The organism is Vreelandella boliviensis LC1, from assembly GCF_000236035.1.
Classification (GTDB): domain Bacteria; phylum Pseudomonadota; class Gammaproteobacteria; order Pseudomonadales; family Halomonadaceae; genus Vreelandella; species Vreelandella boliviensis.
In genome coordinates, this window is sequence record NZ_JH393257.1 from 1,569,181 (window position 1) to 1,612,776 (window position 43,596).

Annotated in this window: 39 protein-coding genes and 1 pseudogene; 14 read left to right on the top strand and 26 right to left on the bottom strand. The window is 55.7% G+C overall.

The genetic code is table 11. The annotated features are described in order from the left end of the window. A partial coding sequence (locus KUC_RS07020; RefSeq protein WP_244264751.1) for an HD domain-containing protein occupies window positions 1-523 on the bottom strand: 523 nt, incomplete at its 3' end. Beyond that, window positions 520-1,647: a 2-trimethylaminoethylphosphonate dioxygenase gene (tmpA, locus tag KUC_RS07025; RefSeq protein WP_007112456.1), complete on the bottom strand. Its 1,128-nt coding sequence runs from the start codon at window positions 1,645-1,647 to the stop codon at window positions 520-522. The genes tmpA and KUC_RS07020, both read right to left, overlap by 4 nt. Before the next feature lie 137 nt (window positions 1,648-1,784). Here tmpA and KUC_RS07030 point away from each other — a divergent pair, with 137 nt between their 5' ends. After that, complete coding sequence (locus tag KUC_RS07030; RefSeq protein ID WP_007112457.1) at window positions 1,785-2,804, top strand: GlxA family transcriptional regulator; 1,020 nt, start codon at window positions 1,785-1,787, stop codon at window positions 2,802-2,804. On the opposite strand, the gene KUC_RS07035 is transcribed toward KUC_RS07030, so the two are convergent. The 5 genes from KUC_RS07035 to KUC_RS07055 all read right to left on the bottom strand — a co-directional run bounded on the left by KUC_RS07035 (window position 2,801) and on the right by KUC_RS07055 (window position 7,792). Continuing rightward, window positions 2,801-4,036, bottom strand: coding sequence for a TauD/TfdA family dioxygenase (locus KUC_RS07035; RefSeq protein ID WP_040479806.1), 1,236 nt, complete (start codon window positions 4,034-4,036; stop codon window positions 2,801-2,803). The genes KUC_RS07030 and KUC_RS07035 overlap by 4 nt on opposite strands. A gap of 120 nt (window positions 4,037-4,156) precedes the next feature. After that, the gene (locus tag KUC_RS07040) at window positions 4,157-5,149 is read right to left on the bottom strand and encodes a GlxA family transcriptional regulator (protein WP_007112459.1); all 993 of its coding nucleotides are present in this window, start codon (window positions 5,147-5,149) and stop codon (window positions 4,157-4,159) included. 329 nt (window positions 5,150-5,478) lie between these two features. Then, window positions 5,479-5,934: a thioesterase family protein gene (locus tag KUC_RS07045; protein WP_007112461.1), complete on the bottom strand. Its 456-nt coding sequence runs from the start codon at window positions 5,932-5,934 to the stop codon at window positions 5,479-5,481. Further along, a complete protein-coding gene (locus KUC_RS07050; RefSeq protein ID WP_007112462.1) occupies window positions 5,934-6,887 on the bottom strand; it encodes an L-carnitine dehydrogenase in 954 nt (317 codons plus the stop codon). The genes KUC_RS07045 and KUC_RS07050 overlap by 1 nt, the downstream gene beginning before the upstream one ends. After that, a complete protein-coding gene (locus KUC_RS07055; RefSeq protein ID WP_007112463.1) occupies window positions 6,884-7,792 on the bottom strand; it encodes a beta-keto acid cleavage family enzyme in 909 nt (302 codons plus the stop codon). Before KUC_RS07055 ends, KUC_RS07050 begins: the two co-directional genes overlap by 4 nt. Before the next feature lie 233 nt (window positions 7,793-8,025). On the opposite strand from KUC_RS07055, the pseudogene KUC_RS19290 reads away from it, so the two are divergent. Then, window positions 8,026-8,410, top strand: a pseudogene (locus KUC_RS19290) (transposase); the annotation flags it as partial. A gap of 357 nt (window positions 8,411-8,767) precedes the next feature. Here KUC_RS19290 and KUC_RS07060 read toward each other — a convergent pair. From KUC_RS07060 to KUC_RS07085, 6 genes are all read right to left on the bottom strand, one after another. Continuing rightward, window positions 8,768-9,700, bottom strand: a complete 933-nt coding sequence (locus KUC_RS07060) for a hydroxymethylglutaryl-CoA lyase (RefSeq protein ID WP_007112466.1) — start codon at window positions 9,698-9,700, stop codon at window positions 8,768-8,770. Continuing rightward, window positions 9,700-10,218, bottom strand: a complete 519-nt coding sequence (locus KUC_RS07065) for a TRAP transporter small permease (protein WP_007112467.1) — start codon at window positions 10,216-10,218, stop codon at window positions 9,700-9,702. Before KUC_RS07065 ends, KUC_RS07060 begins: the two co-directional genes overlap by 1 nt. Before the next feature lie 11 nt (window positions 10,219-10,229). After that, window positions 10,230-11,276 carry a TRAP transporter substrate-binding protein gene (locus tag KUC_RS07070; protein ID WP_007112468.1) on the bottom strand — a complete coding sequence of 349 codons (1,047 nt, stop codon included), beginning with the start codon at window positions 11,274-11,276 and terminating at the stop codon, window positions 10,230-10,232. 110 nt (window positions 11,277-11,386) lie between these two features. Further along, a complete protein-coding gene (locus tag KUC_RS07075) occupies window positions 11,387-12,676 on the bottom strand; it encodes a TRAP transporter large permease (RefSeq protein ID WP_007112469.1) in 1,290 nt (429 codons plus the stop codon). A gap of 12 nt (window positions 12,677-12,688) precedes the next feature. Then, window positions 12,689-13,906 (bottom strand): CaiB/BaiF CoA transferase family protein, encoded by a 1,218-nt coding sequence (locus KUC_RS07080; RefSeq protein WP_007112470.1) that lies wholly within the window; start codon window positions 13,904-13,906, stop codon window positions 12,689-12,691. A gap of 39 nt (window positions 13,907-13,945) precedes the next feature. Beyond that, window positions 13,946-14,638 carry a GntR family transcriptional regulator gene (locus tag KUC_RS07085; RefSeq protein ID WP_050804816.1) on the bottom strand — a complete coding sequence of 231 codons (693 nt, stop codon included), beginning with the start codon at window positions 14,636-14,638 and terminating at the stop codon, window positions 13,946-13,948. A gap of 373 nt (window positions 14,639-15,011) precedes the next feature. Here KUC_RS07085 and KUC_RS07090 point away from each other — a divergent pair, with 373 nt between their 5' ends. Further along, a complete protein-coding gene (locus KUC_RS07090) occupies window positions 15,012-15,401 on the top strand; it encodes a histone-like nucleoid-structuring protein, MvaT/MvaU family (protein ID WP_007112473.1) in 390 nt (129 codons plus the stop codon). 450 nt (window positions 15,402-15,851) lie between these two features. Here the strand turns inward: KUC_RS07090 and KUC_RS07095 are convergent, their stop codons facing one another. After that, window positions 15,852-16,298: a BCCT family transporter gene (locus KUC_RS07095; protein WP_040479808.1), complete on the bottom strand. Its 447-nt coding sequence runs from the start codon at window positions 16,296-16,298 to the stop codon at window positions 15,852-15,854. A gap of 223 nt (window positions 16,299-16,521) precedes the next feature. Between KUC_RS07095 and KUC_RS07100 the strand changes: the two genes are divergently transcribed. The 3 genes from KUC_RS07100 to argE are packed head-to-tail and all read left to right on the top strand — an operon-like array spanning window position 16,522 to window position 19,855. After that, window positions 16,522-17,937, top strand: a complete 1,416-nt coding sequence (locus tag KUC_RS07100; RefSeq protein ID WP_040479810.1) for a YfcC family protein — start codon at window positions 16,522-16,524, stop codon at window positions 17,935-17,937. Further along, window positions 17,934-18,692 (top strand): FadR/GntR family transcriptional regulator, encoded by a 759-nt coding sequence (locus KUC_RS07105; RefSeq protein ID WP_083825749.1) that lies wholly within the window; start codon window positions 17,934-17,936, stop codon window positions 18,690-18,692. The genes KUC_RS07100 and KUC_RS07105 overlap by 4 nt, the downstream gene beginning before the upstream one ends. After that, complete coding sequence (gene argE / locus KUC_RS07110) at window positions 18,683-19,855, top strand: acetylornithine deacetylase (protein ID WP_007112478.1); 1,173 nt, start codon at window positions 18,683-18,685, stop codon at window positions 19,853-19,855. Before KUC_RS07105 ends, argE begins: the two co-directional genes overlap by 10 nt. A gap of 75 nt (window positions 19,856-19,930) precedes the next feature. Here argE and KUC_RS07115 read toward each other — a convergent pair whose 3' ends face one another. Together KUC_RS07115 and KUC_RS07120 are read right to left on the bottom strand one after the other, a co-directional pair. Then, on the bottom strand, window positions 19,931-21,079 hold the full coding sequence (locus KUC_RS07115) for an ABC transporter substrate-binding protein (protein ID WP_141243416.1): 1,149 nt from the start codon (window positions 21,077-21,079) through the stop codon (window positions 19,931-19,933). A 91-nt stretch (window positions 21,080-21,170) separates the two neighbouring features. Continuing rightward, window positions 21,171-23,213: a TonB-dependent receptor family protein gene (locus KUC_RS07120; protein WP_040479812.1), complete on the bottom strand. Its 2,043-nt coding sequence runs from the start codon at window positions 23,211-23,213 to the stop codon at window positions 21,171-21,173. A 106-nt stretch (window positions 23,214-23,319) separates the two neighbouring features. Between KUC_RS07120 and KUC_RS07125 the strand changes: the two genes are divergently transcribed. Continuing rightward, window positions 23,320-23,979 carry a GntR family transcriptional regulator gene (locus KUC_RS07125; protein ID WP_007112481.1) on the top strand — a complete coding sequence of 220 codons (660 nt, stop codon included), beginning with the start codon at window positions 23,320-23,322 and terminating at the stop codon, window positions 23,977-23,979. Here KUC_RS07125 and KUC_RS07130 read toward each other — a convergent pair. Beyond that, a complete protein-coding gene (locus KUC_RS07130) occupies window positions 23,976-24,830 on the bottom strand; it encodes a sensor domain-containing diguanylate cyclase (RefSeq protein ID WP_007112482.1) in 855 nt (284 codons plus the stop codon). The two genes, KUC_RS07125 and KUC_RS07130, sit on opposite strands and share 4 nt — an antisense overlap. 316 nt (window positions 24,831-25,146) lie before the next feature. Here KUC_RS07130 and KUC_RS07135 point away from each other — a divergent pair, with 316 nt between their 5' ends. Then, entirely contained in the window at window positions 25,147-25,521 is a 375-nt protein-coding gene (locus tag KUC_RS07135; RefSeq protein WP_007112483.1) for a homocysteine S-methyltransferase family protein, read from the top strand. 61 nt (window positions 25,522-25,582) lie between these two features. Here the strand turns inward: KUC_RS07135 and rnk are convergent, their stop codons facing one another. From rnk to KUC_RS07150, 3 genes are all read right to left on the bottom strand, one after another. Further along, a complete protein-coding gene (gene rnk, locus KUC_RS07140; RefSeq protein ID WP_007112484.1) occupies window positions 25,583-25,996 on the bottom strand; it encodes a nucleoside diphosphate kinase regulator in 414 nt (137 codons plus the stop codon). A 111-nt stretch (window positions 25,997-26,107) separates the two neighbouring features. Beyond that, window positions 26,108-27,460, bottom strand: coding sequence for an NADP-specific glutamate dehydrogenase (gdhA, locus tag KUC_RS07145; RefSeq protein ID WP_007112485.1), 1,353 nt, complete (start codon window positions 27,458-27,460; stop codon window positions 26,108-26,110). 330 nt (window positions 27,461-27,790) lie between these two features. Continuing rightward, complete coding sequence (locus KUC_RS07150) at window positions 27,791-28,267, bottom strand: LabA-like NYN domain-containing protein (protein WP_007112486.1); 477 nt, start codon at window positions 28,265-28,267, stop codon at window positions 27,791-27,793. A 231-nt stretch (window positions 28,268-28,498) separates the two neighbouring features. Between KUC_RS07150 and KUC_RS07155 the strand changes: the two genes are divergently transcribed. Together KUC_RS07155 and ovoA are read left to right on the top strand one after the other, a co-directional pair. Then, window positions 28,499-29,824, top strand: a complete 1,326-nt coding sequence (locus KUC_RS07155; RefSeq protein ID WP_007112487.1) for an MFS transporter — start codon at window positions 28,499-28,501, stop codon at window positions 29,822-29,824. A gap of 187 nt (window positions 29,825-30,011) precedes the next feature. Further along, window positions 30,012-32,156, top strand: coding sequence for a 5-histidylcysteine sulfoxide synthase (gene ovoA / locus KUC_RS07160; RefSeq protein ID WP_040479815.1), 2,145 nt, complete (start codon window positions 30,012-30,014; stop codon window positions 32,154-32,156). Here the strand turns inward: ovoA and KUC_RS07165 are convergent. Next, window positions 32,134-33,234 (bottom strand): ADP-ribosylglycohydrolase family protein, encoded by a 1,101-nt coding sequence (locus KUC_RS07165; RefSeq protein WP_007112489.1) that lies wholly within the window; start codon window positions 33,232-33,234, stop codon window positions 32,134-32,136. The genes ovoA and KUC_RS07165 overlap by 23 nt on opposite strands. 199 nt (window positions 33,235-33,433) lie before the next feature. After that, window positions 33,434-33,907, bottom strand: coding sequence for a LysE family translocator (locus KUC_RS07170; protein ID WP_007112490.1), 474 nt, complete (start codon window positions 33,905-33,907; stop codon window positions 33,434-33,436). A gap of 292 nt (window positions 33,908-34,199) precedes the next feature. Here KUC_RS07170 and KUC_RS07175 point away from each other — a divergent pair, with 292 nt between their 5' ends. After that, window positions 34,200-35,438, top strand: a complete 1,239-nt coding sequence (locus KUC_RS07175; RefSeq protein WP_007112491.1) for an ATP-binding protein — start codon at window positions 34,200-34,202, stop codon at window positions 35,436-35,438. A gap of 55 nt (window positions 35,439-35,493) precedes the next feature. Here the strand turns inward: KUC_RS07175 and KUC_RS19300 are convergent, their stop codons facing one another. The 4 genes from KUC_RS19300 to mapR form a co-directional block, all read right to left on the bottom strand. After that, a complete protein-coding gene (locus KUC_RS19300) occupies window positions 35,494-35,616 on the bottom strand; it encodes a DUF2474 family protein (RefSeq protein ID WP_007112492.1) in 123 nt (40 codons plus the stop codon). Between the two features lie 32 nt (window positions 35,617-35,648). After that, complete coding sequence (cydB, locus tag KUC_RS07180; protein ID WP_007112493.1) at window positions 35,649-36,656, bottom strand: cytochrome d ubiquinol oxidase subunit II; 1,008 nt, start codon at window positions 36,654-36,656, stop codon at window positions 35,649-35,651. A gap of 17 nt (window positions 36,657-36,673) precedes the next feature. Next, the gene (locus tag KUC_RS07185) at window positions 36,674-38,080 is read right to left on the bottom strand and encodes a cytochrome ubiquinol oxidase subunit I (RefSeq protein ID WP_007112494.1); all 1,407 of its coding nucleotides are present in this window, start codon (window positions 38,078-38,080) and stop codon (window positions 36,674-36,676) included. Between the two features lie 179 nt (window positions 38,081-38,259). After that, window positions 38,260-39,669 (bottom strand): GntR family transcriptional regulator MpaR, encoded by a 1,410-nt coding sequence (gene mapR, locus KUC_RS07190; RefSeq protein WP_040479817.1) that lies wholly within the window; start codon window positions 39,667-39,669, stop codon window positions 38,260-38,262. Between the two features lie 346 nt (window positions 39,670-40,015). On the opposite strand from mapR, the gene ccoG reads away from it, so the two are divergent. From ccoG to KUC_RS19980, 3 genes are all read left to right on the top strand, one after another. Further along, window positions 40,016-41,479 carry a cytochrome c oxidase accessory protein CcoG gene (gene ccoG, locus KUC_RS07195; RefSeq protein ID WP_040479818.1) on the top strand — a complete coding sequence of 488 codons (1,464 nt, stop codon included), beginning with the start codon at window positions 40,016-40,018 and terminating at the stop codon, window positions 41,477-41,479. A 206-nt stretch (window positions 41,480-41,685) separates the two neighbouring features. Further along, entirely contained in the window at window positions 41,686-42,930 is a 1,245-nt protein-coding gene (locus KUC_RS07200; protein WP_007112497.1) for a CaiB/BaiF CoA transferase family protein, read from the top strand. After that, window positions 42,927-43,596: MmgE/PrpD family protein (locus KUC_RS19980; protein WP_244264753.1), on the top strand; the 670-nt coding region annotated here is incomplete at its 3' end. The genes KUC_RS07200 and KUC_RS19980, both read left to right, overlap by 4 nt.

Here is a 43,596-nt window from a genome sequence, read left to right on the forward strand (position 1 = left end):
GCTCTACCATGGGGATGAAGTGTTCCAGGGGCAGGGTGTCATAATCGGGGTCAAAGCTGGCCTGATCCCAACGGTCACAGAAGAGGACGGTGCGCTCATAGGCCGGGTGGTCGCGATATTGCTCTCGGGCGTGGGGGTCTTGGCCAAAAAAGTGCCGGTAATGGTAGCCCTGAAAGAGTTCGTGGTGACGAATCATCCAGGCGTTGAGGGGATCGATAAAGGGTTCAAGGATGGCTGCAGCGACCTCGGCGTGGTTCGCCGGGGTCAGATCGTCGCCGATATCGTGGAGCAGCGCGCAGACGACCATTTCCTCGTCGGCACCATCGCGCAGTGCCCGGGTGGCGGTCTGCAAGCAGTGCTCGTAGCGATCGACCGGATAACCGTGGTGATCGCCAGCCAAATTGTGCAGGTGGGCAAGTACCCGGCGCGGGGTATCGGATAAATAATCACGGAATCGGGCATCAATCAGCGCCCAGTCCTCCCGTTGAGCCTCACCGAAGTGGCGAAAGCGGGCTTGAGTCATGCCGGTTCTCCTTGGGCCTGAGGGGTGGCGAGCCGCTGTTGCAGCACGCGGCGACGGCTGGCGGTGCTGTCGCGATCGACATAACCTTGGCGCATATGGCGCACGCCGCCCGCCAGTTGAAAGGCGCTGCGTCCATGCAGTAGGCGATAGTTATCGATGATCAGCATCTGACCCGGGTCGAGCTTAAGATGCAGAGTCAGTTCTTCGCCGGTGATCAATTCGTAGAAGGCTTTGCGGGCGGCGTAGTAGGCCTCCAACTCTTCTGCAGGCAGCGCTGGAATGTTTTCGGTACGGTTGGAATAGCGCACCCGGGCGGGATCACCGCGGCTGTCCAGTTCGATCAGCGGGCCCTCGCTTTCCAGGTAAGTATCAGCGTCGCAGTAGCGGAAGCTAGGCGTTACCCGAGTGAGGCAGGCGTAGGCGTTTGGGTCGCGCTGGCGCAGCAGGCGTGCCGCCATAAAGCCATCGGCCAGGGTGCTGTCGCCACCTTCGGCGGCATTGGCCAGGCAGTGCAGCCAAATATAGCCGGGGATTGGATCCCGGTAGGGATTGTCGGTGTGGGGCTCCAGGCCGCGTTGCGTCATGGTCAGGTCATAGGCGTTGGCCACCGATTTGACGTCGGCGATGCCACCCCAGTTGGTGCGTCTTAGCGGGCCAATGCGATCAATCAGCGGCTGCATACCGTCATTGTTGGCGGGCACACCCGAAACAACGACAAAGCCGTTGCGATGAAGCGCATCAAGCATAGACAGCAGCGCCGAATCGTCTTCAAGCGCGGTAGCGAAGTCTGCTTTGGAATGTGGTGCCTCGGCGGCATCCCAGAGTTGCCGGGGCGAATCGCTGGCCTGTTCGTTAAGCAGTTCAGCTAGTGTGAAAGTGGTGAGGTGCCCATCACTGAAGCCTAGTTTCAGTTGCCCGTCAGCCACATCGGCCGTCTCAATCATCAGATCCAGCGGTAGCTCGGCGGCTTCGACCAAGCGTTGGCCGGTATAGGGATCTCGGGTGGCATCATCGGGGCTGCGTTCGCGTAACCAGAGGGGGACATAGTCGCGATGATGGCCGTCAGCCTCAATCCTTAGGCGACGGCCCTGTGCTTGAAGGTTGACGGTGACGGATTGGGACATGGGGACGGCTCTCCGCAAATGATCGGTTACTGACGACTGTGTTGGCTAGGCGCATCATTGCCTTGCCGACCTCCACCCTAGCGCTGTTTTGGGCAATCAACTTGATAAAATTAGCCTTTTATTGAATAATTTTAGCCATGAGAGACAGCATACCTGAGGGCTGGCCCTATCCACGCCCGGATTCGCCGCCGCTACTAGACTTTGTAGAGGCCGAACAAACACTTAATGTGTGGTTATTGCCCAAGTTTTCCATGCTGACCCTTTTTTGCCTTCTGGAACCGTTACGGGTCTCCAATCGATTTGGGCGCAATCTCTTTGCCTGGCGCTTACTGTCCTCGGATGGGCAAGCCGTGGTCGCGAGTAATGGGGTTCGCATTGATGTTGACGGGCGTCTTGATGATGTTGATCAACACGCTCATTTGATGGTGGTCTCCTCCTACGAGCCAGAGGTCACTACCACGTCGCGTGAGCGGTCAATATTAAGGCAAGTGGCAGCACATGGTGGGTGGCTCGGCGGGCTGGATACTGCCCCTTTTATTCTGGCCCGGGCGGGGGTGCTAGAAGGACACCGGATCGCCATGCACTGGGAGTGTATCCCGGCGTTTCGACAGGAGTTTCCTAACCTCACCATCAGTGATGCACGCTATGAATTTGGGCACGGGCGTTTGACCGGGTCGGGGGGCGTGGCCAGCATCGATATGATGCTGACCTGGGTGGAGAGCTCCTACGGGCCTGCGTTAGCCGATGCCGTGGGAAGGCAAATTGTGCATCAGCGGGGTAACACGGATAGTGTATCTATGGCTCACAGCCGTCAATTGGCACATCTACCCCGGACAGTGGTTCGAGCACTGGCGGTGATGGAAGCCCACTTATCTCAAGTCATACCCATTCCCGATATTTGTCGCATGATTGGACAATCGCAACGGCAATTGACAAGGCTGTTCATGGCCCATTTTGGGGAAACCCCGAAGCAGTGCTACCTGGGTATGCGTCTCGACCAAGCACAGCGTATTCTGGCTGATAGTCGTTGCCGGGTAACCGAGGCGTCATTGGCGACGGGTTTCACCCAGCCGGCCCATTTCGCGCGTGCTTATCGCCAGCGCTTCGGGGAAGCGCCTAGCACCACGGCTGAACGTGGCAGCCTGTCAGCCTCCTAGTCAGCTGTTGCGATACGCTTTTGTCGCTTAGTGCGTTGCACGATGCGGTAACGCGAGCGGACTTCGTCGCGTTCCAGGTAGCAACCCTGCAGCCAACGCTGGCCGCTGCTGCCTTCGAAGGCATCACGCGCATGCAGCAGCCTGCGGTTATCGAAGATGACCAAGTCACCGGGGTGGTAGGTGAATCGCATCGCGAAGCTAGGGTCACGCAAGCGACGTTGTAGTGCCATTAACGCTTCGTAGGCTGGCTCGACTTGGTTGAAATCGGTCTGCAGAGGCCCCCTCAAGAAGTCGGCGATGCGGACTTCGAGCAGCTCACCATGCGCATCGCAGCGAATCACTGGCTCATGCCATACATAATCGGTGGTCTGGGCCGTATTGGCGAAGCACCATCGAACTTGGCTCAATGTGTCGAAGACCTGAGGTTCTTCATCGCGCAGTGCCTCGGCAATGGCAAAACCGTCCATCATCACTGCTTGCCCATCCGTAACGCTATTTTCCAGACAGTGAAGCAGTTGCAGCCCCGGCTGGTATTCGCGTGTCGGTAGATCCACATGCGGTGGCAGCGCAATCGATGTATAGGCATTTGAATCCGGGTTGGGTTTGGCCTTTACATCGAAGAGTTCACCGAAATTTGTCGGCCGGATAGGGCCAATTCGCCGGGCAATGTCAGCCAGTGTGCCGGGGGCGGTGGGCAGGTTTTGAAGCCTGACAAGACCTTGGCTCAACAGGCTTTCCAGCGCCGGCTCCAGCAGGGCTGTATCGACAGGGCTGCCTGATGGGTGATCAAGCCAGCCGTTGGCATCGAACGTATCAGGGGCCTGCTTATCGCTACCCCGCCATGTCGTTACGGCAACCAGCGGTGCATCCTGAGTATGGCCGTTGGAATAGTCGTGGGCTCGTAACCAGCCGGGATGAAAGCGTAATGGCCGCTGCTCCGGTGCAAAGGTCAGGCAGACGGCGCCACTCTCCTCAAGCGCAGCACTGTCGATTGTTGGCCAAGCATTCAGGCTTGAAAGATCCAGTATGCGTTCCCGTGTGGCGGGATTGATCGTTGAATCATCGGCGGCATTTTCGCGCAGCCAGACGCTGTGATAGCGGCTGAATTGTCCATCCTCCCAGTAAACATGCAGCTCTCTTGGCTGATGTTCAATCGATGCAATCGAGACGTCGACAGGCCAGGCATCGTAATCCGGCGTAAGTGGCAATGAATCGTGGGTCTCGATGAACATGGCTCGCACTCCGTAATGTGGGTTGGCATTCGCTTTTGATGCCTGCCACATTGCCAGCAGGATGACCGCACTGGTGCGCGAAATGCGTCATTGGCTGTGCTTTATGCGCCTTTTGAGGCCTCAGTCCTCTACGGGAGCAACGTTCGGTCTGGCGTGGAGACGAACATCACTGGGTGTGTAACCGTAATAGTGTCGGAACGAGCGAGCAAAGCTTGATGCGGAATTGAAGCCGCAGGCGAGGGCGATTTCGATGATGTCGCGCTGAGTTTCGCGCAGCAGCTGACGGGATCGTTCGAGCCGCAAAGCAAGATAGTAACGGCGTGGGCTACTGCCTAACTCTTGCTCGAATAACCTTTGAAGTTGACGCAATGAGATATTTACCTGTTCAGAGATGTCGGCAATCACAATAGGGTGTTCGAGGTTTGCCTCCATCAAGGCGACAGATCGTAATAATGCAGGCTTACGAGAGCCGAGTCGGCCGGACAGCTCGAAACGCTGGCGGTCCTCAGGGTGACGAATATTCGCGTGAATAAGCTGTTCCGACACCTGCTGAGCGAGCGTATCGCCATGGCGCCTCGCGATTAGATCCAGCGACATATCCATGGCGGCCGTGCCTCCCGCACATGAAAAACCGGACTTACTTATTTCAAAGAGAGATTCGACGGCTTTTAAGTGCGGATATGATTCGCGGAACACCGGTAGGCTCTCCCAGTGCAAGGTGATCGTCTGGTCGTCCAGCAAGCCAGCGCTGGCGAGTACAATCGCACCGGTGTCCATGCTTCCGAGTACGCAGCCGCGCTGTGCCTGGCGATGCAGCCACTGCGTTAATTGACGAGAAATCGATTTTTCGGGCTCGAAGCTGGCACAGACAGCCAGGCTGGATATATCGGGATAGGGGGTCAGACCTTCATCGGCCATTAGCGTCATGTTATTACTGGCCGTCACGGGTTCCCCCGATTCACTCATCACGCGCCACTGGAACAGTTCGTGCCCGGCAATGCGATTGGCAATGCGGAGTGGTTCTACGGCTGAGAAGAAAGCCACCATGGCAAAACGAGGGAGCAGCAGAAAACCGATACGCTCAGGGGATTGTCCTTGGTACTGCAGTCGCATGCGGGAAGGTTCCTTGATGCTGATCAGTAATGAGCCTTGATCTTACAAAGTAGATGTTTGCATTGGAGCTTTATGACGCCGTTGAGGATATTGCAGCCATCGCCTTTGATTGATGTGAGTTAGCATATACTTGCTTGTAGACAGCCAACAATGGCCTGGCTACAGAAGCTGTTCCGCAGGCAGCGACGAATGCATCATGGCAGTGGATATGGAGCTGCCGGATGAAGATGAAATGCCGGATCACTATTACTCGCCGCGGTAGGTGCGTTATTCAGCCGTAGAATCGAGAGAGTGACGGGGCAATGCCGGTTCGTCACCCTCTGCATGGCTTAGCGTCGAAGGCCGATGGTGCGTCCGGCAAGTTCCGGCCAAGCCTCTTTACTGGCCTGTGGCAATTCTGCCACGCGATTGGTGACCGCTTCAGGAAAGGGGCTTGGACGACCAGAAGATTGCTTCATACCCATCAGCATCTGTTCGCTGGTCGCTATTAGGTTGTCCTCACCATCGAACATGGCGAAAAACACGTGTAGACGTTTTGCATCGCTATCCAGTAGCGTCAGGTCTACATAGAGCGGCTGGCCCTGGTGGGCTTCACGGCGATAGCAAAGGTGGGTTTCCAGGGTATAAATCGTGTAGCCGTGGTGCTCCCGGCCCGCTGCATCCAGCCCGATGTGATCGATCAGCGCTTCGCAGGCCTGGGAGAAAACGCGGGCATACTCCGCGTCGTTCATATGCCCGTTGTAGTCGACCCACTCGGGAGCCACCTGGGCTTCATAAATAATCATTAAATGCGTCCTTCCAAGCCTTCGGCTTCCGGCCAGTACTTCTGCACCACCTCAAGCAGCTCGACCAGGAAGTCATCGCGACGTTTGTCCAATGTAGCTACTGAGCGCCCTGCGGCTTGATGTTCACAGCCCTCGACGACTTTATCAATCAATTCGTCGGTAAGTTCCGGGGCTTCCAGCTTGGTCCAGGGCAGTTTTAACGCTGGGCCGAACTGCTCCAACATATGGCGCATGCCTGGCTCGCCGCCCGCCAGGTGGAAGGTTAAAAAAGTGCCCATTAACGGCCAGCGCAGCCCACAACCGTAAACTACCGCCGCATCGATCTCTTCGGTGGTCGCCACACCATCGTTAACCAGATGCAGGGCTTCCCGCCACAGCGCTTCCATCAAACGGTCGGCGATATGGCCTTCAATTTCACGGCGAACCACCAGCGGGCGCATGGCGAGTGACTGATACAGCCCTTGGGCCTTGTCAATTTGCGCAGGCTGAGTGGCTTCGCCGCCAACAAGCTCCACCAGCGGCAGTAAATACACCGGGTTGAAAGGGTGAGCGACAATCACCCGGCCAGGGGCTTGGCGGCAGTTTCGCTGTAGATCAGTGGGCTTAAAGCCAGAAGTCGATGAACCAACGATAACGTCCGGTGATGCAGCGGCATCAATGGCAGCCAAAATGGCTTGCTTGAGTTCAAGGCGCTCGGGGACGTTTTCCTGAATCAAATCGGCATCGATCACTGCCTCTTCAAGCGTGTCCGCAAACGTTAGCCGTTCCGGGCTGGCATTAGGTGTCAGGCCCAGTTGGGCTAACGAGGGCCAGGCGTTGTCGATAAACGCACGGGTGCGCGCAGGCGCTTGAGGGTCTGGGTCGAAGGCGACGACATCCCAACCTTGAGCGAGAGCGCGGGCAATCCAGCCGTTACCAATCACGCCGGTTCCAATCACGGCTAGACGGCTCATGCGTCACCTCCTGCTTGGGTGCGTAGTGTTGGGTCACGCAACTGGAGGTGGACGCGGGTTTCTGCAGGCGTCATTACGCGGGCGCCGAGGTTGTCAATAATGGTCGCGGCTTTCTCTACCAGTTGACCGTTATTGGCCAGCACGCCTTTCTCCAAAAACAGATTATCTTCCAAGCCCACCCGGGCGTGACCACCGAGCAGCACTGCCTGGGCGACCATGGGCATTTGATGGCGACCAATGCCGAAGGCGGCCCAGTTGGCGTTTTCTGGCAACTTGTTGCGCATGGCCAACATGGTTTCGGTATCCGCTTCGGCGCCCCAGGGGATGCCCAGGCAGAGTTGATAGAGCGGGTCGCCGTCGATCAAGCCCTCTTGCTGAAGCTGGCGGGCAAACCAGACATGGCCCAGGTCAAAGCACTCAAGCTCTGGCTTTACGCCTGCGGCTTGCACCAAACGGGCGTGCTCGCGCAACCAGTCGGCGGGGTTCACGTAGACCATGTCGCCAAAGTTGAGGCTACCGCAGTCCAGCGTACACAGTTCGGGGAGCAGTTCGCCCACCGGGGCGTGACGTTCGGCGGGCGTTTGAATATCGGTGCCTGGGCCGCCGCAGGTGGGGTCTGTGGCATCCGGTATCCAGTCGCCGCCGCCGCCAGCGGTAATGTTCATGACAATATCCACATCCGCTTCGCGTACGCGCTCCATTACCTCACGGAACTGCTCGGTTGAATGGCTTATGCCGCCAGTTTCTGGGTCACGAACATGGATATGCGCGATGCTAGCCCCGGCACGTGCTGCTTCAATGCAGGAAGCGGCGATGGCCTTGGGCGTGACGGGGACATTGGGGTTTTTAGCGGTGGTATCACCCGCGCCGGTAACGGCACAGGTGAGGATGACATTGCGATTCATGGCGCGCTCTCTAGTCAGGGTTTATTCGCTGACTAGTGTGTCGCGGTGGATAAAAAATAGTTGTCGAGAAGCGTCATCCACTATACATAAACCGCCCTATCTCGACTTGTTGGTCTGGAGCGATCAAAGCAGACTCTCCGGTGAGGAGAATGCATGATTAACAGGCCTTGCGCGCTGCATGACCCAATACACGCCGTAAACCCCTAGCAATGCTGTGAAGCCGGCTTCTCTGGGGCCACATTACTTCAGACGCGGGGTTGCTCTTACTGCATGAAGTCGATAAACAACATCGCCTGACCGGCCGTTTGGCATCGGTGCTTTATGATCCCAGAGCACCTGACCAAGTTCGTCACAAACTCGACACCATAGTTCGTCAACGGGTGTTCGGGGTGGCGGCTGGTTACGAGGATCCCAACAACCATGAAGCGCTACTCTATGGTCAGGCGCTTCAGACGGCGCTCGGTGAAGAGGAGGCACTATTACGATCACCACTGCTATTTCCCACTGTATGTCTGCTTTGGTCGTCACCTGCTGGCGAGCTATCTGCGCACCAGTGATCGCAGCGGCAGCCGCCATGCGTTGCGTTTTTTGAGCCCCGTCATGGCAATTTCTCGCAGGCCCTTGTTTTATGTTGCCTAGTCCTTCGACTTTAGCGCTTCCTGCGTGCGGTACGGTAATCCAAGTATCGCCCGCCAGCACGATCCGCATGGCGGCCAGCATACCCCCGCATACACCTAAAAATACCCTTTGGTTTCATGGCTTGTATCTGAGTTGCCGGTACATAGCATATCAACGACTAGCGAGGCGGAGTCTGAAGAGGTGGCAAAGAAGCTGGCGGCGATCACCACCGCCAAGCCCTGAATTAATGGGGATGCGAAGGGTACTATGAGTGTTGAATGAAACGTTCAACGATAGTGGTGGGCCAGTTCCAAGATCCAGCTAGCCGTCAAGCCTGCTGTCGCTGAGGAAACGCCCTCAGCTCACTCGTTGCCTAGGCACCTGGCGGAGATGGCTAGCCGTTTGACCGCCTGGCAGGGCGGCAATCATATCCGCGGCCTCTAGCAGTTTCGATAGGTCAATACCGGTAGTTATTCCGCCGCCATGTAGAGCATATAGCAGATCCTCTGTGGCGGTGTTACCCGTGGCGCCTGGCGCGAATGGGCAGCCACCTAGACCTGCGCAAGCAGTGTCGACTGCTGTAGCGCCATGGCTTATGGCGAAAAGGGCATTAGCTACCCCCATGCCAAAAGTATCATGGCCGTGGAAGGCCCAGTTCACTCCTACTCTGGCATGCCGTTCGCGCAATTGCGTGAAATAGTCGGCTACTTGGTAGGGCGTGGCTCGTCCGGTAGTGTCACAAAGCGCTATTTCTAGGGGCAAGTCCCCAATAAGCGCAAGTGCGCTGCTAAGAATACGATCAACTTGTTGCCAGCTAATGGTGCCCTCAAAGGGACAGTCGAAGCTGGTGCCAAGGTCGAGGCGCAAGCGACTCCCTTCGATCTGTCGTACACGCTCAATCACCCTGCGCAGCTCTTGTAGCGAATCGGTGGTGCTGCGCCGCACGTTGCTTTGGTTGTGGGTTTCCGATACTGATATGACATAGACGATTTCGCGAATGCCGTGCTCCAACGCTAGCTCGGCCCCCTTTAGATTGGGCACCAGCGCAGAGAAACGCACCTCTGGCCGGTTAGCAAACGCTTCCACCAACTGGCCGGTATCGGCCATCTGGGGAATGGCCTTTGGGCTTACAAAGGAACCAATCTCCAGGCGAGTGACGCCCGCATTGAGTAACGCCTGGATACAGCGCTGCTTATCGGCAGTGGGCAGTCTGTCGCGTATCGACTGAAAGCCGTCCCGTGGTGCAACCTCGACAAGTTCAATACTGGATGGCGGTGATAGGGTCGTCATTATGCGTTCTCCATCTCCTCATCGTTATTCGGACCAAGGCGCTTAGCGGCATAGGCGGCGTCAATGAGGAATTGTAATCCTAGCGCGGCGAAACCGATCGGTAGCAGTGCATAGGGGTAAACCATTGGCGTACCTAATGAGCTTGAAACACGCTCGCTGTACTCAAACGCCTGCATCGCCATGATGCCGCCACGCCATACAAGAATGATGCAAAACAGCGCGCCCATGAGGCCCGTCGTCAGATCAATCAGGGCGCGGATGCGCGCTGGCAGCTTATCTTTAAAGAAGGTAATCCGGATGTGGGCGTCGTGGCGCTGTGCTTCAGCAGCGCCAATCACCGCTAAGTAGACCAGCAGAAAGGAGTTGATCTCTAGGCTCCAACTAGTAGGAGCCGCAAAGACATATCGCATGGTGGCGTCATAGCAGATAGACACCACCATGAAGACCAACACCGCCATTGATGTCCAGCGTAGGACGGCCATTAGGCCGTCCCAGCTACGCATTGCCATTGTGGTCATTTCGCTCTCCCTCAAGCGTTGCCAAGGGCCAGCGCAATGGCGCGATTGCCGACCTCCTCGCCGACTTCTCCTTTCCAGTGGTCCCAGACATCCTGGACACCGGCATTAAAGGTCTCAAGGTCCTCATCTGAAGGCTCGACAACTTCCACGCCTGCCTCCTCGACCTGGGGCCAGTACTCGTTGGGGTAGATGTCGTTGTTGCAGTGCTCAATGAAGTTCTCATCGTACCAGTCGGCTGCCTGCTGCAAGATGGCACGCGCCTCATCATCAAGGTTGTCCCAGGTGTCCCGCAGCATAAAGGGGGCAACCGAGAACCCGGTGATTGGCAGCTTGTAGCAGACCTTTAACTGCTCATGGAGGCTGCGGCCGATAACCGTCGAAATATTAAACACCCCTGCGTCGACGGTTCCCCGCTGTAGCGCCATGTAGGTCTCGGAGGAAGGAATGCGGGTCGCCCCCACGTTGTAAGGCTCAAAGGCTTTGGTCGCCTCAAAACCGACGATGCGAACCTTCTTCCCGCGGACATCGTCGAGCCGGCGGATGGGGCTAGCCTCGGTGCTCCAAAGATACTCCGGTTCAAGGATGCCGCCACCGGAGGTGAGCATGTAGAGATTGTCCTCGGCCAGCACCTCGTTGATTAGCTCCATCAGCGGGCTGCCTTGGCGCAGGCGCTCTGGATGGCGATAGAGCTCGCCCACCACCCCAGGCAAACCAGTGACGCCCAGTATCGGGATGGAACGGGTGACGTAGGAGAAGGTATGGAACATGAAATCTATGCTGCGCGACCGCAGCGCTGGCAGCTGTTCGTCTACTTTGAGCAGCTGGCCAGAGTCGTAGAACTCCACCGAGAGGCTATCGCTACCCTGCTCTTTGAGCATCTCCACAAAGCGATTGGAGCCATAGGTTAGCGCCTTGTAGGAGTCGGGCAGGTAGGTGACACCCGTCAACGTGGTGGCGGCGTAGCTGCGGGGGGCCAGCAGGCTTTGGGTGCCGAACAGCGTGGCACCGGCGGTGGCAAAGGTGCCGTACTTCAACACTTGGCGGCGGGACAGTGTCATGATGAATCTCCTGATTGTTGTTGTAAGCGTCTTGCATTAGCGCCTGTTGTGAAGGTCTGTTGCCATCGATCTTGGCAAACGTTCACTGCTCTGACGTTGAAACACCAGGGCTACATTAGCCCCGGTAACCACAGGCTGAGGCCGGGGAAGAACACAAACAGCATCAGCACGAGGAACTGCACGGCGACAAAGGGCAGTGCGCTTTTGATGATTTCTTCCACCGAGAGCTCGGGGCAGACCCCGCGCAGCGCGTAGAGGTTGAGCCCCACCGGAGGAGTGACCACGGCAATCTCAAGGTTGAGTACCATCACGATACCGAACCACAGCGGGTCGTAGCCCAGGGCGGTGACCAGTGGCAGCAGGACCGGGGTGGTCACCACGATTAGCGACACGGCATCGACAATCATGCCCAGCAGGATCAGCAATAGCATTACCGCCACCAAGATCGCCCAGGCGGGGAGGCCGGTGGCGGTGAGTGCCTCGGTGAGGAGCTGCGGTACCCGCACCATGTTGAGATAGTCGCCGAAGATCTTGGCACAGCCGATAATGAGTAGGATGGCACCGCTGATGCGCGCCGTCGTTGCCAGTACCTCCAGGAACTTGCGCCAACTGAGGCTGCGAAATATCAGGGTGGCGATCAAGAAGGCACCTCCCGCGCCAATGCCAGCAGCTTCGCTGGGCGTGGCGAGGCCCGAGTAGATCGAACCCAGCACGGCCACCACCAACAGCGCGGCGTGCCAGATGTTAGCCAGGCTCGCCCAGCGCTCTTTCCAGGTAAAGCGCTCTTGACTGGCTGGCGCCTCTTCAGGGTTCAGCCGCACTCGAATGTAGATGAACAGTGATAGCGCGAAGGCGAGCACAATGCCGGGAACGATGCCGCCGATAAATAGATCAGCTACGGATACGCTAGACACTGCGCCATAGATAATAAAGGGCACACTGGGAGGGATCAGCATGGCCAGAGCACCCGCACTAACGACGGCACCTGCGGCCAACGATCGGCTATAACCGCGCTGAAGCATCTGCGGTACGGCAATGGATCCCACTGCCGCAACGCCCGCTAGGCTGACCCCGGATACGGCGCCGAACATGGCCGAAGCGCCCACCGAAGAGATCGCCAGACTGCCACGCAGCCAGTTGAGCCAGCGCACGGCGGCAGTAAAAAGACTAGCCCCCACCGGTGTCGCGCCCAACAAGTTCCCCATCAAAATAAAAAGGGGCAGGGCAATCAGCTCGAAGGCATTAAGCTGACCAAACAGTGATGTGGGGGCGAAAAAAAAGGCCAGTGAGCCACGCGCCATATAGAGACCGGCTAACCCTGATAAGCCCAGGGCTAGGAAAATAGGGAAGCCGACAATAATCAGCCCGATTAAAATGGCAAGAACAATAATGGGATCCATATGACTCTCCCCTCAGATCACGTTATCGGCGCGAAGAGCGTCGAGGGTATCGGCGGAGAATGCCAGCCAGTCGGTAAGGACTGTATGGGTATGCTCACCCAGAGCGGGGCCGACGCTACGTATACTGCCTGGGGTAGTGGAAAGCCGCGGGAAAACATTCTGCATCGGGAGTGGCTGGCCATGACGATCAGGCACCTCGACAATTGATTTGCGCGCTTGGAAGTGTGGATCGTCAAGCATATCGGGGGCGCGGAAGACCAGCCCCGCTGGCACTCCCGCTTCGGCAAGGATGTCAACGATATGAGAAGCGTCGTGTTGCTGGGTCCAGGCTGCCACAAGGTCATCGATAGCCTGCTGGTTTTCCCCGCGAGCCCGATGGGTCGCGTAGTCAGGGTGGTCGGCTAGCCGGGGCTGCCCCATGGCCTCACAGAGGCGACGGAAGACAGTGTCCTGGTTGGCACCGATAATCACGTCGCGCCCATCACGGGCTGGGTAAGCGTTTGAGGGAGCAATTTTGGGCAAGAAACTGCCGCTGCGTTCGCGGACTTTTCCGGCGCGAGCATACTCAGGAATTAAGCTTTCCATCATCGCCAGTACAGACTCGAATATCGAGCTATCGACCACTTGTCCTTGACCGCTCCGTTCGCGTTGATGAAGGGCCATCATGGTGCCCAGCGCAGCGTGCAAGCCCGCCAGGGTATCGCCGATTGAGATGCCAACACGTACCGGGGGGCGGTCAGGATAGCCGCTTAGGTAGCGTAGCCCTCCCATGGCTTCGCATACTGAAGCGAACCCAGCCCGGGTTGCGTAAGGGCCGTCTTGGCCAAAGCCTGTGACCCTCACCATGACCAGCTTAGGGTTGTGGCGGGAGAGCTCTTCGTAGCTTAGTCCCCAGCGCTCCATCGTGCCGGGCCGAAAGTTTTCGATGATGACATCCGCATGCTTAGCTAATTGACGCAGTACGTCCTGCCCGCGGGGCTGGCGGAGGTCGAGGGTCAGCGACTGCTTGTTGCGGCCAATGACGTTCCACCACAAAGGGTCACCACTTACCCGGTCGGCTTCTCCCCATTGCCGCATAGCATCCCCCTTACCGGGAGGCTCGACTTTCACCACATTGGCACCAAAGTCGGCAAGCACTTGGCCGCAATAGGGTCCTGCGATCAGTTGCCCCAGCTCAAGAACTTTAATGTTCTCCAGGGGAAGCGGGGTGGGCGTGTTTTGTTGTCTCATTGTTGTTCTTAGGCCTCTTTATGATCAACCAATGCCCCTTTATCCGGAGGGCATGTTGGGGTGAGGGACGTGCAGTGCCTGGGCAGCCAGCAAATGAGCGCGCATTACGTTCTCAGCCCACTCGGGGCTGCCCGCCGTGATGGCCTCCAGAATCTCGCGATGGTGACGCATGCTTCTACGCAGGTTGGCAAGGTCATAGTTGCCGAAATTACGATGGATGATCGATGTGCGAACAACGTTTTCGAGCAAGTTAGCTAAACGTTGATTATTGCTGGCAAGAATGAGGATTCGGTGAAATTCGTGATTAAGCGACGCAATTCTGTTGCGAGATTCAGCGTTCGTATCGACCTGTTCGGTGAGCGTCTCCATTTGAGACGCCAGGTTTTCTAGGGACTTAAAGCAGGACTTACTTATTTGTGTGGAGGCTAAGCGAACCGCTAATGGCTCTAGTACCAAACGTAATTCAAACACTTCGCGAGCATCTTTAGCCGTCCAAGCCACTACCCGTGAGCCGCGATGGGGAATGGCTTCGAGCCAACCTTCCGAGACGAGCTCTCGCAGTGCCTCACGCACTGGAGTACGGCTGACGTTAAGCTCGCTGGCGACGCTCGTTTCACGCAGGTACTCATTTGCCTGATAATGGCCATTTAGAATCCGCTGCTTGATCACATCGTGGACTCTAGTGGTGGCGGTCTGAACCACTCTTGAAGCGTTTGTGGGTATAGCATCCATACGTCAAGCCCCGTCCATCTGACATCCAAGGTTGCATACAATATTGAAGATAGACCATGATTTTGAGGTAAAATAATTAGACTTTAGTCTTTTTTGTATGCAATTTGCGTAAGACAGATCGGCCACTGGCGGCTGAAATCAGTCATTGAAATAAGAGCCGCAAGTTCAAATTCTGCCGGGCGCGCTAAGTTGCAAAACAAAAAAGGGCCTGCGATTCCTCGCAAGCCCTTTTGGGGTGTGACTAAATGGCGCGCCCCATACCCAGTGATCAAACTTGAGCTTTCCTTTTCTTGACGATATTAAAGCTATAGTGCGTCAGATATATGTTTAAGAGCTATCTTAATTAAATTTTAAAAATATAGGAGTTTAGACTATGGCGTCAGTACTGAGTGATTATCTCAAAAAAGAACAGTTGTTAAAGCAGCTGCAAGAAGAGCTGCAAGCACTGGAAAATAACAGTGAGCTAAAAGAAGAGATTGAGTTCAAAGAAAGACTGCAAGCTCTTATGACTGAGCACGGAAAACTAGCGCGCGACGTATGCGAAATGTTTGACCCATCTTACCGCTCTAAACCAGCAAAAGCTGGCAAGGTAAGCACAAGCAATACGGATGGTCGTAAAAAACGCCCTTTCAAGGTCTACAAGAACCCATACACTGGCGAAGTGGTAGAAACCCGTGGCGGGAACCACAAAGTCATTCAAGGGTGGAAAGCAGAATTTGGTAATGAAGAAGTGGTCAGTTGGGTTGTGAACGAAATCGTGTAATAAAACTGATGTTTACTTTGGGTGATAACGCCGGCTAGGCAAAATTACCCATAAAATGCTCACTGAGCCTGCTCAGTGAGCGAAAATTTATCTAAGCGCTGAGAAACGAGAAGTTCATCAGCCATCCATTAAGTAGCGTTTTGCTCTGATGTTCTATCCATTGTTTTATTAACATTAATCTAATTTTTGTTAGGTCTTCTCTTTGGGTAGGTGCTTCTACTTTGCCAAGGCCACCCAATCTCTACGCCTCTACCGTATTGCTAATCTTTAGCACCTGAAATGAACCCCAGGTCACTCGACGGGTGGTTGTGTGCATTCCGGTAAGCATTACCTTTTAACGTAGGCGACACCCGCTGAATAAGTCAGGGTTGGCTTGGTCTAGAAAGGTAGAACTCTATCGATGTGTAATAGTGGCCTGCGAATTCACGCAGGCCACTATTGTGATGCCGCCTAATCTTCCGACTTCAGCTCTTCCTGCTTGGGTGGGCTGCCTACTCGCACTTCGCTGAGCTCCTCATGGGAGAGGCCGCGATAGAGTGCGAACAGCACACCCAGCACGAATTCGCGGATAGTGCGCCCGCGGGAAATCCGCGCGACAAAGATGCCGATGAACGGAGGCCAGGTGACTGTCCAGGCCCAGTAGAAGACCGTCCAGCTACCTTGCCACCCCAGGGCGCCGCCTTCGCTGGAGTAGCGTGCCAGGGTGTCATTCCAGGAAGCCATGGGCAGCAGGTTGGTGATGTACAGCCCAAAGGTTTCGACAACGGCACGCAAAAGGAAAACCGTCGAGCCGGTAAACAGCACAAATACCAACAGGCCAACGGCCATGCCGATATTGATGTTCGAAAGCAGTTTCACGCCTGAATCCAACCCCGCCACGATCGACCCCACGGCCACGCTAGTTTTCTAACCACTCCGAAGAGGCTTGGGGAGAGTACACCGGAGTTCTGGCTGAAAGATCAACAGGCTTTAAGGGGGTTTGACAGGAATCCACTACTTCGCATAATTTAGTATTTATTATAATAATTAGAAATGCTGTGGTGGGATGATAGCAACCCCTCACATGGCTATGAGCGCCCAGCACAACAAAAGCAACATCAATATCAAAAAGGAGGTGCTCATGAAGGCACATAATGCGGTCATAACGTCTCGTAAGCCTTGGTATCAACGTATTCCCCATCCCGCCATTCTTATCTTCTGTCTGATTTGCGTGGTCTGGGTGTTAACGCTGATCATCCCCGCTGGTAGCTATGATCGCCATGATATCAATGGTCGCAGTGCGGTGATTCCTGGGACATTCCATCTCATTGATCAGGCGGCCCCATCATTCCTTTCGATCTTTCATTCCATTCCACTTGGCATGATCGGTGCTGCGAGCATCATCGTTATCGTTTTCATCGGTGGTGGCTTGTTCCGAGTGATGGAAGCCACCGGTGCACTGGAGAATCTGGTCGGCACACTGGTAAAGCGGTTGGGGCACGAGCGTCCTTCCATATTGATATGGTTGATGACTTTCGTCTTCGGCGCCTTGGGGGTCGCGGTCGGCTATGAGAACAACATTGCATTGATTCCTCTTGCCGTTCTATTGGGGCTTGCCATGGGAGGTGACCGGCTGGTGGGCACGGCGATCGCCCTCGGTGGCGTTGGTATTGGCTTCGCGACTTCACCGATCAACGTTTATACCGTCGGCGTATCCGACCAAATCGCACAATTGCCGATGTTCTCGGGTGCCGGTCTGAGAAGCGTGCTGTGCCTATGCGCTCTGGCGCTTCTGGCCCATCACACCAGTCGCTACATGAAGCGTCTGCGTGAGGACTCAAGTGCATCATTGCTTGAAAGTGACGAACAACATGTGTCGCTTGATAAGCCAATCAGCGAGTATCGACTATCGGCTTCAGATCTACGCGTCATCGGCACCTTTGTCGTTGGCCTCGGTATTATGCTCTACGGCGTTTTCGCTCATGGCTGGTATATCAATGAGATATCTGGTGTTTTCGTTGCCATGACGATCGCCATAGGCGCGATGGCTAAACTCTCACCCACCGACATCAATCGTTACTTCTTTGAGGGCGCTGCTGCGGTTTGTACCGGTGCTCTGCTGGTTGGGTTGGCGCGCGCCCTCCAGGTACTGCTTGAGCAAGGAAGCATCGGCGACACTATCGTCCATGGGCTGGCCGAGCCGCTAGCCGGGCTGCCGGTTTTGGTGTCAACGCTGGCGATGACATTGGTGCACTCGGTCATCAACGTCTTTATCCCCTCGGGTAGTGGGCAGGCTATGGCCACCATGCCTATCATGATTCCGCTGTCGGACCTGATCGGTATGACCCGCCAAACCGCGATTCTGGCATTCCAAGTTGGCGATGGTCTGACGAATTTGATAGTCCCCACTTCTGGTGGCACCTTGGCAATGCTGGCGATCGCTCGGGTACCCTATGACCGCTGGGTGCGCTTCTTCTTCCCTCTGCTGGTCAAGATATTTCTGCTCTGTTGGGGGTTTCTGGCGTTTGCGGTAATGATTGGCTGGGGGCCTGCATGAGTCAGAAGCGTTCAGATCAGATAGCTGAAGGGTTGCGGCAACGGATACTGTCCGGTGAGTTGCCACTCGGCGCCAGATTGGAGAACGAGTCCGCCCTTACTGCGCGTTTTTCAACCAGTAAGTGGACACTTCGTGAAGCGTTGAAGTCGCTCGAAACTCAGGGCTTGGTACGGGTAAAAAGCGGCCCCGGAGGAGGGGCCGGTGTCACCGAAGTCAGTGCCGACACAGCCAATGAGATGCTATGGAATTTCTGCTTTAGTCGTGATCTGTCGATTCCAGACATCTACGCACTTCGCAAGCTGCTGGAACCCGCACTGGCGCGCCAGGTAACGCCGCTACTCAGCGAGGAAGCGTTGGCCCAGTTGACGGCCACCGCCGGGCGCTGCTGTAGCTATCGGCGCGACGGGCGCGGTGTTTCGGAGAGGCAAGATGAAATCAACTTCCACAATCTACTCGCCGCTGCTTCGCCCAATCCGTTACTGCGCTTTCTGATCGAGTTTCTGAACGGCCTGCTGCTCAAGGTAGTGGTTGCCCAGCAGTACGACCCAGCCTTGACCGGCATTGATCTGAATTATTACGGTCACGATTATCATCTTGATTTAATTGAAGCTTTTCGCGCCCGCGACGCCGAGCGCGCCGCGCAGCTAATGTATGACCATATGGAGGCCGCCGAAGATTATATGGCCAAGGTAGCCGCTGTGGCCGAGTGCGGCCGTCCCTCCAATGACTCAAGTGAGGATCCACGATGTCCCTGACAACGCCCAACGCTTCCAGCATGCTTGATCGACTCGTGGGCTTTCCCACTGTGTCCCGCGACTCCAACTTAGCGCTTATCGAGTGGGTTGAGGCCTACTTAGATGAACACGGTGTACAGCACTGGCGCATAGATAGTGATGATGGCAGCAAGGCCAACCTGCTAGCGCGCATCGGCCCCGCCGTCGAAGGCGGCGTGGTGCTGTCGGGGCACACTGATGTGGTGCCGGTGGACGGCCAGCCCTGGTCCAGTGATCCATTCAAGCTGATTGACAAGGGCGATGGTCGCCTCTACGGCCGCGGTACCTGCGATATGAAGGGCTTTATCGCCTGCGCCTTGGCTGAGGTGCCGCGCTGGGTTCAGCTAGCGCTGCCCAAACCGATCTATCTAGCGCTCTCCTACGACGAGGAGATCGGCTGTGTGGGCGCGCCGCGGATGATCGAGCGTTTGATGGCCGACCATCCGCGCCCGGCAGCGGTAATCGTCGGCGAGCCCACCTCGATGGCACCGGTTGTGGCGCAAAAAGGCGCCACCAACCTGCGCACCACCGTAACCGGCCATGCCGCCCACTCCAGCCAAGTCAATCAGGGAGTCTCGGCGATCCACGTGGCGGCACGCTTGGTCACCAAGATCGAAGACGTTATGAGTGAACTCAAGGCGGAGGGGCGTGTGGATGAGGCCTTCAACGTGGTGCACTCCAGCCTTCACGTTGGCAAGATCGCCGGCGGGACGGCGACCAACATTATGGCCCGGGAGTGCAGCTTCGATTGGGAGATTCGCCATCTGCCCCAGGACAGTGTCGACGAACTGCTAGGCCGCGTCACCGACTACGCTAGCCAGCTCGAAGCCGAGATGCAGCAGCGCGTCCCGCAAACCAACATCGTCACCGAGACGCTGAATGCCACCGTGCCGGCGCTGGCCGACCGCGACAATGTCGAAGCACTGTCGCTATGCCACATGCTGCTCGGTGAGCAGGCGGTGGGCGGCGCGGTGGCTTATGCCACCGAGGCTGGCCAGTTCCAGCGCGAAGGGTTGGCCACAGTGATCTGCGGCCCCGGCAGCATCAGCCAGGCCCACCAGCCCGATGAGTATATCGACATCGACCAGCTTGAAGCGGGCAGCCGCTTTATGCGGGCGCTAGGTGAGAAGATGACCGTAAGCTGATAAAGGTATCTACTTCAATGCAATGATTGCACACCGTGATCCGCCTCAGAACGTCGTTGGCAGGCTGCCAAGCCCTCACGGCGAAGGTTCCAAGTCGGCCCAGAAAGTGCCTTCCAGCGGGTAGGGCAGTAGGTTTTCGTGTACAGATTGCCAAGCTGCGGCAGGGGCCAGGTCTGCCATGGCATCAGGGTGTAGCCACTTCGCGACTTGCTGAACGGCAATAAACTGAAAGGGTGTGTTGTAGAATAGGTGCCACAGCGCATGCACGTGGCCTGATTCCACCGCTTTGAGCGTCGACCACCCTGGCCGCGCCGTGATCAATTCCCGCATGGCGGCGCGGGTCTCGTCCTCGGAGACGTCATAGCCCAGTGGAATCGAGCGGCTACTCAATACCTGCCAGTCGCCCCCAGTTTGAATGATGACGTCGGGATTTCGAGACAGTATCCATTCAGTGTGCAGTTGACCAAACAGGCCCGGCAGTCGCTCAGCGGCAATGTTATGCCCGCCAGCCAATCGCACCACACGGCCCAGGTTGTCATCACCGACGCTTCGGCAGCACTCTGGATGCAACCCCGCCGCTGTTTCGATCAAAACATCCGGCCGCTGTAGAGGCTTAGGCAGGCGCTTGGCGACGTCTTCAAGCGCCTGCTGACGCATGGTAATTAGTGCCTCGGCTCGCGCTTCGGTAGCGAAGATTTGTCCCATCAGCCTCAGGCTGGGCACCATATGCTGGTCTGCTTGGGTCAAGAAATCCACGAATACCACCGCTATCCCGGCTGTCTCCAATGTGCCTAGCGCCGAGCCTTCACGTAATGCAGGCCAAGCGCTCAGATCAAAAACAATCACGTCTGGTTTAAGCGCAATGGCTTGTTCGAGATCGAATTCACCGGTGGCCGCTTTGCCAAAACGGGCTAACTGTTCGGCGTGGGGGAAGCGCTGCTGAAGGCGTTGCCAGACGTCTTCATCGAAGCGAATGAGTTCATCACGCCAACCCACAAGGTCTTGGAAGGGGTCGTCAGGCTGAAGGGCGGCAAGGGTATAAAGCAGCCGACCTTCGCCCAAGATGACTCGTTGTGGGTCATCGGGCAATAGAACCTTGCGGTCAGCCAAGTCGGTTACCTCCAGCGAGCTCGCCAGTGCTGGCATCGCCAGGCTAACCGTCAAAATCATCAAGCATAAGTGCCATAGTCGTTGTCTTAGACGACGCTTAAACAAAGCGGACATACCTCGTTCCTTAATCAAACATGACCTATACAGAACGGTCTTTATAAAACAGCGCGTGCTGGCGGGCTGATGTCAGCAGCCCGCCGTCGACTCAAAAGGTGACATCCAATCCTAAGCTGTAGGCGCGCCCTGGTAACGGCACACGACCCACCGGGCTGGTGTCTACCCCGCGGAAATAGGCATCATCGTCGGTCAGGTTGTGCACGCCCAAGGTTAAGCTTGCTGCGCTGGCGAATGGCAGTCGGTAGCCTAAGCTGGTATCGACTAACCAGTAATCAGGCAATGGGCCGGTGCTGCCGTTCGCAGTCTCTTGGGCGGTGTTGGCTGCATCGGCGAAGCTTTTATCGACGTAGCGGGCGCCGACATTGCCGAACCAGCGGCCCTGTTCCCAGCGCGCCATTAGGTTGAGCAAGTGATTGGGTGCGTTGGGCACCTCGTTGCCGGCCAACTCCCCATTGCGCTGCTCCGTATCGAGCCAGGTCCAGGTTCCTTCCAGGCTGAAGGGCAGGGTGTTCGGCACCCAGGCCAATCGTGTTTCTAGCCCTTGGTAGCGGGTTTCTCCGAGGTTCTTGAGGCTATTATCTGGCTGCTTGACGACCTGATCTTCGTAGTTGATTAAGAACGCCGTGGCCTCTGCTTGCCAAGGGCCAGATTGGTAACGTGCCCCAAACTCATGGTTCCAGGCTGTCTCGTTTGATACATCGCCTGGGTTGGTGATCTGCGCGAGTTGCACCGGGGTTAACGACCGTTGGGCGGAAGTGAACAAATACCACGCTTCGTTGGCCGCATAGCCGATGGTCAGGCCGGGCAGCCAGGCAGCGGCGTTGTTCTCATCGCGACCGCCATTTAAGGTATCGGCGTAGTCCATCTCTGCATGCTCGTAACGAATACCTGGGGTTACTTCCCAGCCACCGCCTAGCTGCCAAGTGTCGCTTATGTAAGCGGCCATTGCGCGGGTCTCAAAGTCCCAGCGACGAACCGGGGCGGCACTTTCACTACCGACCGTACGGCGGTTGACATCAAAGTCGACATTTTCCTCTAAATAGCGAGCGCCCATCATCAGAGTGTGATCACCCAACTGCCAAGCGACGCGGGGCTCGCTGGCCCATACTGAGAAGCTGCGCGGGGAGTCGGCGACATGGGTGGCTGGCTCGCCTGGGTCAGACCAATGGCTCGCACCGCTCAAGTTTTGGCCAAACCAGAAGGTTCGGTCACTCTGGTGACCAAATTGGCGCCAACTTATCTCGATATCGTTGCTGGGTTGCCAATGCCAGGTCGCGTGGGCTCGCCATGTATCCGCCTCGAAACGGTCGTAGGGACGCTGAGAATCGCTGCGGTCTTGGGCGTAGGAGTCTGGCGTTAGTGCGCCAGGTAGATCCGTGTCTACGCTGTAGTACTGCAGTTGGCCATCGACCCATTGTTCATCATTGAGTTGGTAATCGGCATCTAAAATGAAATTATCGACCTGCGTTTGGCTGCGCTCGCGCCCACCCTTGCCGCGCATCAGGTTGGCTTGAAACTGGAGCCCCAGGTTGTCACTCACTTGCCCGCCTGCGCGCAGGTAATGATCGCTGAGCACATGGCCGGTGGCGTCGTCCACCGTCAGGCGCTCGCGCCACTGGGCTTCCTTCTCTGCGGGGATGCCGCGTGTGACGAAATTGAGCACTCCGCCCACGTTGTTTGGGCCGTAGTGAACCGCCGCGCCACCCCGCACGATGTCAACTTGTTCTAGCGTGGGGAGTGTTACCGGGAATAGCGAAACACCGATATTGCTGTAGGGCCCCAGGGCTGCCGGAATGCCGTCGACCAGGATTTGTACCCGCTCGCTACGGCGCGGTGATAAACCGCGGATACCGATATTTGGTAGTACGCCCGTGCCGGTCTCATCCTGTACGTGGATACCGGGTACCCGGGCTAGCGCATCTTCGAGCTGACGAATATCGCCACCGTGTAGCGCCTCACCCGCCAATATCTGGCGTGCGCCTGGCGTGGTCTGCGGGTCAGCGCGCGTGGCGCTTAACCAGTCGCTGGACACCACTAAGGTGGCTAGCTCACTGGTAGGCTCATGTTGCTGGGCCCAAGCCAGTGGAGAGGCAGCGGCGATAGCCAAAGGCAGTACACGAAGGTAATGCATACGATGTTCCTTTGTTAATGATTATCATAAGCGAGTGGGGTATCATAAATAATTGGCGCCAATCTGCAAGAAGTTATTAGAGTGAAGTGCAAAGGAGAGCTTAGGAATGGATCAGGCTTCAGTACGGCAAGAGACCGCACGTCAAGAAAAAGACCAAAGCTGGCTACAGGAGCAGCTGAGAATCGGTATGGGGGGCGGGCGTTTTCCCGCTGATAGTTGGTTGCGTCAAGATGCCCTTGCGGAGCTTTATGGCGTCAGCCGCTTTGTTGTGAGAGGTGCCCTGGAGCGTTTGTCGGAAGCGGAGGCCATTGAGCATGTGCCCCACCGGGGCTATCGGGTTAGGCGTTGGAGCCACCAAGAGCGCCTGGAACTCACTGAAGCTCGCCTAGTGGTGGAACTTGCCATGGCGCCATTGATGATGGCACGCCGAACTGAGTCATTGATGGAACCTGTTAGGCAGGCTTGTGCCCAATTTGAAGACGCTGCCAGTGAGGGCGATGGTGAAGCCATGTTTCTCAGCAATCATGCCTTTCACAGAGCGCTAGCAGTGCTTGCTGGCAATCGGCAGTTGGCCGATCAAGTGAATTGGCTGCGTGAACAGGGCATGCGTGGGGCCGGGCCGGGATGGCCCAAGGCTGGCGGGGTCGAGCGTAGTATACGCGAGCACTATGCGATGGTTGAAGCGATAGACGCTGGCGATGTTTTGGGGCTACAGGGTGTCGTACAGCGCCACTTAACAGCGTGGCAAGAGCGCTTTGACCGCTAGCGATTGCGCTTTTTGATTTGATACATATGGCTGTCTGCATGGCTTAGCAGGGTGTCGGCATCTCTTCCGTCGGCGGGGTAGCTGGCCACGCCGATGCTGCAGGTTGGCATTCTGACGTCACCGAATTCAGCCCCCAGTGGCTCGTTCATTACCATTAGGATCTGCTCGACCTTTTCCTCAATGGCGTTCACTGTTTTTATGTCCGTTAACAGAACCGTGAATTCATCACCGCCCATGCGAGCGACCGTATCCGTCTCTCGTACACAGCCTTCCAAACGTCTGGCTACCGTGCAGAGCACGCGGTCTCCCACCGCATGTCCATGAACATCATTGATGCCTTTGAAGTCGTTAATATCCAGAAACAGCAGCGCTAGGCTGTTCTGGTAGCGATGGGCAGCGCTTAAGCCCGAGACCAGCCGATCATAGAACAGCGCTCGGTTAGTCAGTTTGGTCAGCGGGTCATGATGGGCGAGGTAGCGTAGTTCCTCTTCGGCCTGCATAAGGGCGGTCACGTTTCGCGCGACACCGATCCTAACGCCCTCGTCCTCGTACCAGCGGGCAGACCAGAGGATGTGTACGATATCGCCGTCTTTGCGGATGTAGCGGTTGCGGAAATCCATGTGGGGCTTTCCGTTCATCACACGAGCAATGGAGTCCCGCGTAGCCGCTAAATCGTCAGGGTGCATGTAGTGGGTGATCAAGGTGCCGATCAATTCGTCGGGAAGGTAACCGAGCAGTGTCTCACAGGCATCACTCACAAAGATGATCTGGTTATCTGAATCGACAACGAAGACAGTGTCCAGCATCAGATGAATCAGTTTGGGGTAGAGCGCTTGCAGGTCAACGGCCATAGGTGGGAGTAATCCGGTTAGCGTCCCTCGACTATAGAGCAATCGCGAAGGGGGGGCGATAGCCATTATCTCGAAAACTACTTCGTTAAATGACCGCCCATCTACATTGCTCATCACGATGGTTGCTACGACAATGTGCTAAGTGGACTTCTATTCATGCAGCAAGCGGCCGTGGAGTAGTCAGTATGAAGACCTTGTCGAACATGGGGTTTGCCATCTTCGGTGCCGCGCTGGTCGCCATTAGTTACGGGCTGGCGCGTTTTGCATTTGGCCTGTTTGTACCTTCCATCAGCGCCCGGTATGGGTGGCTTTCACTGTGGATGACAGCGATGGTACGCGCTTGCGCTCTGGGGAGTCGCTTGCCAATGCGGCACGGGAGGTCGCGGCCCTTGGTGCAGAGCGAATAATGGTCAATTGTTCAGCGCCCGAAGCGGTGACGACTGCTATGGGTGAACTTGCTACGCTCAGCGTGCCGTTCGGCGGCTACGCGAACGGCTTTATCTCCGTGGCGCCGCTCCAGCCCGGCAGTACCGTCGATAAGCTAGCGTCGCGCACGGATCTTGATCCTGCTGCCTACGCCGAGCATGCAATAAAATGGTTTGGGCAGGGGGCAACGGCCATTGGCGGCTGCTGCGAAGTGGGGCCCGCCCATATTGCTGCTTTGGCCAAGCGCTTGAGCGAAAGAGGGTAACGACTAGCAGCAGCTAATCGACGTCTTCTTTATCCGATGTCAGCTCGTTCCCTTGCGCGGCTTAACGGTGAAACTGCTTTTCGCGCTCGGGCTGCCAATAAATAGCGTCGATACGCAGCCGTGTTTCGGTATTATTAGGTAGCGGCCATTCGATGATGTCGCCCACTTTGAGGCCGATCAATGCCGCACCAATGGGTGCCATGACCGAAATGCCGTCCGCTACGCTTTCCAGGGAGTGCGGGTAAACCAGGGTCCGAATCATCTTAAGCCCACGGGTGAGGTCGGTGAAACGAACCTGGCTATTCATGCTGACCACGTCATCCGGAATATCTTCTGGGTCGCAGACTTCGCCTCGCGATAACTCTTCCTCAAGTAGCTGAGCCACGGCCATGTCTTTAGCGGATGCATTGTCGATCAAGCGCTGGAGGCGTTCGGCATCAAGACGGTTAATAATAATAGCAGGACGTTGTCCCATGATTACTCTCCTTAGAAAGCAATAAGTTTAAACCAATAAAAAAACAGCCCTTCCCAATAAAGGAAGGACTGCGTACTTTTACAGTATAAGCGATGTATAAAATAAAGACGATCAGGTGACGCCTTGTTCAATCATGGCATCAGCCACCTTTCTGAAGCCTGCAATATTGGCGCCTAGTACCAAATTTGTTTTATCCCCAAACTCTTCGGCGGTGTCGGCGCACTGGCGGTGAATATTAGCCATAATCTGTTTTAATTTCTGGTCGACTTTTTCCAGTGACCACTGTTCCATGCTGCTATTTTGCGCCATTTCCAGCTGGCTGGTAGCAACGCCACCTGCATTGGCGGCCTTGCCAGGCCCATAGGCAATTTTAGCCTCTAGGAACAGGTCGACGGCCTCTTTGGTAGAGGGCATGTTGGCACCTTCACTAATACACGTGATGCCATTAGCGAGTAGTATTTCCGCATCGCTTGCGGATAGCTCATTCTGCGTCGCGCAGGGGAAGGCCGCATCAGCTTGAATACGCCATACGGCATGTCCATCCTGGGGGTAATCACGCGCAGAAATGTAGTGCGCCTCTGGATGCTCATGTAAGTAGGCTTCTAAAGAGGTGCGCTGCACTTCTTTGAGCTGTTTGAGTAAGCCTAAATCAATCCCGTTTTTATCGTGGATAGTGCCACGTGAATCGCTGCAGGTGATTGGTTTAGCGCCCAACTCGTATAGCTTCTCAATGGTATAGATGGCTACATTGCCCGCACCGGAAACGAGGCAGGTTTTGTCGCGCAACTCTTCTCCGCGGGCAGCCAGCATGTTTTGTGCAAAGTACACTGCACCGTAGCCGGTGGCCTCTTTGCGGCCAAGCGAGCCTCCCCAGTTCAGCCCTTTGCCGGTGAGTACGCCTTCATAGTGGCCGGTGAGCCGTTTGTACTGACCAAAGAGATAGCCAATTTCACGAGTACCGACGCCGATATCGCCGGCAGGTACATCGCAGTGGGGGCCAATATGACGGTAGAGCTCGCTCATGAACCCCTGACAAAAGCGCATAATCTCGTTATCTGATTTTCCCTTGGGGTCAAAATCGGCGCCGCCTTTCCCACCACCGATCGGCAAACCGGTTAACGCATTTTTGAAAATTTGCTCAAAGCCGAGAAATTTGATGGTGCCCGAGGTAACGCTGGGATGGAATCGTAAGCCGCCCTTGTAAGGGCCAAGGGCAGAGTTGAACTGTACGCGATAGCCTTTGTTGACCTGTACTCTCCCAGCATCATCTACCCAACTTATCCGGAACATAATTTGCCGTTCGGGCTCGACTATTCGCTCAATAATGCTGTGTTGGTGGTAGTAGTCGCTCTGCTCGAGGAGCGGGCGCAGGCATTCCAGCACTTCTTTGGTGGTCTGATAGAATTCGGCTTGTGCAGGACTGCTTTTATTAAGTCGTGTCAGCGTATCGTGAACGTAAGGCATCGGGGCATATCTTCATCGTTATTCAACAGAGTATTGGCTGGCCAGAGCGTTGGAATATTTAACTGGCAGCATGCTGCTGTGCATAGCCTATGCAGGTTCGGTATGGGTAAATAGGCTAGGGAATTTAGACGAAAGTATGCATCGGGAAGGTTTGGTTCAGTTATTTCTCATAACCCAGTAAACGATGGATAAACGTTTTGCAGCGGTTGAAGTTTATTATAGCGTCGAAATACACTGCCAGCCGACAACATGGCACCCCCGATCTTTTGCGGTGGTTTGCTTTCGAAAAAAAATATCAAAGTCCGTATAAATGCTTTTCCTGAATAAAAATTAACTCAACAGAAGCGTCTTATCGATCGCGATAAACTCGCTGGCCTCATTGATTAGTGACGCTGCAGTAAGCTGTGGGACACCATAAACTTCGACTCGTTTTGCATATTTCACACGGATTTTATTGGCCAGCAGATCAAAGTCGCCATCGCCGGATACCAGTACGATCACATCTGCCTGTTCGGCGTATTCAATGGCGTCGAGCGCGATGCCCACGTCCCAATCGCCTTTTGCGGAGCCATCTGAACGCTGAATAAAAGGCTTCAGCTTTACCTCAAAACCAATCGCTCGGAGTATGTTTTGAAACTCTCGCTGCTTTTGGTCGCCTCTATCGATGGCGTAGCAGAACGCTTTCACCACCTTTCTGTTAGCGGTTGCCTGGGCCCAGAACTTGTTGTAATCAAAGTTGCGTCGATACGACTCTTTAACGGTGTAATAGACATTCTGGATATCGACAAATATCGCCACGCTGGTCATAACAAGTAGCCTTTTTCTCGTTAGTCATCAGCTTAAACGGTTTGCGTGGATAAATGTATCTGCTTGCCATGAGGGTTATCGCCACAGCAATCCCGATAGCTTGCCGAACCAAGCCGTAAAGCGCCCCGTTCGTATCCAATATCGACACCGTGATGTGCAGATAAGCAACGTGACCACTAGGCTAACAGGGGAATTTTCTTTTATGTCACACGCAGCCGAGGAGTATTTAGTATGAGAACCTTGTCGAACATAGGGTTTGCCATCTTCGGTGCCGCGCTGGTCGCGATTAGTTACGGGCTGGCACGTTTTGCGTTTGGTCTGTTTGTGCCCTCCATTAGCGCCGAGCTGGGTCTCACGCCGTACCTCATTGGTATCATCGGGGCACTGCCGTTTATTAGTTTCGTGCTGGCCACACTGGTAGCTCCGCTTGCCGCTGATCGACTCGGTGCGCGTAATCTGGCAATGCTTTCGGGTGGTTTTGGGGTGGCTGGTCTGGGGCTGATCAGCCAGGCCTCAGGCTCACTTGCGCTGGGTGTGGGGGTGTTTATCTGCGGTATCTGCACCGGTTTGATGATGCCCGCCCTCACCGCCGCGATGCAGGCGCTGGTGAGCCGGACGATGCACGGGCGTGTCAGTTCCATTATGAACGCAGGCACCAGCGTGGGGATTATCGTGGCAGTGCCGACGGTGGTGTTTCTTGCGGACGCGTGGCGGCTGACCTACACGATCTTTGCCGTTCTGACCGGTCTGGGGGTAGCGGCGGCGTGGTACTTCATTCCTTCAGTGTCACGGGTGATTCCCGCTAACGCGGCACCGCCGGCGCCCATCACCCGGTTGCAGTGGTCGCGGCTCATTCGGCTTACGTTATTCGCCTTCGCCATGGGCTTTGTGTCTGCCCCGTACTGGCTTTTCGCCCCCGACCTGGCGGTTACCCTGGGTGCGCTGCCCGCTAACCAAACCGGTTGGCTGTGGTTTGCGGTGGGTATTGCTGGGCTCGGCGGCGCCGTGGTGAGTGATTTAGCCGACCGCAATAACCCGCCCATTACCCAGGCATTGATGCTGATGATGCTGTCTTCAAGCTTGGCATTGCTGGCCGCTAGCCCCAGTCAGTTGCCGCTGGCGATGTTTTCCGCGATGGTCTTTGGACTTGCCTATATGAGTTTAACGGGGCTGTATCTGATGACGGGTATTCGGCTATTGCCGGGGCGGCTATCAATGGGGCCAGTACTGCCGTTTATGGCCTGTGCACTTGGCCAGGCAGTGGGCTCTCCGGTGGTTGGTGTATTGGTTGATGGCGTTGGCTATGCGGAAGCGTTTTCGATCTTCTCCGTGGTGGGCATTCTGGTTGCGGTGCTATCGCCCATCTACCCAGGCCATATCGATTACTGGGCTGACTGGACAGACGAAACGGTGGAAGAAGCACCAGAAGAGCAGCCGATAGTGGAAGATACCGGCCTTCAGGCAGCTTATGACTACCAATTGCTGGATGAAAATGGTGAACCCATCGAAGCCAACGAGTCCATTGAACCCGAGGAAGAAGAGAAAGATGCGCCTTGAATGTTGTGTTGTAGGTCGCATGAAAAAAATAGCGAGCGATTTCGATTGCTCTGCGTGACGGAAAAGTCGGCGCTGAAAAGTTTTGTACAACCGATGGTAGCTTTTGTATGAGTTTTTGGTTTTTAATGCGATTATATATTTACCTATGCGAACCATCGTCGTTCCAAGATAAAAGGTGCTCTAACTCATGACTTCCACAAGCTCGCCATTGGAGCAACCAGAAGCGCTATCGTCTGCTCTTTTCCCCCGCACCGTGTACCTGGCTGGAAACGACCCTGAAGCGACGCGCCGAGAGATTGAGGCCTGCTTCACTGCCACTTTCGACCGTTATGAGTCGTTGTTCACGACGCTCGTGAGTGAAGAGGCTTACTTGCGTAAGTCTATTTCGCTCAGGCATCCGCTAATTTTCTACCTGGGGCATACCGCCACATTTTTCGTCAACAAGCTGGTGTTGGCAAAGCTATTGCCTGCGCGGATAGACCCCAACATGGAGTCTATTTTCGCCGTGGGCGTTGATGAAATGAGCTGGGATGATCTCAACGAAGCTCACTATTCGTGGCCGTCGGTTAGCGAGGTGATGGAGTACCGTGCCAAGGTGCGCTCGGCGGTGCTCAATCTGATCCGTGAGCTGCCCGTGTCACTGCCTATTGGCTGGGACAGCCCGTTCTGGCCTATCGTCATGGGCATCGAACACGAGCGCATTCATCTTGAAACGTCGTCGGTGTTGATTCGCCAGCAGTCGCTTGAACTGGTGACACCGCAGCCTGCCTGGGCGCCCATTCGCACGACCGGTGAGCCGCCGGAAAATACGCTGGTAACGGTTCCCCAAGGCGAGGTAACGCTGGGTAAGTCGTTTGACGACCCGTGGTACGGGTGGGACAACGAGTACGGCCATCATCGCGCCGACGTTGAAGAGTTTAAAGCCAGTCAGTTTCTGGTCAGCAATAGCGAGTTTCTCGAATTCGTCGAAGCCGGTGGCTACTTAACCGATGCTTACTGGTCGGAAGAGGGGCTGGGCTGGCGCAAATTTGCCAAGGCGAGCCATCCCACCTTTTGGGTGTGGAAGAATGAATGGTTCCTGCGCTTGATGACCGAAGAGGTAGAGATGCCCTGGGATTGGCCGGTGGAGGTCAACTTCCACGAGGCTAAAGCCTTCTGTCACTGGAAAAGCCAGCAGACGGGGCAGCCTGTGCGTATGCCAACGGAAGATGAGTGGCATCGCCTAGCGGAGGAGGCGGGTGTCTCCGAACTTGAAAGTGATCAACCGGCCAACGCTAACCTGCACTTGGATCATGGCGCCTCTTCGTGCCCGGTCACGCGCTTCCAGCACGGCCAGTGGTTCGATGTGGTGGGCAATGTATGGCAGTGGGTGGAAACACCGACTTACCCGTTCCCAGGTTTTGACGTGCATCCACTCTATGATGACTTTACCACCCCTACTTTCGACAACCAGCACAACCTGATCAAGGGTGGCTCCTGGATCTCCTGCGGCAACGAAACCCGCCTTAGCGCACGCTATGCATTTCGCCGCCACTTCTTCCAGCATGCGGGATTCCGCTATGTGGTTTCGGATGCCGAAGTCACGCTGCCCAGCGCTTATTACGAAAGCAATGCGCGTATGGCGGAGTACGCAGAGTTTCATTACGGCGACGAATGGTTTGGCGTTGCCAATTTCCCTCAAGCATTGGCCAACAAGGCGCTAGCCGCCATGGCCGGTCGTGACAAGAAACGCGCCCTGGATTTAGGCTGTGCCAGCGGGCGCGGCAGCTTCGAGCTGGCCCGTGAATTTGCGCATGTGGATGGCGTGGACTTTTCGGCTAACTTTATCCGCCAGGGCGTAGAAATGGCGGAGCAGAAAGTGCTGCGTTATACCCGCACCGAAGAGGGCGAGCTGATCAGCTACCAGGAGCGCACCCTGGCAAGCCTGGGCCTTGAGGAAACTGCCGGTCGCGTTAGCTTTCATCAGGGCGATGCGTGCAACCTCAAGCCGCAGTTCAGCGATTATGACTTAGTGCTGGCCGCGAACCTGATCGATCGGCTGTATAAGCCTGCCCAGTTCCTGCAAACCATTCATCAGCGTATCAATGCCGGTGGCGTCCTGATGATTGCATCGCCGTATACCTGGCTGGAAGAGTACACGCCGGTGGAGGAGTGGATCGGTGGGTTCAAGAAAAACGGTGAAAACTTCAGCACCCTGGATGGCCTGAAGGAGCTGCTGGAGCCCCACTTCAAGATGATCAGCGAGCCTGAAAAAGTGCCCTTTGTGATCCGTGAGACAATGCATAAATATCAGCATAGCCTCTCGGAAGTCACGCTGTGGGAGCGTCGTTAAAAGTCAGACGCTCAATGGCCCGGTTAATCGACGAGTGTTCGGTTAACCGGGCAAACAGGTTGCCAGCCTCCTGGCCATTGATTAAGCCCAGCAAGACGCCCAGTACGGCGCCTCTGTGCACACTGTCGCCGCCAACTTCTGCGTTGATCTGTAACGCGCGCAGTGGTTGCTTATGGTACTTGCAGGCAAGATATAGCACCGCAGGCCACGCGTCGGTAATGTAGCAAGCGGTAGATAGCGCTTTCCCTATCACCTCACGCTCGGGGCGATTGCTTTCCACCAGCTTCGATAAGTCCCGACGGGATAAGCCACGTGCTGCCTTCAGCAGCAGTTCCTGCACATGAGTATCGTCATCGCGGAACATGAGCGCGTCGATCAGCTCAACGTAGGCATCGCAAACGTCCGCGAGAAAGTTGTCCGGATGGGTCAATGCCAGGTGGTTGCGGCAAAGCTTGCGGGTATCGGCCAGCGAAGTACCTCGTAAGCGTTCGCCAATCGCCAAGGGGGCAATGGTGGTCAAGCCGCCAATGGACGGCGTGTCGTGGGTGACTGCGCCGCATTTATGTGGAGGCTGGCCTTTTTCGAGGTTAGCGAAAAAGCCGCGATGGTAAGACTCTGCGTAGGTATCCGGATGGGCTGGTATCTCTGCGGTCATGAGGCGGATGTAGGCTTTTAGGAAGGTGTCACGGTCGTAGTGTTTATCAGGCCCGTTCATCGTTTGCATCAGGGTTAACGCACAATAGGCGTTAAGGGTGTTATCCCCTGGCTGCATGCCTTGGTGGTAATGAACGTTAGAACGATTCCAGTACGACTGCTTTCCCTTAAGAATCACATTGCCGACGATTTCGCGCGGTGCATGGCTGTCAGCGCGTTTGCGCCCACCGGCGCTGGTGGAATGCAGGGACATAATCGATGACGGATGAAACTCAGGTGGCGCTTCAAACTTTGTTATCCCGTTTGGAAACGCGCGGTCGATATCGTGGACGTTGTAGAACCAATGCACGGGCATCGCCAGTGAATCACCAATAAACAGGTTTTTAAGCGCGGCAACAGATCTGGAGTGCACAGGCTCATTCATGGATCTGATCCTTTTGGTTGGTTTCCCTATCTTATGGTGAATCTCCAGATTAGCGAATGGTTGGGGATCAACGCTGAATCACAAAGGAAGATAGGGCTATGCCAAGGCCATAGATTTTATTTGGGCCTCTACTTGGCGTTCAGTGGTTGATCAAACCCTTGGTTAGAGAGCCTTTCCTCAACGTAATGAGTACAAGTCACTACACCGAGGGACGGCGCATCACGGTCATCAACACACCCGCGCCGATCAAGCTACTCGCACCGCAGCGGTGTAGTAGCCTACGAAGCTTGGCGGTCATCAGTTTCCGGCTAGTGGTTGACAGCAGTGTATAGCCGAGATCAGAGATGACACCCATCACAAGAAAGGTGGTAAACAGAATCGCCAACTGGGGCGCCAAGGGCTGGGACTGGTTAATAAACTGTGGCATAAAGGCCATAAAGAACAGAATGCTTTTGGGGTTTAAGAGTGTCACCCAAAAGGCCTTTGCAGTGCCTTGCTTGATATTGGCGCCAGAGGCTTCCAGGTCGTTCAGTTGGCCGGATTCACGCCACATTTTGATGCCAAGGTAAAGTAGATAGACAACCCCTAGCCATTTAACGATGGCGAATAGCTCCGCCGACGCCATCAGCAGGGCGTCTACGCCTGCAAACGATAGCCAAAGCTCAATCGACATGGCGTTAATCTTCCTGTTGTTGAATGATTAATTAAAGCTCGCTATGTAGTTGTAAGCCCTGTAGCAATGCGTGGCAATTCTACGCGCTGATTTTCTGCCCTATTCATTGAGATAATGCTTCGCTTTTTACACTGGAGCATCTTGATGTGACACGCCCTCTGAAGGCTAACCGATGCCACCGATTATTCGATAACCCGCAATTGGACGCTTAGTTTTCCATCAATTGGACGCTGGTATAACCATCAATTGGACGCTAAAATAATCCACAATTGGACGCTGCCAGAGACAAACTATGGATAACACTTATCTACCCCGGTTAATTCGTGATCGAGTGGTCGAATCGCTCGCCGATACGCCGGTGGTGTGTTTGCTAGGGCCTAGGCAAGTAGGTAAAACAACGCTCGCGCAACGCATAGACCCTGAGCGCGCATACTTGAACCTAGATGACCCGACGTTGCTGGCGGCCGCGCAGCAGGATCCGTTGGGGTTTATCGAGAGCCTGCCAGCGCGCAGCACGTTGGATGAAGTGCAGCGCGCTCCCGAGCTGCTACTGGCGATCAAATCAGTGGTGGATCGCGACCGCCAGCCGGGACGTTTTCTGCTGACCGGATCTGCCAATTTGTTACTGCTACCCAAAGCTCAGGACTCTTTAGCAGGCCGTATGGAGGTTATTTACCTACACCCACTGGCCGAGCAGGAGAAACGTGTCAGTGAATCGACCTTGCTGGCCACGCTAATAGAGGGGCAATTAGTGCCTAGGATAGTGCCAGAGAACAGGCCGCTGCCCGCCACGCCAAACGTTATCTGTCAGGGTGGCTATCCCGAGCCCAACCGGCGAGCGCCCAATCGGGCTCGACAGTGGTATCGCCAATACCTCAATGCGATCATTCAGCGTGATGTGAAAGATATCGCGGCTATTCAAGATGAGGAGGGCATGCTGCGGCTGATAGAACTGCTCGCTTATCGAACCGCCAGCCTGCTCAACGTGAGTACCTTGAGCAAAGAGCTAGGGCTTGAGCGCGGCACGGTCAGCAAATACCTGAGTATTCTTGAGCGCCTTTTTCTGATTCGTCAGCTACCCGCTTGGCATCGCAACCAAGCGAAGAGGCTGATCAAAAGTCCTAAGCTACACTTGGTCGATACCGGGCTTGCGGCTGCTCTAGGGCGGCTATCACCAAAGCAGTGGTTGACGGAAGCGGAGCGTTTTGGCGCCCTGCTGGAAACCCATGTGGTTGAGCAGCTCATGGCCCAAGCCTCTTGGATCGAACCGGAGCTGCGCTTTTCTCACTACCGCGATAAAGATCAAGTTGAGGTGGATCTCATCATTGAGCGTGGGCAGGCGCTTTGGGGGGTCGAAGTTAAGCGCTCTGCCACCGTGCAGGCCAAGGATGCCGCAGGGCTTGCTCGACTCGCAGATCAAGCGGGTGAGCAGTTTCGAGGTGGCATGTTGATTTATACCGGGCGTCACTGTGTAAAGCTGAAAGTACCCGGTTGCTTTGCTGTGCCTATCAGCATGTTGTGGGGGGAGTAGGGCAAATAGCTTGCTTTGTTGCGGTTTTGTAACCAAGAAAAAATGAATACGCGCTTTAGCTGGTCAACCCCGCTACTCCCATCACAAATTTAAGCCCCAACGAAATCAGCAATAGAACACCCACACTCGAAAGCCAGATAGTGACTAACCAGCCCAGGCGCTTGGCGAGAGGTTTCATTGCCTTACTCCTCAATACGGGGGGTGATGGTGTTAATGATAAGCATCGCCAGGTTTCACCTTGCCGCGGAATACATAGTAGCTCCAGGCGGTGTACACCAAGATGATCGGCAGAATAAACAGCGTGCCTACTAAGGCAAAGCCTTGGCTTTGGGCGGGGGCGGCGACCTGCCAGATGGACGCATCCGGTGGGATAATCGTCGGCCACAGGCTAATGCCCAGACCGCTGTAGCCTAGAAAGACCAGCGCCAGTACCAGCACAAACGGCAGCGCGTTGTCTTGAAAGGTGATAGCGCGCCATAGCCACCAGCCGGTCAGCGCAACTAACAGCGGTACCGGTAAGAACCACAGCAAGTTGGGCAGGGAAAACCAGCGTTCTGCAATGTTCGGGTAGGCCAGCGGCGTCCATACGCTGACGAAAGCGATCATTACCAGCAGCCCGAGCATCAGCGGCTTAGTGATCCGGTACATGCGTTGTTGCAGGGCGCCGTCGGTTTTCATAATCAGCCAGGTGCTGCCCAGTAGTGCATAGGCAAACAGCAGGCCAATGCCGCAAAACAGCGAAAAAGGCGTGAGCCAGTCTAACGAGCCACCGCTGAAATGAGCGCCATCGAAAGCGATACCCTGAATATAGCCGCCCAAGGCAACCCCTTGTGCCGCGGTCGCCATCAGCGAGCCGCCAATAAAGGCTTTATCCCACACATGGCGTCGCTGGGGGGAGGCTTTGAAGCGAAACTCAAAGGCGACGCCACGAAAAATAAGCCCTAACAGCATCACGATGAGTGGAATCGCCAGCGCTTCCAACACGACGGCGTAGGCGAGTGGGAAGGCGGCGAATAGTCCTGCGCCGCCTAATACCAGCCAGGTTTCGTTGCCGTCCCACACGGGGGCAACGGTGTTCATCATAATGTCGCGTTCCTGCTCGTCATGAACGCGTAGAAAAAGCAGGCCAATGCCTAAGTCAAAGCCATCCATGACCACATACATCATCACGCCGAACATAATGATAATGGCCCAGGTGAGCGATAGATCGATTCCCATGGTGCACCCCCTATCCTTTAGTGAGTCGTCAGCGATTCGTTAGCCGCCGAGAGAGGGCGGGCAGGCGTGCGTTGATGGCCAGGGCCACCTAAGGCAGGCGAGGAAGGATCACTTGGCCCTTTATTGACCAAGCGCATCATGTAGATAACGCCGGTGCCGAAGACAGCCAAATACACCACCACAAAAACACTCAAACTAATACTTAGGTGCACAGCACTGTGCGCGGAGGCTGCATCGGCGGTTCTTAATAACCCGTAAACCACCCAGGGTTGACGGCCTACTTCGGTGGTAAACCATCCTGCCAGCAAGGCCACGAGCCCCGCTGGCCCCATGCCTAACGTGAACAGTAGAAAGCGGCGAGATTCGTATAACCGCCCTTTGATACGCAGGGTGTTGCCCACGATGGCAAGTAAGATCATTAACATCCCAAGCCCGACCATTAACCGAAAGCTCCAGAACACGATAGTCGAATTGGGGCGGTCTTCCGGAGCGAACTCCTTAAGTGCGGGGATTTGCTCGGTCAGACTGTGTTTTAACAGCAGGCTGCCCAGCACGGGAATCTCCACTTTGAAGCGTGTTTCTTCGCCCGCCATATCGGGCCAGCCGAACAGAATCAACGGAGTGGGTTCGCCGCTGCTGTTATCCCAGTGCCCTTCGATAGCGGCGATCTTGGCGGGCTGGTGTTCCAGCGTATTCAGACCATGAAAGTCACCCACCACGGCCTGAAGCGGTGCAGTGATCGCCAGCATGATCAGCGCCATGGAGAGCATGGTGCGAACTTCAGGCGACTGTTTGCCGCGTAGCAATAGCCACGCGGCAGAGGCCGCGACAAACAGCGCTGTGCTTAAAAAAGCCGCCAGTGCCATATGGGCCAGTCGGTAAGGAAAAGAGGGATTGAAGACAATCTTCATCCAATCAACGGGAATCACCACGCCATCGATGATCTCGTGGCCTTGCGGGGTCTGCATCCAGCTGTTGGAGGAGAGGATCCAAAACATCGATACGAGCGTGCCGAGTGCGACCATGCAGGTGGCAAAAAAGTGCAGGCCTCGGCCGACGCGCTCCCAGCCAAATAGCATCACCCCTAAAAAGCCGGCCTCCAGGAAGAACGCTGTGAGCACTTCGTAGGTGAGTAGTGGCCCCGTGACGCTGCCCGCGAAGGCGGAAAAACCGCTCCAGTGAGTGCCGAACTGGTACGCCATCACAATGCCCGAGACCACGCCCATGGCAAAGTTGACGGCAAAGATTTTTGACCAGAAGTGGTAAAGGTGGCGATAGGTATCCCGCTGGGTCTTTAACCATAGCCCTTCCAGCACGGCCAGATAGCTGGCTAAGCCAATGGTGATGGCGGGAAAAATAATGTGAAAGGAAATAGTAAAGGCAAACTGCACCCTGGCCAGATCAATGGCCTCAATTCCGAGCATGACGCTTCCTCCGATGACAGCCACTGTCTTAACTAAAGAGTGGGCCGGTATAGCCACTGTGTGACTTCATCGGAACAGTCTATCGATTGCTGTGTTGCATAACAGGATCAGCTTTTCATTAAAAAACCAGATCAGTTGTTCTAGTAGCTGGGCTGGAGTCGCTGGGTTGGAATAGCGGATCAAAACAGCGTTAACAACCTACCCAACGTCTCCATGCCGCGTTCGTTGCGTTGCGTCCAGGGGTGGCCATAGCTCAGTCGCACACAGTGGCGAAACTGTTGGGTCGCTGAAAAAATCGGGCCTGGCGCTAAGCTAACGCCGTGGTCGAGCGCGGTATTAAATAGCTGAAGCGAATCCACTTGCTCGGGAAACTCTACCCATAAAAAGTAGCCGCCTGCCGGGCGGGTGATGCGGGTGTGGGCAGGAAAGTAGCGATCCGCCGCTGCCAGCATGCTGCCTTGTTGGGCTTCCAGAGCATGGCGGAGCTTGCGCAGATGGCGGTCATAACCGCCATGCTGCAAGTAGTCGGCAATGGCTGCTTGGGCGGGCACCGAAGGCGAGATGGTGGTCATCAGTTTTAGCCGCGAGATGGCCTGTGCATAGCGGCCGCCCGCCACCCAGCCAACCCGGTAGCCAGGCGCCAAGCATTTTGAAAATGAGCTGCAGTGGATGACCAAACCCTCATCATCGAAGGCTTTTACAGGCGCGGGCGGCGTACTGCCAAAGTACAGCTCGGCATACACGTCATCCTCTAGCATCGGCACCTGATGCTGCTTTAATAGCTGATAAAGCGCTTGCTTGCGCGCTTTACTCAGGCTGGCGCCGACTGGGTTTTGCAGATGGCTCATAAACCAGCAGGCTTTGATCGGCAGCGTCTCCAGCCGCTCTGCCAGCACCTCTAGGTCGATCCCCTCCCGTGGGTGAACCGGAATCTCCACCGCGCGTAGTTTCAACCGCTCCAACACTTGCAGGCTGGCATAAAACGCTGGGGACTCTATCGCTACCAGGTCGCCCGGCTGGGTAACACACTGCAGGGCTAGATTAAGTCCCTCCATTGCGCCATTGGTAATCACCAGCTCTTCCATCGGCAGTTGAATGCCACCCAGCATGTAACGCAGCGCAATCTGTCGGCACAGGTCGGTGTGCCCGGTGGTCATGTCGGCCACCACCTGCTGGGGCGAAAGCTCTCGCAATCCCCGTGTCATGCTAGTGGCCAAGCGAGAAAGCGGAAACAGCTCGGGGCTGGGGAAAGCCGACCCAAAGGGCACCGTTCGGTCATCCTGCAGCGAGCCCAGCACCGAGAACACCAACTCGCTGACTTCCACCTCTGCTGGGTCGGTGGGCTGCAGTGTCACGCGCGGTTCATCCAGTAAGCGCCGGGCGTGTTCACGAACAAAATACCCCGAGCGCGCTCGTGCTGTGATAAGCCCTTGATTTTCCAGTAAGTAGTAAGCCTGAAACACCGTGGAGGGGCTAATACCATGATGGCGGCTAGCCTGGCGCACTGAAGGAATGCGCTCCCCAGGGCCCAGCACGCCCTGGCGAATCAGCGTGGCTATTTCATCGGCAAACTGTTCGTAGCGTTTCATGGGGTAAACCGTCGGTGCATTGAGTAGAACGCCCGAATACTCGATCACAGTGTTAGCTGGCACAGCGCGGCTCTCTGCTTATAGAAAATACCACTGTGTCGCATGTGAGAAGCGTTAAACAGGCTCAAATATACTAATAAACAGCATATCAGAAAGCAGTGGTGTGGGTGTGCTGGTACTAACTGATACGCTTTATTTCTCTAAAACTGCGTCTGTTTGTGTCATCTCTGTATGGGCATAGTAGCGGCTAACTTAAAAGTCGCGCCTGCTAACAAATGCTTAATCATCTACCCCGCGACGCCCCTCGACCGCATAAACCTCCATTCCCTCTTTTTTGGATATCGGTATGACGCAACGCATTCCACTGCAAGACCTGACCACCGAGGCGGCGGTTGAACACCATACGCCTCCGTCTAAGTCTCCCAATTCTCAGTCTCCTAGCTCTCAGTCTCCTAGCTCTCAGTCTCCTAAGCTGGGGCATATTTATGTGCGAGAAATAGGTGGTTTTTTTCAGCGTATTCGGCGCCACTCAAACTGGCTGCTGATGGCGCTGTATTTCGGTTTGCCGTGGATCAATTGGGGCGACCGACCGCTAGTGTGGTTTGACCTCTCTGCCCAGGAATTTCACCTGTTTGCGGCGACGTTTTATCCACAGGACTTTATCTTACTCACCTGGATCCTGGTGCTCTGCGCCTTTGGTCTGTTTTTGATCACGGTGGTGGCTGGGCGCGTGTGGTGTGGCTATAGCTGCCCGCAAAGCGTGTGGACGTTTCTGTTTATCTGGTTTGAGCATCGCCTGGAAGGGCCACGGCACCGTCGCATTCGACGTGATAAAGCACCTAATAACCTCGATACGCTTTGGCGAAAGACGGCTAAACATACGGCTTGGCTGCTGATAGCCCTGGCAACGGGGATAGCGTTTGTCGGCTACTTCACGCCCATTAGAACGTTAGTGGTGGATACGTTCACCTTGGATGCGCACCCATTGGCGCTGTTCTGGATTGGTTTTTTTACCCTGTTTACCTACTTGAATGCCGGTTGGCTTCGCCATCAGGTGTGTCTGCATATGTGCCCCTATGCGCGCTTTCAGTCGGCGATGTTCGACGCCGATACGCTGATTGTTTCCTACGATGCCGCACGCGGTGAGCCGCGCCGCAACCATCCGCAAAAGGGCGTTGAGGCCTCGCGCGCGGGCGACTGCATCGACTGCGAGCTGTGCGTTCAGGTATGCCCCACCGGTATCGATATTCGTGACGGGCTGCAGTACGAGTGCATTGGCTGCGCGGCGTGTATCGATGCCTGCGATAGCGTGATGGCGCGGATCGATAAACCGCTTGGCCTGATTCGGTACACCACCGAACGCGCGCTGGCGGGTAAAACGACCCGCTTTTGGCGTCCTCAGCTGTTGGCTTATACGGCGGCGTTACTCTCCATGGTGGTACTGTTAGTTGCTTTCTTGAACGCCCGGGTGCCTATTGATGTAGAGATTGCCCGCGATCGTCAGGTGCTGTTTGAAAGCACGGCCGAGGGCCGCATTATCAATTACTACAACGTGACACTGCGCAATCAAGATAACCAAACCCATCATTACGCGGTATCCGCCATGGGGCTACCAGGGCTTCGTCTGCAGGGTGTGGACACCATTGACGTATCGGCTAGCGAGACACGCAGCCTACGCCTGGCATTGACGGCAGATGCGGCTGACCTGACACAGCCCAGCCACTCTATTGAGCTACGCTTTATTGCATTAGACGACCCCTCGATAGTAAGCGTCAGTGAAACACGCTTTCTGGGGCCTTCTGAGGAGTAGTGGCTATAGCGCTAGAGACTGGATGGGATCTCGGGTGGCGGGAAGCCCGGGATTCTATAAGAACCATTTGTTAACCATCCCCTGACGTTTCGTCAGTGCACTTAGTGCGTGTATTTCTGCATTGTTAGTGAATGACAGATCGGCGAAATATGGCTGCCGGTCAACAATGAAGAGCAACAACAATCAATCAGTGCACTGAGGTCGTTATGTCTTCCCCGTTTGAAAATATCCGTGTTGTGGATGCTACCCACGTATTGGCGGGCCCTTTCGCTACCTACCAAATGGCGGTATTGGGAGCTGATGTGATAAAGGTTGAGTCGCCCAGCGATCCTGATCAAGCACGCATGCAGGGGGCGGATCGCGCGCTGAATGACCAAGGGCTGGGCACCGCTTTTATGTCTCAAGCCAGCAATAAAAAAGCCGTGGCGATCGATTTTAAACATCCCCAAGGGCGTGAAGCGTTAAAGAAGCTACTCGCCACCGCAGATGTGTTTGTCGAAAACTATCGGCCTGGGGCACTAGAAAAGCTGGGGCTGGGCTACGAAGACCTGAAACGGCTCAACCCCAAGCTGATCTACTGCTCCATTTCAGCTTTTGGCAGCACCGGCCCGCGCCGGGAACTCACCGCTTACGATAATGTTATCCAAGCCTATTCGGGGATGATGGCAATGACCGGCGACCGGCATACTGGCCCGTTAAAAAGCGGCGCACCGGTGGTGGATTATGCCACCGGCACTACGGCTGCGTTTGCCATCTCAACGGCCCTGTTTCAGCGTGAACGCAACGGTGGCAGAGGGCAATTTGTGGATGTCTCCATGTCAGATACGGCGCTTATGCTCGCCAGTCCTTATTTAACGGCGTTGCTATGGAACGGCAAAAAGCCAGAACCCAAAGGCAATACCTTTCCCTTTGCCACCATCGGCTGCTACCAAGCCTCGGACCAGCCGCTAATGATCGCCGCCTCTAACTTGACCCAGCAGAAGCGCTTGTGGACGGCCCTTGGCCGGGAAGACATGATTAAACAGAACAATAATCAACGCCTTGATAGCCACGCTGAGGAGGCCAAGGTAATCGCTGAGATTATTAGCACGATGACTGCCGACTATTGGGAAGCCTTTTTGCAGAAACGCCGGATTCCTGCCTCACGGATTAGACGATTAGAAGAGACACTTGAGGATCCACATGTTCATTCTAGGGGCGTTTTGCACGCTCAGCCGCTAAGTCCAGACGCTGAGCAAGCGCTCACTGTTCCGGTGTCAGCGTTTTGCATGTCCGAGGGTACCCGTGGCATTACGTCGCCACCGCAAAAAGTGGGCGCGCAAACTGCTGAGGTACTGATGAGTCTGGGCTATTCAAAGCAGGATTTGGCGGCACTTATCGCTGATGGTGCAATCAGCGGGCCTTTAGAAAGCAGCGTTGATGTCGATAGCCGCTTAGGAGATCGGCCGTGAATAACACTACGCCCAACCCGCTTGAACGCCTGGCCCAGGCTGCTTGTCGCTGGAACACCCGCCCGCTGGACGCTGAGACTGATTGGGCCGCTCGCCGGGCATTGCTGGACTGGTTTGCCACCACGCTGCCGGGGTGCAACCAAGCGCCTGCCACGCTGCTATCAGACACCTTTGCTACCACCCGTGGGGAGGGCAGCGCAGTATGTTATGTGGATGGTCACTTGGGGTCGCCGCGTTATGCCGCGCTGCTCAATGCCACGGCGAGCCACACCGTTGAGTTTGACGATATCTTTAAAGACGGCGGCTACCACCCCGGTAGCTCAACGATAGCGGCGGCTCTCGCAGTTGCGCAGGACATCCAGGCCACGCGTGAGCAGCTTCATCGCGCCATTATTGGTGGCTATGAAGTGGGCTGCCGCATTGCCCTTGCTATCCAGCCCAGCCACTACCGCTTTTGGCACACCTCCGCCACGGTGGGCACCATGGGTGCGGCGGTTGCAACCGCGATGCTGCTCGGCGCCACGTCTGAGCAAATTGGTCACGCCATAGCGTTGGCCAGTAGTTTTGCCGGGGGGCATCAGCAGAACTTACAGGGCGAGGGCACGGCCAAACCGCTGCACGCAGGCCACGCCGCCGATGCAGGATTAATGGCGGGGGGGGGGGGGG

What these genes read in the sequence shown, in the direction of transcription:
- tmpA (WP_007112456.1), bottom strand. Translation starts at nt 1,647, where the DNA reads ATGTCCCAATCCGTCACCGTCAACCTTCAAGCACAGGGCCGTCGCCTA.
- KUC_RS07030 (WP_007112457.1), top strand. Translation starts at nt 1,785, where the DNA reads ATGAGAGACAGCATACCTGAGGGCTGGCCCTATCCACGCCCGGATTCG.
- KUC_RS07035 (WP_040479806.1), bottom strand. Translation starts at nt 4,036, where the DNA reads ATGTTCATCGAGACCCACGATTCATTGCCACTTACGCCGGATTACGAT.
- KUC_RS07040 (WP_007112459.1), bottom strand. Translation starts at nt 5,149, where the DNA reads ATGCGACTGCAGTACCAAGGACAATCCCCTGAGCGTATCGGTTTTCTG.
- KUC_RS07045 (WP_007112461.1), bottom strand. Translation starts at nt 5,934, where the DNA reads ATGATTATTTATGAAGCCCAGGTGGCTCCCGAGTGGGTCGACTACAAC.
- KUC_RS07050 (WP_007112462.1), bottom strand. Translation starts at nt 6,887, where the DNA reads ATGAGCCGTCTAGCCGTGATTGGAACCGGCGTGATTGGTAACGGCTGG.
- KUC_RS07055 (WP_007112463.1), bottom strand. Translation starts at nt 7,792, where the DNA reads ATGAATCGCAATGTCATCCTCACCTGTGCCGTTACCGGCGCGGGTGAT.
- KUC_RS07060 (WP_007112466.1), bottom strand. Translation starts at nt 9,700, where the DNA reads ATGACGACCCTATCACCGCCATCCAGTATTGAACTTGTCGAGGTTGCA.
- KUC_RS07065 (WP_007112467.1), bottom strand. Translation starts at nt 10,218, where the DNA reads ATGACCACAATGGCAATGCGTAGCTGGGACGGCCTAATGGCCGTCCTA.
- KUC_RS07070 (WP_007112468.1), bottom strand. Translation starts at nt 11,276, where the DNA reads ATGACACTGTCCCGCCGCCAAGTGTTGAAGTACGGCACCTTTGCCACC.
- KUC_RS07075 (WP_007112469.1), bottom strand. Translation starts at nt 12,676, where the DNA reads ATGGATCCCATTATTGTTCTTGCCATTTTAATCGGGCTGATTATTGTC.
- KUC_RS07080 (WP_007112470.1), bottom strand. Translation starts at nt 13,906, where the DNA reads ATGAGACAACAAAACACGCCCACCCCGCTTCCCCTGGAGAACATTAAA.
- KUC_RS07085 (WP_050804816.1), bottom strand. Translation starts at nt 14,638, where the DNA reads ATGGATGCTATACCCACAAACGCTTCAAGAGTGGTTCAGACCGCCACC.
- KUC_RS07090 (WP_007112473.1), top strand. Translation starts at nt 15,012, where the DNA reads ATGGCGTCAGTACTGAGTGATTATCTCAAAAAAGAACAGTTGTTAAAG.
- KUC_RS07100 (WP_040479810.1), top strand. Translation starts at nt 16,522, where the DNA reads ATGAAGGCACATAATGCGGTCATAACGTCTCGTAAGCCTTGGTATCAA.
- KUC_RS07105 (WP_083825749.1), top strand. Translation starts at nt 17,934, where the DNA reads ATGAGTCAGAAGCGTTCAGATCAGATAGCTGAAGGGTTGCGGCAACGG.
- argE (WP_007112478.1), top strand. Translation starts at nt 18,683, where the DNA reads ATGTCCCTGACAACGCCCAACGCTTCCAGCATGCTTGATCGACTCGTG.
- KUC_RS07115 (WP_141243416.1), bottom strand. Translation starts at nt 21,079, where the DNA reads ATGTCCGCTTTGTTTAAGCGTCGTCTAAGACAACGACTATGGCACTTA.
- KUC_RS07120 (WP_040479812.1), bottom strand. Translation starts at nt 23,213, where the DNA reads ATGCATTACCTTCGTGTACTGCCTTTGGCTATCGCCGCTGCCTCTCCA.
- KUC_RS07125 (WP_007112481.1), top strand. Translation starts at nt 23,320, where the DNA reads ATGGATCAGGCTTCAGTACGGCAAGAGACCGCACGTCAAGAAAAAGAC.
- KUC_RS07130 (WP_007112482.1), bottom strand. Translation starts at nt 24,830, where the DNA reads ATGGCCGTTGACCTGCAAGCGCTCTACCCCAAACTGATTCATCTGATG.
- rnk (WP_007112484.1), bottom strand. Translation starts at nt 25,996, where the DNA reads ATGGGACAACGTCCTGCTATTATTATTAACCGTCTTGATGCCGAACGC.
- gdhA (WP_007112485.1), bottom strand. Translation starts at nt 27,460, where the DNA reads ATGCCTTACGTTCACGATACGCTGACACGACTTAATAAAAGCAGTCCT.
- KUC_RS07150 (WP_007112486.1), bottom strand. Translation starts at nt 28,267, where the DNA reads ATGACCAGCGTGGCGATATTTGTCGATATCCAGAATGTCTATTACACC.
- KUC_RS07155 (WP_007112487.1), top strand. Translation starts at nt 28,499, where the DNA reads ATGAGAACCTTGTCGAACATAGGGTTTGCCATCTTCGGTGCCGCGCTG.
- ovoA (WP_040479815.1), top strand. Translation starts at nt 30,012, where the DNA reads ATGACTTCCACAAGCTCGCCATTGGAGCAACCAGAAGCGCTATCGTCT.
- KUC_RS07165 (WP_007112489.1), bottom strand. Translation starts at nt 33,234, where the DNA reads ATGAATGAGCCTGTGCACTCCAGATCTGTTGCCGCGCTTAAAAACCTG.
- KUC_RS07170 (WP_007112490.1), bottom strand. Translation starts at nt 33,907, where the DNA reads ATGTCGATTGAGCTTTGGCTATCGTTTGCAGGCGTAGACGCCCTGCTG.
- KUC_RS07175 (WP_007112491.1), top strand. Translation starts at nt 34,200, where the DNA reads ATGGATAACACTTATCTACCCCGGTTAATTCGTGATCGAGTGGTCGAA.
- KUC_RS19300 (WP_007112492.1), bottom strand. Translation starts at nt 35,616, where the DNA reads ATGAAACCTCTCGCCAAGCGCCTGGGCTGGTTAGTCACTATCTGGCTT.
- cydB (WP_007112493.1), bottom strand. Translation starts at nt 36,656, where the DNA reads ATGGGAATCGATCTATCGCTCACCTGGGCCATTATCATTATGTTCGGC.
- KUC_RS07185 (WP_007112494.1), bottom strand. Translation starts at nt 38,080, where the DNA reads ATGCTCGGAATTGAGGCCATTGATCTGGCCAGGGTGCAGTTTGCCTTT.
- mapR (WP_040479817.1), bottom strand. Translation starts at nt 39,669, where the DNA reads ATGAAACGCTACGAACAGTTTGCCGATGAAATAGCCACGCTGATTCGC.
- ccoG (WP_040479818.1), top strand. Translation starts at nt 40,016, where the DNA reads ATGACGCAACGCATTCCACTGCAAGACCTGACCACCGAGGCGGCGGTT.
- KUC_RS07200 (WP_007112497.1), top strand. Translation starts at nt 41,686, where the DNA reads ATGTCTTCCCCGTTTGAAAATATCCGTGTTGTGGATGCTACCCACGTA.